Annotated in this window: 54 protein-coding genes and 1 pseudogene (1 of these 55 cut by a window edge); 30 read left to right on the top strand and 25 right to left on the bottom strand. The window is 58.6% G+C overall.

What is annotated here, in order from left to right; all coding sequences use genetic code 11:
* The 4 genes from mgrA to ACA052_RS17680 form a co-directional block, all read left to right on the top strand.
* Positions 1-637: the 3' portion of an L-glyceraldehyde 3-phosphate reductase gene (mgrA, locus tag ACA052_RS17695; RefSeq protein ID WP_497646040.1), read on the top strand. 401 nt of this gene lie to the left of the window's left edge; 637 of the gene's 1,038 nt are visible here — the last part of the coding sequence; the start codon falls outside the window, past its left edge; the stop codon is at positions 635-637.
* A 49-nt stretch (positions 638-686) separates the two neighbouring features.
* Entirely contained in the window at positions 687-1,625 is a 939-nt protein-coding gene (locus tag ACA052_RS17690; RefSeq protein WP_497646038.1) for a sulfonate ABC transporter substrate-binding protein, read from the top strand.
* A 261-nt stretch (positions 1,626-1,886) separates the two neighbouring features.
* Positions 1,887-2,255, top strand: a complete 369-nt coding sequence (locus ACA052_RS17685; protein WP_497646036.1) for a histone-like nucleoid-structuring protein, MvaT/MvaU family — start codon at positions 1,887-1,889, stop codon at positions 2,253-2,255.
* 250 nt (positions 2,256-2,505) lie between these two features.
* Positions 2,506-3,201 carry a VIT1/CCC1 transporter family protein gene (locus ACA052_RS17680; protein ID WP_497336588.1) on the top strand — a complete coding sequence of 232 codons (696 nt, stop codon included), beginning with the start codon at positions 2,506-2,508 and terminating at the stop codon, positions 3,199-3,201.
* Between the two features lie 298 nt (positions 3,202-3,499).
* Here ACA052_RS17680 and ACA052_RS17675 read toward each other — a convergent pair whose 3' ends face one another.
* Positions 3,500-3,832 (bottom strand): hypothetical protein, encoded by a 333-nt coding sequence (locus tag ACA052_RS17675; protein WP_497646035.1) that lies wholly within the window; start codon positions 3,830-3,832, stop codon positions 3,500-3,502.
* Positions 3,833-4,065: 233 nt separating this feature from the next.
* On the opposite strand from ACA052_RS17675, the gene ACA052_RS17670 reads away from it, so the two are divergent.
* Positions 4,066-4,284 carry a hypothetical protein gene (locus ACA052_RS17670; protein WP_497646034.1) on the top strand — a complete coding sequence of 73 codons (219 nt, stop codon included), beginning with the start codon at positions 4,066-4,068 and terminating at the stop codon, positions 4,282-4,284.
* A 115-nt stretch (positions 4,285-4,399) separates the two neighbouring features.
* Here the strand turns inward: ACA052_RS17670 and ACA052_RS17665 are convergent, their stop codons facing one another.
* The 4 genes from ACA052_RS17665 to ACA052_RS17650 form a co-directional block, all read right to left on the bottom strand.
* Complete coding sequence (locus tag ACA052_RS17665; RefSeq protein WP_497646033.1) at positions 4,400-5,020, bottom strand: tyrosine-type recombinase/integrase; 621 nt, start codon at positions 5,018-5,020, stop codon at positions 4,400-4,402.
* Positions 5,021-5,264: 244 nt separating this feature from the next.
* The gene (locus ACA052_RS17660; protein ID WP_497646032.1) at positions 5,265-5,537 is read right to left on the bottom strand and encodes a hypothetical protein; all 273 of its coding nucleotides are present in this window, start codon (positions 5,535-5,537) and stop codon (positions 5,265-5,267) included.
* A gap of 217 nt (positions 5,538-5,754) precedes the next feature.
* The gene (locus tag ACA052_RS17655; RefSeq protein ID WP_497646031.1) at positions 5,755-6,465 is read right to left on the bottom strand and encodes a hypothetical protein; all 711 of its coding nucleotides are present in this window, start codon (positions 6,463-6,465) and stop codon (positions 5,755-5,757) included.
* 142 nt (positions 6,466-6,607) lie between these two features.
* A complete protein-coding gene (locus ACA052_RS17650; RefSeq protein ID WP_497646030.1) occupies positions 6,608-7,012 on the bottom strand; it encodes a DUF8617 domain-containing protein in 405 nt (134 codons plus the stop codon).
* 314 nt (positions 7,013-7,326) lie between these two features.
* On the opposite strand from ACA052_RS17650, the gene ACA052_RS17645 reads away from it, so the two are divergent.
* The 9 genes from ACA052_RS17645 (at position 7,327) to ACA052_RS17605 (ending at position 16,291) form a co-directional block, all read left to right on the top strand.
* Positions 7,327-8,103: a transporter substrate-binding domain-containing protein gene (locus ACA052_RS17645; RefSeq protein WP_497646029.1), complete on the top strand. Its 777-nt coding sequence runs from the start codon at positions 7,327-7,329 to the stop codon at positions 8,101-8,103.
* A 64-nt stretch (positions 8,104-8,167) separates the two neighbouring features.
* Entirely contained in the window at positions 8,168-8,845 is a 678-nt protein-coding gene (locus ACA052_RS17640) for an amino acid ABC transporter permease (RefSeq protein ID WP_140669055.1), read from the top strand.
* Entirely contained in the window at positions 8,842-9,576 is a 735-nt protein-coding gene (locus tag ACA052_RS17635) for an amino acid ABC transporter ATP-binding protein (protein WP_497646028.1), read from the top strand. The genes ACA052_RS17640 and ACA052_RS17635 overlap by 4 nt, the downstream gene beginning before the upstream one ends.
* 20 nt (positions 9,577-9,596) lie before the next feature.
* The gene (locus ACA052_RS17630; RefSeq protein ID WP_497646026.1) at positions 9,597-10,832 is read left to right on the top strand and encodes a cysteine desulfurase-like protein; all 1,236 of its coding nucleotides are present in this window, start codon (positions 9,597-9,599) and stop codon (positions 10,830-10,832) included.
* Between the two features lie 36 nt (positions 10,833-10,868).
* The gene (locus ACA052_RS17625) at positions 10,869-11,738 is read left to right on the top strand and encodes a MurR/RpiR family transcriptional regulator (RefSeq protein ID WP_497646025.1); all 870 of its coding nucleotides are present in this window, start codon (positions 10,869-10,871) and stop codon (positions 11,736-11,738) included.
* A gap of 54 nt (positions 11,739-11,792) precedes the next feature.
* A complete protein-coding gene (locus tag ACA052_RS17620) occupies positions 11,793-12,689 on the top strand; it encodes an allantoinase PuuE (protein ID WP_497646024.1) in 897 nt (298 codons plus the stop codon).
* A gap of 178 nt (positions 12,690-12,867) precedes the next feature.
* Entirely contained in the window at positions 12,868-14,001 is a 1,134-nt protein-coding gene (locus ACA052_RS17615; RefSeq protein WP_497646023.1) for a pyridoxal-phosphate-dependent aminotransferase family protein, read from the top strand.
* 110 nt (positions 14,002-14,111) lie between these two features.
* On the top strand, positions 14,112-15,548 hold the full coding sequence (hydA, locus tag ACA052_RS17610) for a dihydropyrimidinase (RefSeq protein ID WP_497646022.1): 1,437 nt from the start codon (positions 14,112-14,114) through the stop codon (positions 15,546-15,548).
* Positions 15,545-16,291: a 2-keto-4-pentenoate hydratase gene (locus ACA052_RS17605; protein ID WP_497646021.1), complete on the top strand. Its 747-nt coding sequence runs from the start codon at positions 15,545-15,547 to the stop codon at positions 16,289-16,291. The genes hydA and ACA052_RS17605 overlap by 4 nt, the downstream gene beginning before the upstream one ends.
* A gap of 136 nt (positions 16,292-16,427) precedes the next feature.
* Here ACA052_RS17605 and ACA052_RS17600 read toward each other — a convergent pair whose 3' ends face one another.
* Both ACA052_RS17600 and ACA052_RS17595 read right to left on the bottom strand, forming a co-directional pair.
* A complete protein-coding gene (locus tag ACA052_RS17600; protein ID WP_497646020.1) occupies positions 16,428-17,024 on the bottom strand; it encodes an NADPH-dependent FMN reductase in 597 nt (198 codons plus the stop codon).
* Positions 17,021-17,875, bottom strand: coding sequence for a sterol desaturase family protein (locus ACA052_RS17595; RefSeq protein WP_497646019.1), 855 nt, complete (start codon positions 17,873-17,875; stop codon positions 17,021-17,023). The genes ACA052_RS17600 and ACA052_RS17595 overlap by 4 nt, the downstream gene beginning before the upstream one ends.
* 67 nt (positions 17,876-17,942) lie before the next feature.
* Between ACA052_RS17595 and ACA052_RS17590 the strand changes: the two genes are divergently transcribed.
* On the top strand, positions 17,943-18,905 hold the full coding sequence (locus ACA052_RS17590; protein ID WP_497646017.1) for an AraC family transcriptional regulator ligand-binding domain-containing protein: 963 nt from the start codon (positions 17,943-17,945) through the stop codon (positions 18,903-18,905).
* Positions 18,906-19,045: 140 nt separating this feature from the next.
* Here ACA052_RS17590 and ACA052_RS17585 read toward each other — a convergent pair.
* The 4 genes and pseudogenes from ACA052_RS17585 to ACA052_RS17570 form a co-directional block, all read right to left on the bottom strand.
* Positions 19,046-19,236, bottom strand: a pseudogene (locus ACA052_RS17585) (methyl-accepting chemotaxis protein); the annotation flags it as partial.
* Positions 19,237-19,288: 52 nt separating this feature from the next.
* A complete protein-coding gene (locus ACA052_RS17580) occupies positions 19,289-19,849 on the bottom strand; it encodes a lipid-binding SYLF domain-containing protein (RefSeq protein WP_497646016.1) in 561 nt (186 codons plus the stop codon).
* Between the two features lie 304 nt (positions 19,850-20,153).
* Positions 20,154-21,347, bottom strand: a complete 1,194-nt coding sequence (locus ACA052_RS17575) for a Fic family protein (RefSeq protein WP_497646014.1) — start codon at positions 21,345-21,347, stop codon at positions 20,154-20,156.
* Positions 21,348-21,715: 368 nt separating this feature from the next.
* Entirely contained in the window at positions 21,716-21,847 is a 132-nt protein-coding gene (locus tag ACA052_RS17570) for a hypothetical protein (protein ID WP_497646013.1), read from the bottom strand.
* 81 nt (positions 21,848-21,928) lie between these two features.
* Here ACA052_RS17570 and ACA052_RS17565 point away from each other — a divergent pair, with 81 nt between their 5' ends.
* From ACA052_RS17565 to ACA052_RS17555, 3 genes are all read left to right on the top strand, one after another.
* On the top strand, positions 21,929-23,287 hold the full coding sequence (locus tag ACA052_RS17565) for an MATE family efflux transporter (protein WP_497646012.1): 1,359 nt from the start codon (positions 21,929-21,931) through the stop codon (positions 23,285-23,287).
* Positions 23,288-23,384: 97 nt separating this feature from the next.
* Positions 23,385-24,068, top strand: a complete 684-nt coding sequence (locus ACA052_RS17560) for a phosphoribosyltransferase (RefSeq protein WP_497646011.1) — start codon at positions 23,385-23,387, stop codon at positions 24,066-24,068.
* Positions 24,069-24,191: 123 nt separating this feature from the next.
* Positions 24,192-24,761 (top strand): YceI family protein, encoded by a 570-nt coding sequence (locus ACA052_RS17555; protein ID WP_497646010.1) that lies wholly within the window; start codon positions 24,192-24,194, stop codon positions 24,759-24,761.
* 145 nt (positions 24,762-24,906) lie between these two features.
* Here the strand turns inward: ACA052_RS17555 and ACA052_RS17550 are convergent, their stop codons facing one another.
* A complete protein-coding gene (locus tag ACA052_RS17550; protein ID WP_497646009.1) occupies positions 24,907-26,001 on the bottom strand; it encodes a Gfo/Idh/MocA family protein in 1,095 nt (364 codons plus the stop codon).
* A gap of 213 nt (positions 26,002-26,214) precedes the next feature.
* Here ACA052_RS17550 and ACA052_RS17545 point away from each other — a divergent pair, with 213 nt between their 5' ends.
* Positions 26,215-27,435, top strand: a complete 1,221-nt coding sequence (locus tag ACA052_RS17545; protein WP_497646008.1) for an MFS transporter — start codon at positions 26,215-26,217, stop codon at positions 27,433-27,435.
* A gap of 137 nt (positions 27,436-27,572) precedes the next feature.
* On the opposite strand, the gene ACA052_RS17540 is transcribed toward ACA052_RS17545, so the two are convergent.
* The 7 genes from ACA052_RS17540 to paoA all read right to left on the bottom strand — a co-directional run bounded on the left by ACA052_RS17540 (position 27,573) and on the right by paoA (position 38,969).
* Positions 27,573-28,460 carry a LysR family transcriptional regulator gene (locus ACA052_RS17540; RefSeq protein WP_497650349.1) on the bottom strand — a complete coding sequence of 296 codons (888 nt, stop codon included), beginning with the start codon at positions 28,458-28,460 and terminating at the stop codon, positions 27,573-27,575.
* A gap of 195 nt (positions 28,461-28,655) precedes the next feature.
* Positions 28,656-29,762: an alkene reductase gene (locus ACA052_RS17535; RefSeq protein WP_497646007.1), complete on the bottom strand. Its 1,107-nt coding sequence runs from the start codon at positions 29,760-29,762 to the stop codon at positions 28,656-28,658.
* 196 nt (positions 29,763-29,958) lie between these two features.
* Positions 29,959-33,369 carry an Ig-like domain-containing protein gene (locus ACA052_RS17530; protein WP_497646006.1) on the bottom strand — a complete coding sequence of 1,137 codons (3,411 nt, stop codon included), beginning with the start codon at positions 33,367-33,369 and terminating at the stop codon, positions 29,959-29,961.
* A gap of 747 nt (positions 33,370-34,116) precedes the next feature.
* On the bottom strand, positions 34,117-35,013 hold the full coding sequence (locus tag ACA052_RS17525) for a LysR family transcriptional regulator (RefSeq protein WP_497646005.1): 897 nt from the start codon (positions 35,011-35,013) through the stop codon (positions 34,117-34,119).
* Between the two features lie 169 nt (positions 35,014-35,182).
* Positions 35,183-37,378 carry an aldehyde oxidoreductase molybdenum-binding subunit PaoC gene (gene paoC, locus ACA052_RS17520; RefSeq protein WP_497646003.1) on the bottom strand — a complete coding sequence of 732 codons (2,196 nt, stop codon included), beginning with the start codon at positions 37,376-37,378 and terminating at the stop codon, positions 35,183-35,185.
* On the bottom strand, positions 37,375-38,331 hold the full coding sequence (locus ACA052_RS17515; protein WP_497646001.1) for an FAD binding domain-containing protein: 957 nt from the start codon (positions 38,329-38,331) through the stop codon (positions 37,375-37,377). Before ACA052_RS17515 ends, paoC begins: the two co-directional genes overlap by 4 nt.
* Positions 38,328-38,969 (bottom strand): aldehyde dehydrogenase iron-sulfur subunit PaoA, encoded by a 642-nt coding sequence (gene paoA / locus ACA052_RS17510; protein WP_497646000.1) that lies wholly within the window; start codon positions 38,967-38,969, stop codon positions 38,328-38,330. Before paoA ends, ACA052_RS17515 begins: the two co-directional genes overlap by 4 nt.
* A gap of 327 nt (positions 38,970-39,296) precedes the next feature.
* Here paoA and ACA052_RS17505 point away from each other — a divergent pair, with 327 nt between their 5' ends.
* Positions 39,297-39,980 carry a GNAT family N-acetyltransferase gene (locus tag ACA052_RS17505; protein ID WP_497645998.1) on the top strand — a complete coding sequence of 228 codons (684 nt, stop codon included), beginning with the start codon at positions 39,297-39,299 and terminating at the stop codon, positions 39,978-39,980.
* A gap of 137 nt (positions 39,981-40,117) precedes the next feature.
* Here the strand turns inward: ACA052_RS17505 and ACA052_RS17500 are convergent, their stop codons facing one another.
* Positions 40,118-40,558: a hotdog fold domain-containing protein gene (locus ACA052_RS17500; RefSeq protein WP_497645996.1), complete on the bottom strand. Its 441-nt coding sequence runs from the start codon at positions 40,556-40,558 to the stop codon at positions 40,118-40,120.
* Between the two features lie 165 nt (positions 40,559-40,723).
* On the opposite strand from ACA052_RS17500, the gene ACA052_RS17495 reads away from it, so the two are divergent.
* Positions 40,724-41,338 (top strand): TetR/AcrR family transcriptional regulator, encoded by a 615-nt coding sequence (locus ACA052_RS17495; protein WP_497645994.1) that lies wholly within the window; start codon positions 40,724-40,726, stop codon positions 41,336-41,338.
* A 100-nt stretch (positions 41,339-41,438) separates the two neighbouring features.
* Here ACA052_RS17495 and ACA052_RS17490 read toward each other — a convergent pair whose 3' ends face one another.
* Both ACA052_RS17490 and ACA052_RS17485 read right to left on the bottom strand, forming a co-directional pair.
* Positions 41,439-42,557, bottom strand: a complete 1,119-nt coding sequence (locus ACA052_RS17490) for a DmpA family aminopeptidase (protein WP_497645993.1) — start codon at positions 42,555-42,557, stop codon at positions 41,439-41,441.
* An 81-nt stretch (positions 42,558-42,638) separates the two neighbouring features.
* Positions 42,639-43,739, bottom strand: a complete 1,101-nt coding sequence (locus ACA052_RS17485; protein WP_497645992.1) for a polyamine ABC transporter substrate-binding protein — start codon at positions 43,737-43,739, stop codon at positions 42,639-42,641.
* Between the two features lie 111 nt (positions 43,740-43,850).
* Between ACA052_RS17485 and ACA052_RS17480 the strand changes: the two genes are divergently transcribed.
* Positions 43,851-44,624 carry a helix-turn-helix transcriptional regulator gene (locus ACA052_RS17480; protein WP_497645991.1) on the top strand — a complete coding sequence of 258 codons (774 nt, stop codon included), beginning with the start codon at positions 43,851-43,853 and terminating at the stop codon, positions 44,622-44,624.
* Positions 44,625-44,641: 17 nt separating this feature from the next.
* Here ACA052_RS17480 and ACA052_RS17475 read toward each other — a convergent pair whose 3' ends face one another.
* A complete protein-coding gene (locus tag ACA052_RS17475; protein ID WP_497645989.1) occupies positions 44,642-45,589 on the bottom strand; it encodes a class I SAM-dependent methyltransferase in 948 nt (315 codons plus the stop codon).
* A gap of 270 nt (positions 45,590-45,859) precedes the next feature.
* Between ACA052_RS17475 and ACA052_RS17470 the strand changes: the two genes are divergently transcribed.
* From ACA052_RS17470 to ACA052_RS17440, 7 genes are all read left to right on the top strand, one after another.
* Entirely contained in the window at positions 45,860-46,480 is a 621-nt protein-coding gene (locus tag ACA052_RS17470) for a cytochrome b/b6 domain-containing protein (protein WP_497645988.1), read from the top strand.
* Positions 46,477-47,256: a molybdopterin-dependent oxidoreductase gene (locus tag ACA052_RS17465; protein ID WP_497645987.1), complete on the top strand. Its 780-nt coding sequence runs from the start codon at positions 46,477-46,479 to the stop codon at positions 47,254-47,256. Before ACA052_RS17470 ends, ACA052_RS17465 begins: the two co-directional genes overlap by 4 nt.
* Positions 47,257-47,327: 71 nt before the next feature.
* Positions 47,328-47,594, top strand: a complete 267-nt coding sequence (locus ACA052_RS17460; RefSeq protein ID WP_497645986.1) for a pentapeptide MXKDX repeat protein — start codon at positions 47,328-47,330, stop codon at positions 47,592-47,594.
* A gap of 361 nt (positions 47,595-47,955) precedes the next feature.
* Complete coding sequence (gene fae / locus ACA052_RS17455) at positions 47,956-48,468, top strand: formaldehyde-activating enzyme (RefSeq protein ID WP_462027506.1); 513 nt, start codon at positions 47,956-47,958, stop codon at positions 48,466-48,468.
* 10 nt (positions 48,469-48,478) lie between these two features.
* Positions 48,479-49,513, top strand: a complete 1,035-nt coding sequence (locus ACA052_RS17450) for an aldo/keto reductase (RefSeq protein ID WP_497645985.1) — start codon at positions 48,479-48,481, stop codon at positions 49,511-49,513.
* Positions 49,510-50,943: an NAD-dependent succinate-semialdehyde dehydrogenase gene (locus tag ACA052_RS17445; RefSeq protein WP_497645984.1), complete on the top strand. Its 1,434-nt coding sequence runs from the start codon at positions 49,510-49,512 to the stop codon at positions 50,941-50,943. The genes ACA052_RS17450 and ACA052_RS17445 overlap by 4 nt, the downstream gene beginning before the upstream one ends.
* Before the next feature lie 229 nt (positions 50,944-51,172).
* Positions 51,173-52,537, top strand: coding sequence for an MFS transporter (locus ACA052_RS17440; protein ID WP_497645983.1), 1,365 nt, complete (start codon positions 51,173-51,175; stop codon positions 52,535-52,537).
* 177 nt (positions 52,538-52,714) lie between these two features.
* Here the strand turns inward: ACA052_RS17440 and ACA052_RS17435 are convergent, their stop codons facing one another.
* Positions 52,715-53,590, bottom strand: coding sequence for a LysR substrate-binding domain-containing protein (locus ACA052_RS17435; protein WP_497645982.1), 876 nt, complete (start codon positions 53,588-53,590; stop codon positions 52,715-52,717).
* A 219-nt stretch (positions 53,591-53,809) separates the two neighbouring features.
* Positions 53,810-54,988 (bottom strand): hypothetical protein, encoded by a 1,179-nt coding sequence (locus tag ACA052_RS17430; protein ID WP_497645981.1) that lies wholly within the window; start codon positions 54,986-54,988, stop codon positions 53,810-53,812.
* A 183-nt stretch (positions 54,989-55,171) separates the two neighbouring features.
* On the opposite strand from ACA052_RS17430, the gene ACA052_RS17425 reads away from it, so the two are divergent.
* Positions 55,172-56,104, top strand: a complete 933-nt coding sequence (locus ACA052_RS17425) for a LysR substrate-binding domain-containing protein (protein ID WP_497645980.1) — start codon at positions 55,172-55,174, stop codon at positions 56,102-56,104.
* Positions 56,105-56,172 lie beyond the last annotated feature (68 nt).

Here is a 56,172-nt window from a genome sequence, read left to right as displayed (position 1 = left end):
CATCTTTTACTCGCACCGTTTCGACCCGGACACCCCACTGGAAGAAACTGCCAGCGCCCTGGCTACTGCAGTGCAGCAGGGCAAGGCTCTCTACATCGGCATTTCGTCTTATTCCGGAGTAAAAACCCGGGAAATGGCCGCGCTGCTCAAGGAGTGGAAAATCCCGTTGTTGATCCATCAACCGGCTTACAACCTGCTCAATCGTTGGGTTGAAAAAGACCTGCTGGACACCACCGATGAGCTCGGCACCGGTGTGATTGCCTTCACGCCCCTGGCTCAGGGATTGTTGACCGACAAGTACCTCAACGGCGTGCCGGCGGATGCGCGGGTCAATCGTCCGGGCGGTGGTTCGTTGCAAGCATCGCACTTGTCCGAGGCCAACATCGCCCACGTGCGTGCTCTCAATGAGATTGCCAAGCGACGAGGTCAGAGCTTGGCGCAGTTGGCGTTGGCCTGGACGCTGCGTGATCCGCGGGTGACGTCAGCGCTAATCGGCGCGAGCCGGCCGGAGCAGATCATCGAGAACGTAGGAGCGTTGAAGAATCTGAGTTTCAGTGCAGAGGAACTGGCGGAGATTGATCGGTTTGCTCAGGAGGGTGGGATCAATCTTTGGGAAAGGCCGTCGACTGCCGAATAAATTCAGCCCAATACAGGCGTTCTCCCCGACTTTAAACAGCGAGACAAAGATGACATTTCTAAAGATTTTTTTTACGGGGTTAGCCCTGTTTAGTCTGACAAACTCGGTCATGGCAGCAGACCCTGTAACGCTGAGAATTGGCTACCAGAAAGGCTCGATTGCCTTATTACTCGCTAAAGAGTACGGGCTTTTGGAGAAGCGCTTTCCTCAGACTGCAGTGCAGTGGATTGAATTTCCTGCCGGGCCGCAGATGCTGGAAGCGATGAACGTCAATGCGCTGGACATTGGCTCCACCGGGGACATCCCGCCGCTGTTCGCTCAAGCGGCGGGAGCTGATCTGGTCTATGTCGGAACAGAGCCGGCAAAACCCCAAGCGGAAACCATACTGGTACGCGCTGACAGTCCGCTAAAAGACATTGCCGACCTGAAAGGAAAAAAGGTGGCATTTCAGCGAGGATCCAGTTCACACAACCTGATTCTGAGGGCATTGAATAAGGCCGGTCTGAGCTACCAGGACATCCAGCCAATGAACTTGCCTCCCGCTAATGCGCGTGCTGCCTTCGAACAAGGCAGCGTCGATGCCTGGGCAATTTGGGAGCCTTACTCCTCGCTTGCCTTGAGTCAGGGCAATGTTCGCGTGCTTGCCAACGGCGAAGGTTTGAATCTGTCAGGCCCTGTGTACACAGCACGGCGCGCCTACGCGCAAGCAAATGGCTCTTTTGTCCACGCACTGCTCGATGAGCTTACTGCCGCCGAAGGGCTGACTCGCAGCCAGCGGGAACAAAGCCTGAGCGTGGTGAAAAAATACATGGGGCTGCCCGACGGTGTGATTGCCAGCTACCTCGATAATCGGCCACCTTCTCCAATATTGCCCATTGACGAAAACATCATCAATGCGCAGCAAATGACGGCCGATCTATTCTATCAAAACAAGCTTTTGCCCAAGAAATTAGACGTGCGTAATGCGGTATGGAACGAGTCCAATTAAGCACAGGTTCACAACTGCCCCGACGATGTAGATAATATTGTTCATGAAAACCGCCTCTCTATCTCAACAGGATTGCGTCACTGATGTGTCATAATACAAATGACACCTCGCTCCCAGCTCCGTTCCGCGAGTCAGTCTCAGAGGTGGCGCCATCGCACGAATGCTCCCTATTCGCGATTATTCAAACATTCTCTTGTCGCCACTTCATGCACATCGCTGTTTTGGTGTACTGGTAGGAGACTAATTACATAGAGATTGCCCATGTCTAAGCTTGCAGAATTTCGTCAGTTGGAAAAACACCTCGCCGAGCAACTTGAGGCTCTTGAAGCCTTGAAGGGCGATGCTGGCCTGAAGAAAGAAATTGAATTTGAAACAAAGCTGCGCGCTTTGCTCGCCGAGTACGGCTACAGCCTATCGAACGTGATCAACTTGCTTGATCCACAATCTGGCCGCCGTCGTGCTCCAGCTGTCGAGTCCAAAACTGGCAGCCGTAAGCCACGCCAAGTGAAGGTCTACAAAAACCCACACACCGGCGAAGTCGTGGAAACCAAAGGCGGCAATCACAAAACTTTGAAAGAATGGAAAGCGGAATACGGCTCCGATACTGTCGAGTCCTGGCTGACCAAATGAATTTGGTTTGAGTACAAAAGGGCCCTTCGAGGGCCTTTTTTGTTAAACACGATGTACTATCGTAATGGCTTTTTGCCGTGATCGATATGTTCTGGGACATGCTGGCAGCGTAAAGCATCTTTCTGAAATTTAATCGGTTGATTCAGTCATTACCGGTGATTGGATCTCCGTTCATCAACATGAATCTCACGGTGCTCATGACGCCAGAGTGAGCTGACCTAATGCAATTTTTCACACGGAGAATTCCAGAATGGCAGCGCATCATAAAGAGAAACACTCAATAGACAATATTGGTTGGCTGCGCGCTGCCGTATTGGGGGCCAATGACGGAATCGTTTCAACTTCAAGTCTGATTCTGGGCGTAGCCGCCTCTCACGCAACTCACAACAGCATCCTTATAGCGGGTGTCTCTGCTCTCGTCGCCGGTGCTATGTCAATGGCTACCGGAGAGTACGTTTCCGTGCAGTCCCAAGCCGACACGGAAGCGGCTGCCCTAGAGGCGGAGCGAATTCAGATTCAGGAAAATCCGAAGGGCGAGAATCGTGAACTGACAGGAATTTATGTTGAGCGAGGACTTGAGGTGCCGCTTGCAAAAGAAGTCGCGACTAAACTAATGGATCACGACGCCTTGGGGGCGCATGCCCGAGATGAGTTGGGAATCACCGATGCGATGAGTGCAAAGCCATTACAGGCTGCTCTTGCATCTGCGCTAAGCTTTGCCGTAGGTGCGGCACTACCATTACTCGTGGTCGTAGTAGTTCCACAAGAACATCTCATCCCAGTCATCGTCGTCGCGTCGTTGGTCTTCCTTGCTATCCTTGGCGGCTTGGCGGCCAAGGTCGGCGGGGCGAATATTAAAAATGGGGTTTTACGAGTGACTTTTTGGAGTGCGCTTTCGATGGCGGTGGCAGCAGGAGTCGGTACCCTGTTGGGTACCACAGTATAAAACCCGGAGCGGGTTCCAGAATTAAATTCTTGATGGTGAGAGTGGGCCTTTATACAAGGATGGAACAGGGTTTATATATTTGAAGGCAAGAGAAAAGCAGCGCTGCCCTGAGATATGTGGCTTGGGGTTAGCGACCAGTTAAACATTGAGAGTGGGATGGAGTGAGGGTGTTGAATCCAGTCCGGGATACGACTAAAGACCCTAATATTTTAGGCTTCAATCGACACGAATCTGTTGGGTGACCCGCGGTAAGTGAATGCGGCTTAATGCCCTGCGGGCGAAAAGTGAGAGTCCCCACTTACATCGATTTGACCGAGACTACTTCCACAAACCTGAATTTTTTTCTGGCCGTCTTTGTAGCTTTTTGTTCTGCAACTAGGGAGCTCAGCGTATCGGCCTCATGCACCATCTCGTGCATCTCGCCTTCAAATTCGTTTCCCACACGGAGCGTAACTCTCAACCTAGGGGTGAAGCCTTTTGAGACTGCCTTTTTCTTCACTGCCTTCACCGGTTGGACGATCACAACATCCGGGACTGTGTCCTGCACGTCTGAGTTAATTGCCGGCGCAGAGGGCTCAGAATCACCGAAAAGCGCCCGGCGCATCTCATCTTCCATCAATTCCGTATTCATACCATTTCTCAGAAGGGTGTTATCTATAACCTGATCGATTCTATCAGGATGACCGGACTCTGTAGTAAAGCGTCGTTGGGTCTGACCTGAAGTGACAAAGGCCTGCAGAGCAGATACCGGCGAGCGTCAGCATCTGTCCATCTGCCGCCTATCATGGCGGTCAGCTGTCGGCGAGTCTCAGCCAAAGACGAGATGAGCTAGGCTTCCGGCATCATTCCTCAAGGACGACCGCCATGCCAGATAACTCAGACTGCAAGATCGCCACGGCGGACGCTCTGACATTGCTGCTCCACAACCAGCACACCTTAAGCGCAGCTATAGAAGAAATATCTAAGTGGCTCTCAGAAAATGGGGTAGGAAGTGTTGCCGCTAATGCGATGTCGGCCATGGAAACGCTGGACACTAATGCTGAAGCCATCACAGATTCCATTTTGAGGATACGCCAGTCATAAATTACTCAGCGCAAGACTGCCCTCTGATTTGAATGCCCCCCGATTTTGTAGACACATTGACTGGCGGCTATGGGTTGGATCGCGACGGTCTAGCATCAACCGTCGCAACGGGGGGTTAAACTTCCGTCTGTTCCGCCATTTCCAAGGCATCATCGACCTCGATTCCCAGATATCTGACGGTGCGTTCAAGCTTCGTATGACCAAGCAGGAGTTGAACAGCTTTCAGGTTCTCCGTCCTCCGATAAATCAGCGATGCTTTGGTTCTCCGTAGCGTATGAGTACCGTACATCGTTGGGTCAAGGCCAATGGCTGTTACCCACGCTTTGACTATCCGAGCGTACTGTCTGGTGGAGAGATGGTCTGAGGCGCGCAACCGGGTCGGAAACAAGAAGTCCTCACTGCGGAGGTGAGCCTGATGCATCCAAGCCTCCAGAACCATTCGGGTTTGCTCAGTAATTTCAAATTGCACTGGGTGTTGAGTTTTCTGCTGCATCACGATGGCCCGTGACGACACGCGCTCTCCATGGGCTATGTCTCGTACTCGCAGCTTGGTTAAGTCACAAGCACGTAGCTTGCTGTCGATGGCCAAGTTGAAAAGCGCCAAATCTCGGGTCTTCTCAGCAAGCTGGAGTCTTACTCGGATTGCCCAGATATATCTGACTCGGAGCGGGGCTTTCTGCCCGACAATTTTTCCCTTGTTCCAAGGCTGATGGCTGTAAGTAGCAATAGTGTTCATGGCTTTTCCTCCACTTTCAGGGAGGACAAGGGTGGATCAGGCACAATGAGTGGTGGTCGCTATTCGACCCAAAGCTGACGTCGAGGGCCAGAATTTATTCCGTTTAGAAAACGATTTTGCACCGCGCTTCAGCGGCCTGTACTCGCAATGTCAGACCAGACTCGAAACACATGACAAGGTGATGATCTGGTTGGATGTTATCTGTGAGATAAAAGGTTTGTGTCTCGGCGTCGGACTCCACGGCTCAAATCGAATGGATAACACTACCATCTCCATCAATTGGGTGTTCATCCCTCCCACTTGCTGAGAAGTAATCGACCTCATGGAAGCTGATAGTAATCTTGCGTGCTTCTTCCATTGGCACCCAAGCTTCAGTCCGTCGAGTAAAGATAAGTACAGCCGACCTATCCACGACGTCGTAATTGATTGCGCTGGCTTGGTAGAAGTTATGCAGATCGTAGGCACGGTCGTGAATCTCGACCTCGATATGCCCGAATACGAAACCAAGGAATTGCATGGGTTAGCTCAAATGATCCACTGGTAGGCGTGTATCGTACTGCATCTTCGTAATGGCTGCTTTTGGCCGGTTGTTGCCTGTCGCGACCGGCTGAAAACGACCCATTTCAGTCATTCAGCGGCTATTTTCACAACCGCTGATAAGACCGTTTGCGAGATTGCGCCGGCGCGTCACTTCGAAAGGCCGGCCTTGCGGTAGCCATCGACGAAATGCTGCTTCATGACTCACAGGCCGCAAGATAAGCGGCCTGTGAGTCATGAAGTGCGCGCGCTATGTTGAGTGCATGTTTGATGACCCGCAGTTCCTCGCCCGTGAGTCGTTTCCTGCCAAAATCATAGAACACACCACCTGGATCGATGTGCACCGAAAAGAGCCCGATTATCTGGTCGTCAACCTCCTCGAGAATCAATTCCATATGGGCTTCGTTCGAGGTGTTCGCCATTAAATAGGTGAATCCTTCAACGATGGCGCTACCACACCAATTCACCTCATCCCACGCCAGGAAACTTCCTTGTGCGGTTCCAACCCCTTGTAAGTGCCAAGACGTTGAGTCCTCCGGAAGCGCTTGCAGTACCGGCAGAAATCGCTCGCAGGAGAGAATATCGAGTTCATACTTGCGCTTACCATAGTGAGCGCAATGCATGGCTTCTGCTGACGGCTCTGACGCCTGAGCCGCGCCGACTACGTTCGCCTTCAAGAGGTGGCTTTGCGCAATTTCTGAAGGCTGTTCACTCCAGCCATTCAAATTGGAAACGGGGGGGCACCATATAAGACGAATGGTTTCACCGGCTACTAAACAGTCGCTGTTATCAAAAAACGCGAATGTTCTTTTACCAACGGTCGGCAAAATGTCTTTGAAATGGATGATCGGAGCGCTGTAGTCAACCCCCAGATCCTGAGACCAGAACATCGGGCAGTAGGTTTTCATCTGTGAAAGCTCCGTTGTAAAGCCCTACCACTCGACTGTGGGAATCTTAGTCACCAGGTAGCACTTGTCCCTACATATGGCTGTTTCTGGCCGATTGCTGCCGATTGCAATCTCCGCTTCCGACCAATCGCGCACGCTTAATTCAGATTTTCAGATTTTCAGATTCTTCTGATGCCACTGCCAGGATCGCGCCATATGCGCCTTCCTCAGGGACATAGGAAACAAATCTTTCACTGTCATCTTTTTGCACCCAAAGGCGTCCACAGTTCTGGCACTCGTAGGCAGTCGACATTCGGCGAATGTAGAGGCTGGATATCCGGTCTTGCAGCTTGTCAGCAGCGCTGAACCAGGGTGAAAACTCGCCAAATGCATCGGCGATCGCAGCCTTGTCTCCGGACTCCGCCGCCTCTACCAGAGGTTTGAGTTCACGGTGCACATCATCCCAAAATTCATTTTCTACCTCGTCGCGAAGCAGGCTCGCCTTATAGGGCAAGCCGTCGGTCTGATCGGTAATCACATGGCCACACGTGCAACCCAGTTTACTCATTTTCGGTCCGTCAACCTGATGTTCGATCACTCATTAAATGGCGGACAACTCTTTGTTACAACTCCTAATTGATCGTCCGCTTTTGGCCGTTTTCTGCCTGCCGCGAAGTCTGCCGAGCGCGGCCACCTTGGTCGGTTCTGAACGTACCTAGCCCTTTGGACGTGACGCTTAAAGAAAACAATAGATGGTCTTGGAGCAAAAAATTCATAGATAAACGGTATTGAAACAAATAATCCGTTGGTTTACTCTCGATCCCACGTTGTACGAGATCAACCGCTGTTAGCACCTAAAACAACAAACAATCGGGAGCAAACATGAAAGCGAAAGTGATGTTGGGATTGTTCATGACGGCCGCAGTTTCACTGCCAGCCTGGGCCGCGGACTGGACCGTAGGTGCTAACGTTGGCAACGTTCCCTGGGAGTTTCAGGATTCCAAAGGTGAATTTGTCGGCTTCGAAGTCGATGTGGTGAAAGAGGTGGCCAAACGCGCCGGAAAAAGCGTCGAATTCGTCAATATTCCCTTCAACGGCCTGTTCAGCGCCGTGCAATCCAAGCGTGTTGAAATCGCTATCTCATCAATCACCATTACCCCGAAACGCCTGGAGTCGGTGGCCTTTGCGCAGCCTTACTTCGACAGCGACCAGTCGCTCACCGCACTGACCAACTCCAAGGTCAAGAGCCTGGCCGACATGAAAGACAAGGTGGTTGGCGTCGACACTGGCTCGACCGGCGACATGTGGATCGGCCAACACAAGGACGAGTACAAATTCGCCGATGTCTCGCGTTATGAAGGGCTATCGCCGGCCATGCTCGATCTGGCTTCCGGACGAATCGATGGTTACCTAAGCGACATTCCTGCGGTGCTCTATTACATCAAGGACAAACCGCAGTATTCCATCGTGGCGCGTATTCCCACCGGTGAACGCTACTCGCTGATGCACGCCAAAGGCTGGGCGATGAGCGATCAGGTCAACGACATCATCAGCAAGATGAAAGAAGACGGCACGCTCGGAAAAATCCACAAACAGTGGTTCGGCGCCGACGCCGATAAAGATTCGAGCACCATAAGAGTGACCGCTGTCCTCAAGTAAGCCCTGCCAATAATGCGTGGAAGTGGCGACACCCGTTCGCCACTTGTATTGACCGAGGTATCCCATGGATCTTTTGCAGACATTCTTCAACTGGAACGTGCTCGTCGATTCGCTTCCGCTGATGATGCGTGGTCTGGGCGTGACGATTGTGCTGGGGGTCGTGAGCATCGCCCTGGGCCTGGTGGGCGGGCTTCTGCTGGCGTTGCTGCGGTTGTACTCCTACGCACCCGTTCGAGCCCTTGCCCGTATCTACATCGATATCATGCGCTCCATTCCATTGCTGGTTTTGCTGGTACTCATCTATTACGCACTGCCTTTCGTAGGCATTCGACTGTCGTCTTTTGCGGCCGCTGCCAGTGCGCTCTCGCTTGTGTCCTGCGCCTACAGCGCGGAGATTTTTCGGTCGGGCATCGAGGCCATTCCCCGTGGCCAGTTCGAAGCATCGGCTTCTCAAGGCATGAGCTTTTTCAACACCATGCGCGACGTTGTTTTACCGCAAGCCATCCGCATCGTCATGCCGCCCATGACCAGCAATTGCATCAACGTGATGAAAGACACCGCGCTTGCCTCGGTGGTAGCGATGCCTGACTTGCTGAAGCAGGCAACCCAGGCGCAGGCACTGGCTGCCAACCCGACACCGCTGGTAGGGGCGGCCTTGCTGTACCTGTTGCTGCTGTTGCCGCTGGTGCAAATGGTCAGTTGGGTTGAGCGTCGTAATGCCTCTGGAGGAAAAACCGCATGAGCACTTTGATCGACATCGAAAAGCTCGACAAGTACTACGGCAACTTCAAAGCGTTGAGCGATATCAACCTGCAGGTTGAAGAGGGTGAAGTGGTGGTCATTCTCGGCCCGTCCGGTTCGGGAAAATCGACCTTGATCCGCTGCATCAATCTGCTTGAAAACTACCAGCAAGGCCATATCCGCGTGGCGGGTGAGCGGGTTGAAAACGGCCCGCGACTGGCCGCCATCCGCAGTGAAGTAGGCATGGTGTTTCAGAGTTTCAACCTCTATCCGCACCTCACTGTTCTCGACAATGTGTCGCTGGCGCCGATCCGTGTTCGCGGTCTGAGCCGGCGTGACGCGCATGCGCGGGCCAAGGAATTATTGGTCAAGGTCGGCATGGGCGATCACGCGCACAAATACCCGAGCCAATTGTCGGGTGGCCAACAGCAGCGTGTTGCCATTGCCCGCACCATGGCGATGGAACCTCGCGCGATTCTGTTCGATGAACCGACTTCGGCGCTGGACCCGGAAATGGTTGGCGAGGTACTCGATGTCATGCAAAACCTCGCTCGCTCGGGCGTCACGATGGTCGTGGTCACTCATGAAATGGGCTTTGCCCGTCGGGTCGCCGACCGGGTGATCTTCATGGAAAGTGGACGCATTGTTGAGCAGAACATCCCTGAACCCTTTTTTACCGCACCTCAAGAACCTCGCACACGAGCGTTCCTGCAGGCCATCTTGCATCATTGAATCCGGCTGGAGAAAGTAGAGTGAATCCTCTCGATATTGATTACGTTCGCAAGCAATTTCCAGGTCTGGCCGATGGCTATGCCTACATGGATAACGCCGGTGGTTCGATGGTGCTGGGCGCCGTCGCTGAGCGGGTTGTTGATTACATGCTCAACAGCAGCGTGCAACTGGGCGCTTCCTACCAACCTTCCGTCGACGCTGGGGCGCGAGTGATGCAGGCGCGGCACTCGGTGATGCAATTGATCAACGCCGAACATCCTGAAGAAGTGATCATGGGTGGCTCGACCACCCACTTGTTGCAAACACTGTGTCGTGCCATCGCCCCGTCAATCGTTCCGGGCGATGAAATCATCGTCACCAATTGCGATCACGAGGCGAACATCGGCCCATGGGTCAAGCTGTGCGAAAGCCGCGGTGCGACCCTGCGCGTTTGGCAGGTTAACCAGAACAGTTGTGAGCTGGAGTTGGATGACCTGCAGGTCTTGCTCAATGACAAAACCCGTTATGTGGCGATGACCCACACCTCGAACATTCTCGGCTCGGTCAATCCAGTGGAGGAGGTTGCGCGGCGTGTGCATGCGGTGGGCGCCAAGCTGTGCGTGGACGCCGTCGCTTATGCGCCACACCGGCTGGTAGATGTGCAGGCCAGCGGTGCGGATTTCTACGTCTACAGCTTCTATAAAACCTTCGGCCCGCACTTTGCAGTGCTGTGGGGACGTCGCTATCTGTTGCTGGAGTTGCCAAGCCTGAACCACTTCTTTATCGGCCAGGAGGTGGTGCCTTACAAACTGCAGCCGGGCAACGTCAACTACGAGTTGTCCTTCGGTTGCATTGGCATTACCGACTACCTGCTCGACATCAGTACCCGTCTTGGCGCGCAAGGCAGCGAGCGCAAGTGCATGCAGGCAGCGTTCGATGCCTTCGAGGTGCAGGAAGATTTGCTCGCCGAGCGCCTGCTGGCATTTTTGCGCCAGCGCGAGGGCGTTCGGATCATTGGCAAAGCGCATACGCGCAATCGAGTGCCAACGATCAGTTTCGTGGTTGAGGGCGTTCAGTCCGAGGCAGTTGTGCGCAGGGTCGATGAGCACCGGATCGGCATTCGCTTTGGTGACTTCTATGCGCGGCGACTTATCGAAGCCCTTGGGCTTGATCAGTTTGGCGGGGTAGTGCGGGTGTCGTTGGCGCATTACAACACGCTGGAAGAAGTCGACCGCCTCATCACTGCGCTAGATCAGGCAATCAATGCGTTGCGCTGACAGGCGCGCACACTTCTAATTTTACGAGCCTTCCCTATGGCCTTACCTGAAACCCTTGCAGAGCTGCGTGACTGTATCGCGGCCCAGCACGAACAACTGACCGGTCGCCTGCGCGATGCGGCCCGATTCCTGATCGACAACCCGCATGAGATCGCACTCAACACGGTGGCCGAACTGGGTAAGCGCTCAAACATCGCACCTGCCGCTTACATTCGGCTGGCTCAGGCCCTTGGTTTTTCGGGTTTCAAGGATTTGCAGCGGTTGTTCCGTGCACCGCTGCAACAGGCTGCCGACACCCACAGCGAGCGTATTCGCCATTACGGCGGTGAGACGTTGCTAGAGGACCCGAGTGACGTCGGCGGGATTCTGCGTGAGTTCAGCCAAGCCAATATCGTTTCTCTGGAACACCTCGCCGAAGGTGGCGAACAGGCCAATATCGAAGCGGCCATCGCCCATCTGCAGGTCGCGCGCACCACCTTCGTGATCGGCATGCGCCGTGCCTTTCCGGTGGCGGCATACCTGAGCTACGCCTTGAGTCGTGTGGGCCGGCGAACCGTGCACATCAGCGGTGCTGGCGGCACGTTGCCGGAGCAGATCAGCGCCATTGCCGATGATGATTTGTTGATCGCCGTAAGTTTCCCGCCTTACGCCAAAGACACCGTCGAGGCTTGTCGTCAGGCGACTGACGCGGGCGTGACGCTGGTGGCGATCACCGACAGCGTCCTGAGCCCTATCGGGCAGATGGCTGACACTGTGATTGAGGTCAATGACGCCGAATTACTGGGATTTCGCTCGCTCACCGCTTCGTTCTGTATCGCGCAAACCCTGGCCATGGGGCTGGCCTTCAGCGAAGGCCTATCGGACGGCACCTTTAGCCATGACCGGCTGAAAGATATCGACTGCTAAGTCGCGACTTTCGCCACGTACTTATTTAACCAGTCACTTCAGGAGAATATCCCGATGGTTTCACCTGCACGCGATTTAGTGGGTTACGGTAAACAACGCCCACAAGGCACCTGGCCCAATGGCGCACGTTTGGCCATCAGCCTGGTGATCAACTACGAAGAAGGCTCCGAACGCTCGCTCGCCATGGGCGACCCGGACCAGGAATCCATGACCGAATGGGGCAGCTATTCAATACCCGACGGCACACGCAATCTGGCGATGGAATCGATGTATGAATACGGTTCTCGCGTCGGGATCTGGCGAATCCTGGACATTCTCGACCAGCAATCGGTTCGCGCGACGTTTCATGCATGCGCAGTGGCCTTTGAGCAAAACCCCGATGTTGCACGCGCTGCCGTCGCAGGCGGTCATGAAATTTGCAGCCACGGTTATCGCTGGGAGGAAGTGTTTCGCCTGACTGAAGAACAGGAGCGTGAACACATGCGCCTGGCGATCGAGTCCTTCGAACGTACCTGTGGCAAGCGTCCCGTTGGCTGGTATTGCCGGTATGGCGCCAGCGTCAATACCCGTCGCCTGGTCGCTGAGGAGGGCGGTTTTCTCTACGATTCAGATGCCTACAACGACGATGTTCCCTACTTTGTCGAAGTCGAGGGCAAGCGTCACCTCGTGGTGCCTTACACCGCCGACGTGAACGATTTCCGCTACTGGAATTCTCCGGGGCTTTCGCAGGCATCTGACTTTTTCGAGTACATGAAAGAAAGCTTTGAGGTCCTTTATGAGGAGTCGGCTGAAGGGCCTCGCATGATGTCGATCGGGCTGCATCCTCGCATGGTGGGCCGTCCAGGGCGGGTCAGGGCAATCAAGCAATTCATCGAGTATGCCAAGCAACACGGCGGTGTCTGGTTTGCTACGCGCGAAGAAATCGCCCGTGCCTGGCTTGAGCGAAGTTGATTGCGTGGCAATCACTGCGGATAAAAATTGATACGCGCTATTCCCCACTGTGGTGAAAGAGTTCAGGGGGAACAGCCAGCCGCTCGACAGAAGTCGCTCAATCCCGAGCAATCTTGTCATTTGCCAAGGCTTAGGGCAGGGTCGATACCACTGACATCTCTGCCAAAGGAGTCACCCCATGTCAAAGCTATATCCCAGTATCGATCCTGAGGGACTGGTCGAGTACTCAGTGGTCTACACCGACCGCTCGCTCAACCACATGTCGCAGTCATTTCAAGGCGTGATGAAGAACATTTCCAGGACCCTGAAACAGGTCTACAACGCCCAGGCTGTTGCGGTGGTCCCGGGCAGCGGCACATTCGGCATGGAAGCGGTGGCGCGACAGTTTGCCACCGACCAGCAATGCCTGGTGATACGCAACGGCTGGTTCAGTTATCGCTGGAGCCAGATCCTTGAGATGGGCAACATCCCGGCGGCCACTACGGTGCTGAAAGCCCGACCGGTCGACACGGGTCGCCAGGCTGCCTATGCCCCACCCCCTCTGGACGAAGTGCTGGCAGCCATTCAGGCACAGAAGCCGCAGATTGTCTTCGCCCCCCACGTTGAAACCTCATCAGGGATTATCCTGCCCGACGAGTACCTGCGGGCCGTCGGCGACGCCGTGCATGCGGTGGGTGGCCTGTTCGTGCTGGACTGCATCGCCTCAGGCACGCTTTGGGTTGATATGCACAAATGCGCAGTCGACCTGCTGATCAGCGCACCGCAGAAAGGCTGGAGCGCCTCCCCTTGCTGCGCCCTGGTGATGCTCAGTTCTTTGGCCCTCGAGCGCATCGAGCAGACGCATAGCAGCAGCTTCGCCTGCGACCTGAAAAAGTGGCTTCAAATCATGCAGGCCTACGAACAGGGTGGACATGCCTACCATGCGACCATGCCCAGCGATTCCCTCGCGCGATTTAACGACGTGATGAAAGAGACGCAAGCCTACGGTTTCGACAAGGTCCGCGGCGAACAACAGGCTTTGGGCGATCGGGTGCGCGCAATGTTGACCGGCAAAGGCATCAAAAGCGTGGCCGCACCCGGCTTTCAGGCTCCTGGCGTAGTGGTGAGCTACACCGATGATGCCGACATCAAGAGCGGCAGGAAATTTGCCAACCACGGCTTACAGATTGCCGCCGGAGTGCCGTTGCAATGCGACGAGCCGGCCGACTTCCAGACCTTCCGCATTGGTCTGTTCGGACTCGAAAAGCTGCACAATATCGAGCGCACGGTCAGCACCCTCGAGCAGGCACTGGACGAGGTGATGGTTAACTAAGCCGGTATTCGACACCGTTACCACAGTGGTCTGGGACATGTTGAAAGCCACGGGCGTAGACATGCGCCGCCTGACCGGCTGGGGCCGGTTACTTCTGGAAGAGGCCTGATATGCAACCTTTTGATACGGTGATACGCAACGCCCGCGTGGTTACCGCCGCGGACACGTTCACCAGCGATATCGGTATTCGTGATGGGCGCATCGTCTCCCTTGGCCTGGACCTGCCGCAGGGTCACCAGGAAATCGACGCGGCAGGCCGGCATGTCACCCCCGGTGGCATCGACAGCCACGTGCACCTCGACCAGCCGACTGGCGACGGCTCGGTGATGGCCGATGACTTCTTCAGCGGCACGGTCTCGGCGGCCTGCGGCGGCACCACCACCGTCATCCCGTTCGCCTGCCAGCAGAAGGGCGAAAGCCTGCGCTCTGCCGTCGATGACTACCATCGTCGGGCGGGTAACAAGCCGGTGATCGATTATGCCTTCCACCTGATCGTCACCGACCCCACCCCGCAGGTGCTGCTTGAAGAACTGCCGGCCTTGATTGCTGAAGGCTATACATCGTTCAAGATCTACATGACCTACGATGCGCTGAAGCTGGGCGACCGGGAGATTCTCGAGACGTTGTCGGTCGCGCGCCGTGAGGGCGCCATGGTGATGCTCCACGCCGAGAACAGCGATTGCATCGCCTGGCTTACCGAGCGACTACTGGCGGCCGGGCTGACTGCGCCGCGCTACCACACCGCGTCGCGGCCGATGCTGGTGGAGCGCGAAGCGACGCATCGTGCCATCGCCCTTGCCGAGCTGGTGGACGTGCCGATCCTGATCGTGCACGTGTCGGGTCGCGAGGCCGTGGAGCAGATTCGCTGGGCCCAGAGCCAGGGGTTGAAGGTGTACGCCGAAACCTGCCCGCAATACCTGTTCCTGACCGCCGACTCGCTGGGGTGTGACGACAGCTTCGAAGGTGCCAAGTGCATCTGCAGCCCGCCACCGCGCGATGCCGCAAACCAGCAGGTGATCTGGGATGGCCTGGAGAACGGCTCGTTCGAGATTTTCTCGTCAGACCACGCCCCCTTTCGCTTCGATGGCCCGAATGGCAAGAAGGCCCACGGTGAAGAGGTGTCGTTCGACCAGATCGCCAACGGCATTCCCGGTGTTGAAACCCGCATGGCACTGCTCTGGTCCGAAGGTGTGCGCAGTGGGCGCATCACCCCGCAAAGCTTTGTTGCGCTGACCTCCACTAATGCCGCCAAGATGTATGGGCTGTATCCGCGCAAGGGCAGCATCGCTATTGGTGCTGATGCCGACCTGGTGATCTGGAACGAAGGTGAGTCAGTGCACCTGTGCAACGAAATGCTGCACCACAACGTCGATTACACGCCTTACGCCGGCATGACGCTGAGCGCCTGGCCGGCCATGACCCTGTCTCGTGGTGAGGTGGTATGGGACGGCGAGCCGCGCGGTGAGGCTGGTCGCGGCCGGTTTCTGCCGTGCGAGCGCCCGGCGCCCGCGCAACTGCGTCGACGTAAGACTGAGTTGGCATTGTGAGTGCGGTCGCGCAGGTGGCCGCCATCCTGATTCGTGGTTGGCGTGAGGGGCGCCAACAACCGTTGCCAACCCTGGAACTGGCTAGCGAAGCCGAAGCCTATGCCGTACAGCATCAGGTAGCGGACGCCCTCGGCTGGTTTGCCTCCGGGCCGCCAGCGGCCTGGAAACTGGGCGGCGCTCCGGGAGGGCTGATCAGCGCCGCCGGGGTACCGGCAATGGCGGTGCACCCGTCGGGTTGGCAGGTTCCGGCGGGCGATGCCTTCGGTTTCGGGATCGAGGGAGAACTGATCGTGCGCCTGTCGCGCGACCTCGACCAGCACACTGATCTGGCCATGGCTCGTGCGGCGGTCGATGTGTGGATGCCGGGCATCGAACTGTGTGGCACGCGCTGGCTGCAGGGCGATCAGGCCGCGCCACTGCTTCGGCTGGCCGACCAGCAACTCAACCGCGCGCTGGTACTCGGAGCACCGCAAACGCTGGGGGAAATGCCGGATTGGTCAAGACAACAGGTGGCGTTGCGGGTGGCCGGGGAGCCTGAGTTCGTCGGCGTTGGCAGCCATCCATTCGGTGAGCCGCTGAGTTCGCTGCCGTGGCTGGCGCGTCACGCTGCAGCACTGGGCAGCCCCTTGCGAGCCGGTGATCTGGTGGCTTGCGGTAGCTGGACCGGTATCTACTGGGCGTCGGTCGGGGTGCAAGTGGAAGTTGAGTTTGCCGGGATAGGACGGGTTGCCTTGTCGACTTGAGGCGTTTCAAAGGCTTGCTGATTTTCAGTATACGGAGCCAGCCGGCGCATTGCTCAACCGGCATCAGTTACGGCCTTCTCGGTGCGCTTGAGCTGATCGGCTGCGGATTGTATTTTTGGTGAAAGGTTTTTATGGGTTACATACCGGTGGAGAAGTCTGGTGGGTACATGTCGATATCGTTTCGCACTGTTTGCAACGCTTTATCGTAACAACAAAGCATATGTAAAGCCCAGTCGGCACGCGCCCGAAGGCGAATGTCATTTTCGTCTTTAGGTTCTCCATTGTTCAGCATATTTTCAACTTGCCTGACGATTAGATGCTCCGGAAGGTAGGCGATCCGGCAGTTTTTATAACTGGACCCACGTAACTCAGCGATAGGATAGGCGCCCCCTAAACCGGCCGAAACCCCTACCAATAGCGCTGGTTTATGTCCCAATTCGGCGAGACCAGCATAAAGGAAGAAATTTTTTAAGGCTGGGCAAGCCATGCCGTTCCACTCTGGGCTGATAACGACCAACGCTGTTGCTTTTTTAAGGATTGACTGCTGTTTTTCCCAGACGTTGTCAGTATCTTTTTCCGGCCAAAGTGGTAGTTGGCTTGATGCTAAGTCTATAAGGTTGATTGACTCGCATAGTTCAAATTTTTCTAATCGGTCTCGCAGATAATTGGCGACCTTCAGTGATTGGCTATGTGATCTATTTGATCCAGACAGTAGAACGATATGGCTACTCATCGTGCTACCTTCTTTTCAGCATTCACAGTCGGCGCCACGCGACGGGATCGAACAACTGGCCAGAATAATTCCTCTTTCCAACTGATCGGCGACAAGTGCTCGATACCGTAAGCCGGTGGACGACGGCGCGTAATCTTTGCCGTCCCGAACAGTACATCCCAAAGAAACAACAGGTTGCCAAAATTGCCTTTGTAATGCGTGACGCCATCCTCAGCAGTCAAACCGTGATGTGCAGAATGAGTGGATGGCGTAGAGAAGGTGCGCTCCAATATCCAGACAAGAGGGCGCAAAGCAGGGATGCGGTAAAGTTTATCGTCCCAGGCGACACTGCTGTGCGCCGCAAAAATCACGGTCATTTTCAAGATCAAATAAACGTAATAAATCGGTGCGAGACCAAGATAAATTAGAACACCGGACAGCCAGATGCCCGGCATCAACAGGTAGTAAAAACTGTTATTGCGATAGACGATGCGAATACTCATGTAAGGAGCTGAGTGGTGAGCGCGATGCAGGGCATATAGCGCGGGGAGGCGGTGAGTCAGGCGGTGCCACCAATACTGGGTCATGTCATCCAGCAGTAAAAACAACACAAATCCGGCAATCCATGGGATCTCGGCCAACGCGTCTTTCTTATCTGGTAGAAGCTGATTTAAGATCATACCGCTTAGCCACATCACCAAAGGAAACGTGATGGCTACCAATATGCTAGACCCGAAGACCTCAATCAGCACGTCTCGTTTGCTGCTTGACGACTGGCGAAACGATGAGCAGGCAAGCTCTATTAAAACGAAGGCTAGGAAAATTCCGGCCACGATAAAGGCTGGGTTGTTGGCGAGCATTGTTGTATTCATGGCTCTCTCGATTTAGGCCCCTGCGGGCTAGGCCAAATAATTAGAAACCAGGAGCTCGGCGCCCCCAATGCGTGAATCGGACAGAGTTGAGCTAGAACCGGCCAATCGCTCGAACCAGCGTTTTCATCGCGGCAAGCTCGGTCAGGTGTTGGAGCGTTTTCTCGACAGCCAAGCCCAGCATAAAAGTGCAGATTACAGCCTGGTGGAGTTGGATCAGCTATGGCGTGAGGCAGCGCGTATTGACCCCGCCATTGGCTTGAAACTGTTCACACTGTTCACACCTCAGGACTGGCACGTACTAGCTTATCTGTGCCTGTACAGTCCGGACGTTGCCTCTGCACTGCAGTACTGGGCCCGTTATGCACCGCTGGCATCGGACGCGGACAGTGTCAGGTTGGTGAATGACGAAAATGGCTTTGGGGTAGAGCTGGGCGTCGATGCACCGGGTGAGCTGAGGCGCTATGTCACCGAGCACTACGGCGTCATGTTTATTACCCAACTGCAGCGCGGAACTGGCCAGGAAGTTTGTCCAGTGCTGGCAAAATTTACCCATTCACGTCCGTCGTATCACAAGCAATACGCGCAATCGTTTGGAGAGCGTATTGAGTTTGACTGCCCGACTAGCTGCTTTTACTTTGATTCTCGTAGCCTGGGTCTTCCGATGCTCACTCGACATAACGGTATGCTGGAGCTGCTGACTCAGGAACTGGACCGCCGGATTTCGGTATATCGAAATTTCAGCGGCTGGGCCGCCAAGGTGGCGGCAGGGGCGCGACGGGCATTATCGCGAGGTGAGCCCCCGAATCTGGAAAACCTGGCAGAGACTCTTCACCAGACACCGCGCACTTTACGTAGACGCCTGGAAGAGCAAGGCACGACATTCCGGCATTTGCTTGATCAGGTCCGCGCAGAACTGGAACTGCATCTTGAATTGCAGGGAGAGTCTCGAGCAGATATTGCTGAGCAGTTGGGCTATAGCGATTTGGCTGCCTATCTCCACGCCCGTAATAGATGGCGCGTAAAAGTGTAAAGGTAGCGGTGTCTAAAGGCGATTCAGCGTAGATATAGATCTGAGAGGCATTCAGGGGTCGTTAGAGCAATCCTTTTGCACCGTTCTGACGACCGCTTTTGACCGTTATCTGCCTGGCACTCAGTTTAACAATCGAGCCAGCTGTGAACGGCAAGGTAGAGCAGGGCGACCGTCTCCATGAAACCACATAAAAGGCGTGAACGAACACCATCGCCCATCCGCCGTGATGCGCCATGACGTACACCGGAAACTCCTGATATTGCAGAACATGAAAGACCACGTGATGAACTGCAATCGTGGCCGCCGCAACCAGTATCGGCAGCCAGTCGCGGGGGGAGGACTGTTGCGCCGTGTTGGCGCATCCGTGCGCCAAACCGCCGGCTTCAGCGCTTGATCAGAGAAATCTTCGTGCCTTCGATGCTCACCCCAGCCATTAACCCCTGCTGGTCGAAAATGAACGCGTACGCCTCGTCCTTCAGCGTGGAGCTGGACAGATTTTTCGCGACCCCTTCATCAACCACCACCACAGTGGGGCCTACGCCGATTTCCCAGCCCTTGGTTTTGCGAAGATAGTTCACGGCTTTATCGGTCATCAGGAACACCGCATAGCCATACGACTGGGCGCCTGCCTGTAGCCCCCACGACCCGGTGACGGAGTTGTAATAACCGTCCACGGTTTTGCCCCTCAACAGTTCGCCTTCGCCATAGCTACCACCAAACACTAGGCCTGCCTTGATGATTTTCGGGAAGACCAGTATCGCTTTGGCGGTGTGGGAGATTTTTTCGGCGGTTGGATTGGTCTTGTAGAGCGTTTGCAACGCTTGCCGAGAATCGGCATTCAGATCCTCGGCGGTTGCCGCACTTGCAGTGTTGAGCAAACTCGTCGACGCCAGTGAGGCTGTCGCGAGGACCATCGATAGGAAGAACCGCATTGACTGAGTCATTTTCGTACTCCGATTCGGGAGCAATGGATGTGAGCAGCAGTCAGCGCCTGCCCCTGGCAGAAGAGCCCACTGAAAATTATCCGGCGCACCCTGAAGTGTGTGAATCACTGGCTCGCCGTTGAGCGTTGAGAATTGGCGATGCCATCACCTGCTTTGACATCTGCGTGCGGGCCGGGTTCGTCGTCGGAGACGGGTATGGCCGAAAACAAAAACGGACGCCCTGTAGGAGCAAGCTCGCTCCTACAATGATTAGCCTTATTTGGCACCCGTTTTCATTTACTCCGCCGCGTGCGGCCTTCAATCACTACTGAAACCGTCGATGCAAATCAGGAAATATATCTTGGGCAAACCAGGCGGGCAGCCCGGGTGTGACGATTCGGGATTTAGGCGTACGGCTTTCCACCAAGCCGGCTCTGATCAGCCGTGACAACTCATCGATTGCCGGACGTGGTGTGAGGCCGGTGAAGGTCTTTATTTCGTTGCGCGGCAAACTACCTTGGGTGATGAGCGCAATAATTGCTGGTGCACTTTCGGGGCGAATGCCTTGTTGTAGAAGTTTTTCGTTGTATCGAAACGCGCGTATCACGCGCTCGCGAAGTTGGGACGGATCTACCGCTGCGGTCATGTAATCGACCTGTTCGTGACAAACCCGCAGCATGAACTCGATGAATTCAAAATAGCGACGTTGAGACAGCTGGCCTCGTCCGTCCAGATCACCTTCTCGAGAACGGTCGGCCATGGCCAGTGCGGCATAGTAATTCTGGTGTTGCCTTGCAAGGCCACGAGACAGTGACCAGAGCGTTGGCTTCAGCCCCAGGCTCACTAACTGCAGGTGAGTGACCAACCGAGCAACCCGACCATTCCCGTCCGCGAAGGGGTGAATCCAGGCGAGGCGATGATGGTAGGCAAGCGCAGAAATCAGCTGACGTCGTGGGTCTGCCTGCCGACCGAAGCCTGCCTGAAGGTGTCGCAGCATTCCGTCTACAGCGCAAGCGTCTGGCGCATCATGATTGCCAACGACAACGTTCTGACCTGTGACCGACCGCAGGACGCCGGGTTGCATGATCGAGCCGTCTGACAACGTGCGTTCTCTTTCATTGGCACCTTGAAAAAGCCGTTTGTGTGCGGTACTCACAAGCTCCGGCGCAAACATGTCACCCCAGGCAAACGGCGCACGCTGACGCAACGCCCGTTCGAGCAACGCTTGTACCGCCATCTGTTCAACCGCAAGGTTCTTCAACTGTTTGCGGACTTTGGCCGGGGCCGCTTGCGCTTTTTGCATTTCAGCGGGTTCGGTGTATTGCCCTTCGATCAGGTTCGAGTAATACGTATTGGTGATTTGTAGGAGGCGCCCGAGGCATGCCGTGGTTTCAGGCGGCAGGCGTCCAGCTAGAAATTGAGTTTTTCTGGGCAGCGCATCAGCAAGCGCGATAATTGATGGGGGCAGTGCATCAGGGAGGATCGGGTCGAGCCAGGATTTTGATCTGATCAGAGACATGACAGGTTTTTCGCATAGAAAGCCTTCACATTTTATTTCACATACTGATAGGTGTGACAACCTTTAATTTATGAGCTGTAGCATGGGGATTGGCATTAAAAGCAGGATTTGGCTTCACATTTTATTTCACAAATTTATATGAGCGACCTGAGCTCGCTCACCAATGGATCAATCAGCCGCATTTGTGCATCGTCAATGCAAAAAAGGGCGCCTATCAGGTTAATGCCAGTCAATTAAGGGTCTAAGCAGCGCAATCTCTGTAGGAGCGAGCTTGCTCGCGAGGAACTTTAACGATGACGCGTGTTTTCTGGATGAACACGCTGTTCTGGAGTCCAACGCAAGCAAGCTCGCTCCGGCGCCCGTTTCATTTACTTCGCCGCCTGCGCCCGCAAACGTCGGCTAATCACATCCATCAAGTCGCAACCGATCTCGGCGCGGAAGGCGATGTTTTCCAGCACCTGCGTGACCGTGCGAATGCGGTAGTCAGCCGTGGCTTCCAAAGCATTCCTTTCACTTTATTTATCATCGCTGACGCTATCCTCTAGAATCCCATTCCCGCAGCCGAGCTGGACTTCCACCCAATGCAAACCCCGACCACACAACACCCACTCTGGAAAACCTACCTGCTTTTCCTCGCCCCCATGGTCCTCTCCAATTTCCTTCAGTCCATGTCGGGCACTGTCAACAGCATCTACATCGGCCAAATGCTCGGCACCCAAGCCTTGGCTGCCGTCTCCGGCATGTTCCCCATTGTGTTCTTCTTCATCGCGCTGGTCATCGGCCTCGGCGCGGGGGCGGGTGTGCTCATTGGCCAGGCCTGGGGCGCGCGTGAACTGCATCTGGTGAAAGCCATCGCCGCCACCACTTTGTTGCTGGGCGCCATCATCGGTTTGGTGGCCGCGGTGTTGGGCAGCGTGTTTGCAAGATCAGCCTTGCAAGGCCTGGGCACGCCCGCCGATGTACTGGACGACGCCGTGTCCTACGCCCACGTGATGATGTGGATCATGCCGTCGCTGCTGGTCTACGTGCTGTTCACCCAACTGCTGCGCGGGGTGAGCGACACAGTGTCGCCGCTGGTGGCGTTGGTGGTGTCGACGTGTATCGGGCTGGCGCTGACGCCGGCGTTGATTCGCGGCTGGTTGGGGTTGCCGCCGATGGGGATTCAGAGTGCGGCGTATGCCGGGTTGGCGGGCAACCTGGCGGCGATGGGGTGGCTGGCGTGGCGGTTGATTCGGCGGGGGCATCCGTTGGCGCCGGATCGGGAGATGTTTGCGGCGATGCGGCTGGATCGGGTGATTCTCGGCAAGGTGTTGCGCATCGGCCTGCCGACCGGATTGCAAATGGTGGTGTTGTCGGTGTCGGAGTTGGTGATCCTGGCGCTGGTGAACCAGCACGGTTCGCAGGCGACGGCGGCATATGGGGCGGTGACACAGATCGTCAATTACGTGCAGTTTCCGGCGCTGTCGATTGCGATCACGGCGTCGATCCTGGGTGCCCAGGCGATTGGGGCAGGGCGCCTGGAGCGCATGGGGCCAATTTTGCGCACGGGGCTGTTGATCAATGTGTGCCTGACCGGCGGACTGGTGGTGTTGGGTTACTTGCTATCGCACTGGTTGTTGGGGTTGTTCCTCACGGATCAATCGACGCAGGCGATGGCGGAGCACTTGCTGCACATCATGCTCTGGAGCCTGTTGGTGTTTGGCTTCCAGGCGATTGTCGGCGGCATCATGCGCGCCAGCGGCACGGTGCTGGTGCCGATGGCGGTGTCGATTTTTTGCGTGGTGCTGGTGCAGTTGCCGGTGGCGTATGTGCTCGACGGGCAGTTCGGGTTGCAGGGCGTGTGGATGGCGTTTCCGGTGGCGTACCTGGGGATGCTGGTGTTGCAGACGCTGTATTACAAACTGGTGTGGCAGCATCAGAAAATCGAGCGGTTGGTGTAGGCGGGCGGACTTGCTGTCGGCCCCCTTCAGACTGACAATCGTGGGGTGGCTGTGTGATGCGAACCGACAGGCGTGATCGCCTGGGGAGGTTTTCAATATGAACCCTTCATCGCCAACCCTCTTGCAGGACCGGGCCGCCGCCGGGCGACGCCTGGTGGAACCCTTGCTCGACTATGCGCATCGCCCCGAGGTCATTGTCCTCGCCTTGCCGCGGGGCGGGGTGCCGGTTGCGTATGAAGTGGCGACTGCGCTGGGCGTTCGTCTCGACCTGATGCTGGTCCGCAAGCTGGGGGTGCCGTCTCATCAAGAGTTCGCGATGGGCGCGATTGCCAGCGGCGGCATCCAGATCCTTAATGAGCACGCGCTGCGGACGCATCCGATTGATAAGCCCGCATTCGACGCCGTGGTCGCGCGGGAAACGCGGGAGCTGTTGCGACGCGAGCAGGCTTATCGGGGAACGCGCGCGCCGTTGCAGCTCAAGGATCAGGTGGTGATCCTGATCGACGACGGCCTGGCGACAGGCGCCTCGATGAGGGCGGCGATCCACGCGGTGCGAGTGCACGCGCCGGCGCACATCGTCGTCGCTGTGCCGGTGTCGCCGATTGAGACGGCAGAGGCGCTGCGCAGCGAAGTGGATGAGTTGATCTGCCCGCTCACACCTGACTGGTTCATGTCGATCGGTCATTGGTACATGGATTTTTCCCAAACTCCGGATGCCGAAGTCATCGGATTGTTGCAGCGCGCCTGGCAGAAAGAGGCGCAGCCCGGGGCCCCACTGTAGGAGCTGCCGCAGGCTGCGATCTTTTGATCTTTTTATCTGTTGCGGCGACAGGTGGAATATTGGACGTTTCTTTGCTTAAGTGCTCCTGTCGATGGTCTGCTTCAGACACGACCGGAGCCTTGCATGAATTTTCGATTTTTACCGTTCGCCGTCCTGACTGTTGCGCTCACCATTGGCGCAATGCCCTGCGCCCATGCAGTCCAATACAAAGACGTGAACGCCACCGCCAGCAAACTCAGCTTCACCTATACGCAGATGGGCTCAAGCGTGTACGGCACGTTCCGCGAGTTCCAGGGCACGCTCGATTTTGATACCGACAACCTCGCGACGGCCCATGCGGCGCTCACCATCCAGCTCGACAGTATCGATGCCGGTAGCAGCGACGCCGACACCACACTGAAAACGGCGCCCTGGTTCGACACGGCGAAGTACCCGGTGGCGACGTTTGATTCGACCGGCGTGAAAGCGCAGGGCGGTAACCATTACGTGATCAGCGGAAAACTCACGCTCAGGGGGATTACCCGGGCGGTCGACGTGCCGGTTGAGCTGCGGTCGGAGAAGGCCATCGGCATCTTTGACGGCCAGTTGGTGCTCAAGCGCAGCGACTTCAAAGTCGGCGACGGTGAGTTAGCTGATACGGTGGTCTCCGACGACATCAACATCCGTTTCCGGATGGTTGCGCCGCAGCGGTAGTCAGGTCGTACACAACCCTTGTGTGCGCCCAGAACAACTGTGGGAGCGGGCTTGCTCGCGAAGGCGGTGTATCAGTCGACATCAATGTTGTCTGACACACTGCCTTCGCGAGCAAGCCCGCTCCCACAGGGAATGTGACCTCACCTCAACCGAGCGGCGACTGAACCCCGTTTCTGGCCGCATCCAGCAACCGGTGCAAACGCAGCGCATCGTCAAAAGTCGCCGCGGCATGGGTGCCTTCGGCCACGTCCTGCGCATACACGTGATACAACTCCGCCAGCTCCAGCACGGCCGATGGCAGTGAAGAGGCCGGCAAACGCAGATAGTGATCAGGCAGCGGCAAGACTTCCAACGGCAGGTTGTCACCGTGGGCACCCTCGATCACGTAGTCGTCGCCGACATCACCGAAGGCTGAGCGGTTGGTGATTTTAAGGTCGCCCTGATCGCCAGTGATGTCGATCTGTACCCCGGAGCCGTTGCGTTTTCCGCCTTCGATGTGAATCGAAATGACCACGCCGTCCTCGAGCATGCCGCTGAGCACCAGTTGATCCGGCGCGCTGCTGTCCAGCACTTCGCCGGTTTCCTTGATGGTCACTTGCGGGAACTGATTGACCAGCAATCCCGAGACGCTCAGCGGCCAGCCTGTGGCTGTGAAGAGCATGTCGAGGAAATGCCCGGCGTAGATCGCGATCACGCTGGAGAAGTTCTCTTCGGGCGCGGTCCAGCGCAAGGCGTTGGGGCGCAAGGCCTGGAAGTAATTCATGCTGACGTGCAGGCGTACCGAGCGTAATTTGCCGACGTAGCCTTGCTGCAACAGGTCTTGCAGGTAGCGATTATGCGGTGCGTGGCGGCGTTGCAGGCCAACGATGTGGCGCACGCCAGCGTCGTTCGCCAATTGCAGCAGTTGCTCGGAAGCGGCCGTCGTGGTGGTCAGCGGCCATTCGCAGTAGACGTCTTTGCCGGCAGCGATGGCGGCGCGCACGGTCTGTTCATGTTGCGGCGCAGTGTTGAGCACCACCACCAGGTCGACGTCGGAGTTGTGAACCAGGGCGTCGACCGAGTCGGCAATCTGCGCGATGTCGTATTCGCCGGCCGCGGCTTCGGCACGTTCGCGGTGTTCGCTGTACACCGCTTGCAGTCGGTATTGCGGCAGCAGGGCGAGCACCCGCAGGTGGCCGTGGCGTGCCCAGTTGCCGACGCCGATAATACCGACGCGAATGGGGGAGTGTGGAGTGGTCATGGGAGTGTCCTCGTGAGGTTGGTGGCTGACGAGGCAAGTCTAGGGAGCGCGGGCCATGGGAAAAACGGGCCACAGCGCTGAACTCTATGGACCCGGACGGCGCTAATCCGCGCATTGCGGAGTGATTGATCCAGAGTGATCGGAGCGCCAGCCCGTTTTTCTGCGTCGGGGCGCTACCTACCATGGCTCCACTCATTACTGTGGAGCTTTCCCATGAACGATATGCACGCATTATCGGCCAGCGCTGCGCTCGCGCAGACGCCGCCGTCCTCCTGGCGCGACTGGCTGTCGGTGTACTCCGTGGCCCTTGGCGCTTTCGCGTTTGTCACCACTGAATATTTGCCGGTGGGAGTCCTGCCGCAGATTGCCAATCATCTGGGCATTACCGATGGAGTGGCGGGATTGATGGTCACTGTGCCGGGGATGGTCGCGGCGATGTCGGCGCCGGCGATCATGCTCGGCGCGGGGCGCATGAACCGGCGTCAATTATTGCTGCTGTTGACGCTGTTGCTGGTGGCGTCCAACGTCGTGTCGGCCCTAGCGCCGTCGCTGGCGGTCATGCTGCTGGGGCGTGGGTTGTTGGGCGTGGCGCTGGGTGGTTTCTGGGCGGTGGCGATTGCGGCGGCAGGGCGCCTGGTCAGTCAATCAAAAGCGGCGAAAGCCACGGCGCTGATCTTCGCCGGCATCACGCTGGCGACAGTGCTCGGGGTGCCGTTCGGCACGTTTGTCAGTACGCTGTTTTCCTGGCGGATGTCATTTGCCGTGACGGCCGGGCTGGCGTTGCTGGCGCTGATTGCGCAAGGGCTGACGTTGCCGTCGCTGCCGTCCCGTGAAGGTTTGCAGGTGCGCGCATTGTTGGCGTTCCTGTCGCGCAAGAACGCCCGGCGCAGCATGCTGTTGCTGGGAACGGTGGTGGCGGCGCACTTCACGGCCTACACCTACATCGCACCGTTCCTGGGGCATGACGCCGGCTTCTCACCGAGTGCAATTACCGCGATTCTGCTGGGCTTCGGCTTGGTCGGCATGCTGGCGAATTTCGCCATGGCCGGGAGCATCACCACCCATTTGCGCGCTTCGTTGGGCGTCGTGGTGCTGCTGATGGTGATCGCGCAATTGGCCTTGCCTGCGTTGCAAGGGGCGGGCGTAACGGTGGCCGTGTTGGTGTGGGGCGTTGCCTACGGCGCGATTCCTCTCGGCGTCAGCAACTGGATGCAACTCACCTCGCCGCAATTGCCAGAGGCCAGTTCCGCGATGTTGGTGACGACGTTTCAGGTGGCGATCGCTTCAGGCTCGCTGTTCGGCGGCTTGATGGTCGATCACGCCGGCGTGCCTTCGGCGCTGTGGCTGGGCGCCGGGATCGGTTTGCTCGGCTTGGCGGTGATGCTCAGTTTCGGTATCAGCAAGAACCCGATCGCCGCAACGCTATCCAATTAAACGATGCTGACCCACTGTAGGAGCTGCCGAAGGCTGCGATCTGTTGATCTGGTTTTTGATCTCGGCGATCTCGAGGAGATCAAGGTCAAAAGATCGCAGCCTGCGGCAGCTCCTACAGTGAACCGCAGCTGTCACGGTCAGGTTTTGAGGATGTTGTCTTTGATGTAATCGATCAACACCCGCAGCCTGGGTGCGGTCTGCTTCGACGCAGGCCAGAGCATCCACAGGTTGCCGGCGTGGTCGGTGTAATCCTCCAGCACCACCTTCAGCCTGCCATCGGCCAGCGGCTGGCGGATTGAAAAATCCGGCAGGCAGGCAATCCCCACCCCATCTATCGCCAGGTACGTCAGCGGATCCATCGTGGTGCAGGCCAAGGCCTTCGATAGATTCGGCTCGATGTGCGTCTCGCCGATGCGCAGCGGCCAGCGCTCGATCATCCCCGTGGCCGGAAACTTGTGCAGCAGGCACACGTGGCGACTCAGATCGTCCGGGTGTGTCGGCTCGCCGTGCTGTTTCAGGTACTCGGGCGATGCGACCAATTGCAATTGATAGCCCCCCAACTTGCGCGCCATCAGCCGCGAGTCCTGGGGCGCGCCCGTGCGGATCACCGCATCGAAGCCTTCCTCGATCACGTCCACCATGCGGTCGGACATGTCCACGTCCAGCTCGATGTCCGGGTAGGCGCGCATGAACCCGGCCAGCACCGGCATGATCAGCACGTTCTGGATCGGCACGCTGATGCGCACCTTGCCTCGAGGGCTGGCGGACAGCTCCAGCAGCTCCAGTTGCGCCGCTTCCACTTCACTGAGGATGCGTTTGCAGCGGTCCAGGAACAGTTCGCCTTCGGTGGTGAGGGTGACGCTGCGGGTGCTGCGGTGGAACAGCCGCACGCCGAGGCGTTCCTCCATGCGCGCCACGCTCTTGCCCACCGCCGACGAGGAGATTTCCAGCAGGCGGCCGGCTTCGGTGAAGCTGCGGGTCTCGGCCACCTGAATGAAGGCCGTGATACCGCTGAGGCTGTCCATCATTTGGGGTGTGCTCGGTGCAGGAGGGGTTAACGCAGAGTAGAGGCGGGTGGGGGATTTGCAAAGGGGGGAAACGGAGGTGCCGCCTTCGCGAGCAAGCCCGCTCCCACACTTAACCGAGTTCGTTCATGGGAACGCGGTCAAAATGTGGGAGCGGGCTTGCTCGCGAAAGCGGTTTTACATTCAGCGAGAAGTTCAGGCAGTGGCTTGGTAAAACGGGTAGTCGGTAAACCCAACCTCAGTACCACCATAAAACGTATCACGGTCATAAGCATTCAACGGCAGGTTGTGCCGAATGCGCTCCGGCAAGTCCGGGTTGGCAATAAAGTCTCGACCAAACGCCACCAGGTCAGCATCGCCCGCTTGCAGGATCTGCTCGGCAGACGCCGCACTAAACCCGCCGGCCGCGATGATCACACCGTCGTAGTGCTTGCGAATCAACTGGGCCGCGACCGGGTTCTGGTCTTTGCTCTCATCAATGGAGTTGCCCAGGACACGCGGCTCGATCAGGTGCAGATACGCCAGTTTCATCGGTGCCAGTTGCTCGGCGACATAGACAAACAAGGCTTCAGGATTGCTGTCTTTCATGTCGCCGAAATTACCGCTGGGGCCCAGGCGCACCGCCACCCGTTCACTGCCCCACACCGAAATCACGGCACGGGTGATGTCCAGCAGAAAGCGCGAGCGCTTGGCGATGCTGCCGCCATAGGCGTCGGTGCGACGGTTACTGCCGTCCTGCAGGAACTGGTCGATCAGGTAACCATTGGCGCCATGGATTTCCACGCCATCGAAACCGGCCTCCAGCCCCCGTTCTGCGGCGCTGCGGAAATCTTCGACCAAGGCTTCGACTTCCGCTTCGCTGAGTGCGCGGTGCGGAGTGCTCGGCACCCAGCCACTGGCGGTGTAGGCAACACCGTCATATTCGACGGCCGAAGGCGCAACCGGTTGGGCGCCGCCAGGCTGCATGTCGCTGTGGGACTGGCGACCGGCATGGAACAGTTGCAGGAAAATCCGCCCGCCCTTGGCGTGCACTGCTTCGGTAATGGCTTTCCAACCGGGAATTTGCGCGTCGTTATACAGGCCGGGCGAGCCCAGATAGCCATTACCCGTGGTCGACACCACGGTGGCTTCGGAAATGATCAAGCCGCCGTCGGTGGCGCGCTGCGAATAGTACTCGGCCATCAACGCGCCTGGCAGGTCGCCGGGCTCGGAACGCATCCGGGTCAGTGGCGCCATGACGACGCGGTGGGAGAGGGCGTGTGGGCCGATCTTGATCGTGGAAAGCAAGGTTGGGTGATTCATGGTGACCTCCAGTAAGTGTCTGGAGGCGACTGTAGGCCGTTCGGTCCGAGAGAAAAACGGGCCAGCGATCCGCTCTCTCTGGACCGATTACTCCGTAATCGATCGACGCCCGATCCACATGGATCGGGCGTCTATCAGGGTAATGCTGCGCTCCCACAGGGGCTTCGTTGACAGGTATTACCCAATCAGTGCCTCCTTAATGCGCAGCTAGCGGTGCCGTAACCGCCTGCCCGAATGCCGACCGAACAGTAATGGTCGGGCTTGGTGTCGGGCCACTGCCGGTGGTCGTGACGGACACCCGCCAGCGCGCACCCGTGCCGGTCGGGGTGAGGGTAGCCGTGCCGAGGTTCAGCGGCCCGGCGGTGGTCGACGCCGTCACCGTGATGCTGTTGCCCGTGCCCCGTGACGTCGTACCGGCCAAGTCCCAGGTGTAGCGGTTGTTGCTACGGGCGGTGACCGAAGCGCTGGTGACCACCAGGTCTTCGTTGACCGTCGCCGGTGCCGAGACCGCCACGGATACCGTCGTGCGATCCGACACCGCATTCTTGGCGTCGCTGGCCTGATAGGTGAAAGTCGCGGTAAAGGGGGCAGCGATTGTGGCGGGTGGTGTGTAGATCACCCGCACACCATCGGTACTGACCGTACCCAACCCAGAGTCCGGCTGCTCCAGGCCGACGACTTTGAGCGGCACATTGCCGTCCGGATCGGTATCGTTGGCCAGAACATTGATGGTCACCGGTTGACCGTTGGCGCTGATGGCGCTGTCCGGGTTGGCCAGCGGTTTCATGTTCTGGCCTTGGTTGTCGTCATCGTGACCACCGGTGCGGAAGGTGGGCAGCGCAGCCGAGTTGACGTAGGTGACACCGTCCCAGCCGGGCAGGGGCGTGGGCATCAACTGGAACTGGCCAGGGTGTTCGACATCCCAGCGCAGCAACATTGAAGAGTCTTCGTGCTGGGTGTTGTGGCAGTGCTCCATGTAGGTGCCGGCGAACTCACGGAAGTGGATGGCCATTTCGACGTCCACCGAACTGTCGATGCCCTCGCCGATGCGGTAGACGTCCTTGCGCGCACCTTTTTCCCATTCCGGCGGTGCCTTGCCGTCGCGGCTGAGGATGACCCCTTCTTCGAAATGCACATGCACCGGGTGGTTCCAGCCGTTGCCGCCGTTCTTGATCTTCCAGACCTCGAGGGTGCCGTCGCCGGAAAAACCTGCATCGGTCGGGCCGTTGGCCAATTGCGGGGCGGCGCTGATCCGCCGTGGGTCCATGTCGTAGCCAAAGCCGCCGTCAGTCTTGACCGTCCAGGGCGCTTCGTCGGTGCCGTCGGAGCGACCGAAAATGAACTCGCGATGGCGCGCTACCTTGAGTTTGGCCTGGTCGTTCGGGTTGTCGCGATCGATGGTCAGCGGGATCATTATTTTCCCGGCCGGTTTGCCGGGCTTGGCCGGTTCATAGGCGACCGGGTCCATGCTCTGATCCTGGCCGGTGTAAGGCTGCACCAGCAGTTGCAGGAACTTGCCAACGGTCGGGTCGCCCTTGTCCCATTGCGGTCCCTTGCTGGTTTGCTTGATGACGGCTTTGTACTTCTCGGACAGCACGTCGGCCAGGGACAGTTCGTTTTTCTCGGGACCCTTGCCGGTCTTGTGTTCCAGCACGTTGACGAAGTACAGCTTGTCGCCCGGCTTGATGCCGTTTTTCGCAAAGTTGACGATGATGTCAAAGCGTTCGGCGATGCCTTGGGTGGGCAGAATGGCATTGTGGTCCTGCCGGTCACCGTCGTCATCCAGGTCCATGCTGCCGTCGAAGGGCACGGCGTGCTCCATGATATTGCCGTCGTTGCCGATCATGTGGAACGGCACCCGGTTGTAGGAAACCGCCGATCCGGCCGGCCCCGGAAACTCGCCGCCATTGCCGCTGATTTCGCGAACCAGGGCCAGCTTGAAGTAGCGAGATACCGAGCCATTGAGAATGCGGAAACGATAGCTGCGCGCCCGGACTTTAAGGCGTGGCTGGTACTGCCAGTTGACCAGGATCTGATCCCCAAGGAAGCCGTCGGTGTTGAACGGGTTGAACCACAGTTGGCCACTCTCGTCCCAAGCCTTGTCGGCGACTACCAGGTTCACATCATAGTCACGGTTGCCCCAAGGCAACGCTGAACCGCTGGGGAAACGCAAGTTGACACCATCCTCGAAGGCTTCGTTGCCGCGATCGAGGGCGCTGTAGTAATTCATCATCACCGCGTTGCCCTTGTAGACGTTCTGCGCGGTGAAATCGAGCATGTGGTCGTGGAACCAGTGGGTGCTCATGGTCTCGCGCCAGTCGCCACGGATTCTGATGCTGCCGTTTTCGCAGGTCTTGAGACCGGGCTTGGCATCGTTGACGTACAGCGTTTCGCCCGGTGCGCAAGGGAACGCCGCACGCGGATCCTGCGCCGTGGTGTTGATCGTGTCGTAGCCGGCCAGTTGCAGCGGCCAGCGATAATCGTAGTACTGCCCCGGAAAGAAAAACGCGTTGGCATAGCCATCGCTTTCGGCTGGGGAGTGACCGTTGTGTTCGTGGGTACTGATGGTGTGCAAGCCAAAACCGGCGTTGGCGGCGGGGTCTATCGGCAGGGCGTTGTAGTGGCGCATCAGGAGCGGCTGGCCGTAGCGGACCATGAGCAATTTAGGCGGCACGGAGCCGTCGAAGGTCCACAGCGAGTTGTGATTCTGCACTGGCATTTTCGAGTGAAAACGTGCGTCGATACCGCGAGTGGTGCCGGCGGTTTCCGGGATGTCCGAGGTTTGGTAATAGAGGCCGCCGGGCGCGAATTCACCATTGGCGTAGTTGTGCAGTTGTTTTCGGTCACGCAGGCCCTGATTGGTCCGTACGCCCATTTGCACGGTCTTGTATTGGACCTGAGGATAAAACTCGTTCCAGCGCTGATGCGACCAGCCTTTTCCAGGCGGCCGGCCCTCGGCGGGCGAGCCTACCGGGTGGCGATTGAGGAAGGCTTCGATCTGCGCCTTCCACGGATTGCGGTCCAGCACATTGGAGAACTGCGACGGGTACGGAAACAACCCGGGCTGGCGCATGAACGCTTCGATCGCGGCACTCGACGGGCCGCTGCGGGCGACGTTGTTCGGGTCCTGCTGCGGCGCCGGGCCGGTGGTGGGCACCGGGAACGTCAGGAGCTGTGGCGGAGTAGTGGGGTCGAGTTTTTCCGGACCGAACTCTTCGAACAACAGCAGTTGCTGGGTAAAAGGTTCGGCCCCGAACAAGGGGCTCGGCTTGCCATTGGTGGGGAAGTTGAAGGACGTTTGCGCGGCGGGTGGCAGCACGTTGTCTGCTCGCGGTGTGTCTCGGTCGCCGAACGCGCCGTTGGGCAGGGCGATTGCGCCCTGATTGGCCTCCGGCAATGTTTTCAAGGCTTCCAGCGCGGCCGCCGCGGCTATCGGATCGGCGGGCGGATTGTAGTAGGCCGAGGGATCCGTCGGTGGCGGTTGCCCGACATCGTCGAGTGGTGCTGCGCTGACCGTGGACAGGCCGAACGTCATCAGCATCAGGGAGGCAATACCCGAACTTCGGAAAAAGTCGGGCGACTTGTTCGCAGGAGTTGAGTTTTTCATGGAGGTTCTCTCGGGGCATGCCGGCGTGGCGGCACTTGCCTGAGACCTGATGCAAAAGCTGAGCCGAGGTGATAGGTGGCTGAAAATACGTTTTAAAACATGCGGTTGTATGTGATCCAGATCGCTAACGGTTTTCGGATTGGGGGATAGTCCTCAGCTGTGGGTGGGTTATCAAAAACTGAAGGGGCTTTTGCCGTTTGGCGTACATATCCGTTTTTCGGTAACGGCGGCTATTGGTTTCGCCCATACGGCGAGTCACTTGGAGAAGCGCCAAGTAACCAAGCGCTTTTGCCCCTTTCGTTCGGAGCCTCGCTAATGCTCGGCATGCCCTCGAGGGTGCGGTGCGTCCAGATCAAAAGCTGAAGGCGAGCTAACGCTCGGCCTGATGAGTGTTGAAAAGCAAAAGCTGTTCGCCAATCCGGTTTGTTTTTCTGTAGGAGCAAGCTCGCTCCTACAGTTGGATTTTTGTCGGGCATTCAGCTTGCCACTCACCGCTCTCATCCTAATCCCTGCCCAAGACACAAGCGGGCTTGCTCGCGAAGGGGCCGGCAGATCCCGCACATCTGTCACCTGACACGACGAATGTAGCAGCTGGCGAAGCCTGCGTCCGGCTGCGCAGCAGTAGTTTTTTTTCATCATTTGCGAATCTTCAGACAGACCTTGCATTCAGGTTTTACGACTGCTTCGCAGCCGGACGCAGGCTTCGCCCGCTGCTACAACGAGTGTGTTGTGATTCGATCGCGGAGGTCAGGGAGATCGATATCGCAACGCATCAAGCAACAACGCAAACGCAGGCGAGGCCTGGTGACGGCTGGGGTAATACAGGTGGAAACCGGCAAACGGTGCGCACCAGTCCTCCAGAACCGGCACCAGGCGCCCGGCCGCAATGTGCGGGGCGACGAGGTCTTGCGGGATGTAGCTCAAGCCGAAACCGTCGAGCGCTGCGTGGAGCAACTGGTACACACCGTTGAACGTGACCTGTCCCGACACGCGAACATTCAGACGCTCCTGATCCTTCTCGAACTCCCAGGTGTACAAGCCACCCTTGGTCGGCAGGCGCAGGTTATTGCACGGGTGCCCGGTCAGATCCCGCGGCGTGACCGGTTTCGCGCGATCGGCAAAATACGCCGGGGAACCCACCACCAGCATGCGCATGTCCGGCCCGATGCGCGTCGCGATCATGCCTTGCGCCACGTCCTCGCCCAGGCGCACGCCGGCATCGAAACCCTGGGCGGCGATGTCGACGAAGCTGTGTTCGCAGCACACCTCCACCGAGATGTCGGGGTACTGCGCCAGAAACGGTTTCAACACCGGCCACAGGATGAACGCCAGCGCATGGTCCGTCGCGTTGATGCGGATGTTGCCCGCCGGTCTGTCGCGAAAATCACTCAGTGCGGCCAGTTCGATCTCGATTTCCTCAAAGTGCGGGCCGACCGTTTCCAGCAGGCGCTGACCGGCCTCGGTGGGCGACACGCTGCGTGTCGTTCGCGTCAACAGGCGAAGCCCCAGACGTGCTTCAAGGCCTCGAATCGTATGGCTCAACGCCGACTGGGAAACACCAAGCTTACCGGCAGCCTTGGTAAAACTGCGCTCGCGCGCGACCGCCAGGAAGGCGAGCAGGTCATTGGCATTTTCCCGAAGCATTCATGAGGCTCCCTCATAGGTCTTGATTGATTCTAGCGGCTAATCATCGGAGTGCGAATCGGCCGCCATACCCTGTAGGAGCTGCCGCAGGCTGCGATCTTTTGATTTTGTTTTTAAAAGCAAGATCAAAAGATCGCAGACTGCGGCAGCTCCTACAGGGGCAGTTGAGTCAGAGCATGGGCGGTAACTTGTCCAGAATCTTGTCCAGCGTGATCGGGTACTCCCGCACGCGTGCACCTGTCGCGTTGTAGATGGCGTTGGCAATCGCCGCGCTGACGCCGCACAGTCCCAATTCGCCAACACCCTTGGCTTTCATCGGCGATGACATCGGATCCGTCTCGTCCAGGAAAATCACTTCCTGATGCGGAATATCCGCGTGCACCGGCACTTCATACCCGGCCAGGTCGTGATTGACGAAAAAGCCCCGGCGCTTGTCCACCACCAACTCCTCCATCAACGCCGCACCGACGCCCATGGTCATCGCGCCGATCACCTGGCTACGGGCGGACGTCGGGTTGAGGATGCGCCCGGCCGCGCAGACGGCGAGCATCCGTCGAACGCGAGTCTCCCCGGTGGCACTGTCGACCGCCACTTCGACAAAGTGCGCGCCGAAGGTGGATTGCTGGTACTTCTTGCTCAGCTCGGCGAATTCGATGGAGTCCTCGGCGACTATTTCTCCGCTTTGAGCGGCACTGCCCAAAGGCACGATTTTGCCGCCGACACGCACTTCACTGTCGATGAATACCGCTTCGTCCGCGTTCACGCCCAAGCGTTGCGCGACCGCCTCGCGAAGTTTGACGCAAGCCGCATAAACCCCGGCTGTCGAACAGTTGGCACCGAACTGCCCACCGGACCCGGATGACACCGGAAAGCTTGAGTCGCCCAGTCGCACCACTACTTTTTCCAACGGCACGCCAAGCATTTCCGCCGCGGTCTGGCCGATGATCGTGTAGCTCCCGGTGCCGATGTCGGTCATGTCGGTTTCCACGGTCACGATCCCCTGATCATTCAGCCGCACCCGCGCCCCGGACTTCACCTGGAGGTTATTGCGAAACGCGACCCCGACGCCCATGCCGATCAACCAGCGGCCGTCGCGCTGGGTGCCCGGTTGTGCATGGCGCTTGATCCAGCCAAAACGGTTGGCCCCGATGCGCAGGCATTCGGTGAGTTGCCGGGTGGAAAAAGGCCGGTTGGGTTCGGTCGGGTCGACTTGCGTGTCATTGAGGATGCGGAACTCGATGGGGTCGAGTTTCAGCTTCTCCGCCATTTCGTCCATGGCGATTTCCAGCGCCATCAGGCCGGGGGTTTCACCCGGTGCGCGCATGGCGTTGCCTTCCGGCAGGTCAAGGATCGACAGCCTCATCGTCACCAAGCGGTTTGGACCGGCATACAGCAGTTTGCTCGGTTGTGCGGCGAGTTCGACTTTGCCGCCGGGCAAGTCGCCCGACCAGCCTTCATGGCCGATGGCGGTGATCTTGCCGTCGCTTGTGGCACCGATGCGAATGCGTTGAATGGTCGCCGGTCGGTGTGTGGCGTTGTTGAATAGCATCGGCCGCGCCAACGCGACTTTCACCGGCCTGCCGGCCAGGCGCGCGCCGAGTGCCGCGAGCACCGCATCGGCGCGGATGAACAGCTTGCCGCCAAAACCACCGCCAATGTAAGGCGAGATCAACCGTACGTTTTGCTTGGGCACGCCGAGAGTAGTGGCCAGGTCGGTGACCGACCAGTCGATCATTTGATTGGAGGTCCACAACGTCAGCTGATCGCCTTGCCAGGAGGCCATCGAGGCGAACGGCTCCATCATCGCGTGGGCCTGGTCGGGGGTGGTGTAGGTCTCGTCCAGTTGCACCGGTGCGGCGGCAAATGCACCGGTAAAATCGCCATGGGATACGTCTGGCATTTCCTCGGTTGGCGCCGCCGATTCACGAGTACTGGCGAGATCGAAGGCGCCCTCGGCGCCGACATAATTCACAATGACCAATTGCGCGGCGGCCGTGGCCTGTTCGAACGTTTCGGCCACCACCAGGGCCACGGCCTGGTGGTAGTGCTGAATGTCGGGGCCGGTGAGCAGTTTCGCGGTGTTGTATTTGCCTTGGCCGAGCTTGCCGGCATTCTCCGCGGTCACGATGGTGATCACGCCGGGTGCTGCCTTTGCGCCTTCCAGATCCATCGAGGCGATGCGCCCTTTGGCGATGGCCGAGCCGACCACCACGCCATAGGCCTGATTCGGCACAGCGTCGTGGTGTTCGTAGGCGTAGGGCGCAGTGCCGGTGGTCTTCAACGGGCCTTCGGTACGGGTGGTGGGCTTGCCGACCACTTTCAGTTGGTCGATGGGATTGGTCGTGGCGGGGGTGTCGAATTTCATGCCTGCGCCCTCGCGTGTGCCATCACCGACGCGAGCGTGCGCTCGACCAGGGTCAGCTTGAAGGCGTTTTCAGGGGTGGGCGTGGCGCCGGCGAGCAGCTGTCCGGTCAGTGCTTTTGCGCCTTGCGCCATGGTCGATTCAGCTGCTTCCACTCGCCATGGCTTGGGCGCGACACCGCCCAGCGCAACTCGGCCAGAACCGTCCTGCTGAATCACCGCGCCCACCGATATCAGGGCGAAGGCGTAAGACGCTCGGTCACGGACCTTCTGGTAAATGTGTGTGCCGCCCAGCGGTGCCGGCAGCGTGACAGCGGTGATCAACTCGTGCGCGGCCAGGGTGGTTTCAATGTTCGGCGTGTTGCCGGGCAGTCGATGCAAGTCCGCCACCGCAATCACGCGTGTACTGCCGTCGGGTCGTACGGTTTCGACCTGCGCATCGAGGGCGCGCATCGCCACCGCCATGTCACTGGGGTGCGTGGCAATGCAGGCATCGCTGACACCGATGATGGCCAGCGACCGACTGAAGCCACCGATGGCTGAGCAGCCGCTGCCGGGCCGGCGTTTATTGCAAGGCTGATGAGTGTCATAGAAATACGGGCACCGGGTGCGTTGCAGCAGGTTGCCTGCCGTTGTGGCCATGTTGCGCAACTGGCCGGAAGCGCCAGCGAGGAGGGCGCGGGACAGTAAGCCGTAATCCTTTCTGATTCGTGCGTCGGCGGCGAGGTCGGTGTTTCTGACCAGGGCGCCGATTCTCAAGCCGCCTTCCGGCGTGGTTTCTATGCGGTCGAGGGCGAGGCCGTTGACGTCGATCAGCTGCGTCGGCGTTTCGATTTCCAGCTTCATCAAGTCCAGCAGATTGGTGCCGCCGGCGATGAACCGTGAATCATTGCCCTGAGCCGCCAGCGCGGCCGCTTCGGCCGGGGACTTGGCGCGTACATAGGTAAAGGGCCTCATGCACTGGCCTCCGCGACTTCGGTGATCGCCTGGATGATGTTGGAGTACGCACCGCAGCGGCAGATGTTGCCGCTCATGCGTTCCTGAAGTTCACTGGCGATCAATTGTGGCTGATCGGTAAGGCTGGGGCTGGCGTGGCTGGGAATGCCGTCGCGAATCTCACCAAGCACCGCGACCGCTGAACAAATCTGCCCCGGCGTGCAATACCCGCATTGATAACCATCGTGCTTGATGAACGCCGCTTGCATCGGGTGCAGTTTCTCCGGTGTGCCAAGCCCTTCGATGGTGGTGATCTTCGAGCCCTCGTGCATCACCGCGAGGGTCAGGCAGGCATTGATGCGCCGGCCATCGGCAATCACCGTGCACGCGCCGCACTGACCGTGGTCGCAGCCTTTTTTCGTCCCCGTGAGCTGCAGGTTCTCGCGCAGCGCGTCGAGCAGGGTGGTGCGGGTGTCGACCTCCAGCGCCTGCGCTTCTCCGTTTACCGTCATCGATACTTTGGATTTTATCGGGCGCGCGGCATTGGCCGCCGAGGCCCGAGCGCAGATGAAAGGCGGCAGCGCCAATGCCGTCGCGGTGACCGCGCCGACAATTAGAAAGGTGCGTCTGGTTAGGGATTTCAGGTCACGGTCGGCCATTGGTCGATTCCTTTGGATGATGGCATCGCCAGTTCTTCATCAAAGAGTGACTCTTGCATTCGCTAAAGGTTTTTGCGGATTTCGGCTATAGAGTTATGCGTGCTGCTCATGAGTCGGTGTTCGGACGGAATTTAGTGGTGATGCTTCCGGCCTCTTCGCGAGCAGGCTCGCTCCCACACTGAATCTTCGCCGCATGGAGATCCAGTGTGGGAGCGGGCTTGCTCGCGAAGAGGCCGGAACATCCAACATCACCGTCGACTGACACACCCCCTTCGTTCACGCCAGCACGTTATGATTGCCACGTCCGCACTCAAAATCAGAGCCACAATGCCCCAGATCACCCATTTCAAATCCCCGTGCCCCGAGCACCTCTCGAGCCAGATCCTGCAGATGGTCGTCGACAACCTGACCGACATCAGCATGGTCGCCATCGCGCCGAGCAACCTGCTGTACAACGTGTACCAGTACGCGATCGGCTATGAGGTTCATCTCTATCTGGAGGCGTTGAGCGGGGCGAAAGGGATTGCGGTGGAGTTGCTCGTCGCCACCGACGATGACGACCCGGAGCAGGTCGTCGGCTTTTTGCTGTACTTGCCGGTCAAGGGCGATTCCGATGCGTGTGGCGTGGCGTATATGGCGGTGCAGGCCAGCCATCGGCGTCAGGGTATTGCGCGGCGGATGTTGCGGGAAATGGTCGGTCGCTACCCACATGCCGAGCTGACCTGTGCAGTGGCCAAAGTCCCTTATTTTGAGTCGATGGGTTTTCAGGTCGTGGGCGTGCGCAGTACTCAAGTGCTGATGAACACCCACGATCACGGCTCCGATGGCTTGATGGGCCTGCTGGATGTGGCGCCGATCTACAGCTCGCTGGAGGTGCGACAGATTCACACGTACCTGCTGCAAAAACACGGCAAGCGGGCGATGCTCAATGCGGAAAAGCAGCGTGACCGGCACCTGGACCAGATGACACGCAAGGCCAATGAATTCGTTCGCGAGCGCTTGGGCGAGTAGCACCCATCCGTGCATCTAACCCGATCAAACTGTGGGAGCGGGCTTGCTCGCGAAGGCGCAGTGTCAGTCGCTATAAATTGTGACTGACACTGCGCCTTCGCGAGCAAGCCCGCTCCCACATTGAGCACTGTCAGCGTTTATGAGAGTTTGACGTTCATGGTAATCCGCGCCGTGAACACCTTTTTCCCCTCGGCATCGTGAATATCCACCGGCACGATCTTGTCGCCTTCAGTGGTCCAGTCCACGCCGTTCCCCTCGGCTACCGCCGTCACGGCGGTTTTTGCCTTCGCCAGGTACTCGACCGTCATCCCTTTTGGAATCCAGCGTGCGCCTTCGGGGATGGAGACGTCGGTCATCATCCCGGCTGCCAGTTCCGCTGCATTGCACATCGCAATCGCATGCACGGTGCCAAGGTGGTTGGTGATTTCCTTGGCAAACGGTACCTGCACCGTCGCGTTGCCTTTTCGCAACTCCGTGACCTGCGGGTTGATGGTGCTGAAGTAGGGCGCCACCTGGCAGGCCATTTTGCTGAATGCTTGCGGGCCTGCGCTGTTGAACATGCTGAGGAACTGACTCATGTTTGAAGCCTCACTGATGAGTAAATAAACCGAATGATGTTCTAATACAGAATAATGTTCTGTGACGGAACACTATTCTGTCAGCGGCAAATCTGTCAACCTAGCGCTCACTGGCCCAAGGCAATCGCCGGCCTTTACCGTTCATTTTTTGGGTGTGTGTTCAGCATGGAAACGTCCGATTTACTCGAGCGCTGCTACCCCGGACGACGAGCAGAACTCAAGCGCGATATTTTTCGATACGCCCTCCGGCTGTTCAACGAGCAAGGGATCGAGGCCACCACCATCGAAATGATCCGCGCCGAATGCGACACCAGCGTCGGTGCGATTTATCACCACTTCGGCAACAAGGAAGGTTTGGTGGCCGCGCTTTTTTTCACCGCCCTGGACGATCAGGCCCGGTTGCGTGACAGCTACCTGAGTGCCGCCGAAACCACGCAACAAGGCATACACGCGCTGGTGCACAGCTACGTGGACTGGGTCGATAGCCAACCCGAATGGGCGCGTTTTCAGTATCACGCACGATTTGCCGTCACCAAAGGGCCGTTCAAGGAAGAGCTGGTGACACGCAACAAGGTGCGCAACAAGCAACTGCTGGAGTGGTTGGGCGCTTCGGCGCGGGGCGATGAGTTGAAGGCTTTTCCCTACGAGTTGCTGCTGTCGCTGATTATCGGCCAGGCCGACAGCTACTGCCGTGCCTGGTTGTCGGGCCGGGTGAAGGGCAGCCCGAAGACGTACAGGGACGTGCTGGCAGACGCGGCGTGGCGATCGATCAGCGTGTAACCCACACCTGGAGCGAGCTCGCTCGCGATGGTCGTTAACGATAACGCGTTCTTCCTGAGTGAACGCGTTGCTTTCCAGTCCTTCGCGAGCGAGCTCTCTCCTACAGGTCCCCCGGCCACCCGGCCCGGTGCAAGGCGTTGAGCAGCGTTTCAGCGTCCAGCCCCGGTACCGCGTGCCCATTGCCCTCGGCGGTATCGCAGGCCAGCAAGGCATTGATGATGGCTTCCTCCACGGCTTCGGTGGCCGCCAGGAACAGCTCGCTGATGTGGTCGTTGTTGACCATGCTCAGGTTGTCGGTGGTTGGCGTGCGTTTATTCTCGTAAGCGGCGGGTGGCACGTGCTGATTACCCGTGGCGAACGCGATGAAAATGTCACCGCTGTGGTCTTCATTGCCGCCGCCGGTGCGGGCGAGCCCGAGGCTGGCTCGTTGGGCCAGGCGTGTGCATTGGTGCGGCAGCAGCGGCGCATCGGTGGCCAGGCAAACGACGATCGAGCCCATGCCCGGGTGCGGCAGCGAAGCCTTGAGGAACGGTGAGTCGGCCTGTTCCATGTAACGCCCAACCGGGTAGCCATCGACGCGCAATTCGTGTCGGATGCCGTGGTTGGCCTGAACGATGGCGCCAACGGTCCAGCCGCCCTGGGCACTGCTCAGCCGCCGCGAAGCGGTGCCGATGCCACCCTTGAATTCGTGACAGATCATGCCACTGCCGCCGCCCACCGCACCTTCAGTGACCGGGCCGCTGACTGCCGACCGCGCGGCTTCAGCCACGTGTTCGGGCTTCACGTGAAAGCCATTGATGTCGTTGAGCAAGCCGTCGAAGGTTTCCAGCACCACCGGCATGTTCCAGTAGAGTCGGCCGTCATCCGGCTGCTGTTCACGGTCCAGCACAATCAGTGCGTCGCGCACCACGCCCAGGCTGTGGGTGTTGGTGAAAGCGATGGGGCTGGTCAACAGGCCGGCCTCGCGAATCCACTCCAGGCCGGTGGCGTCACCGTTGCCGTTGAGCACATGGACGCCGGCAAAACACGGTTGCTGGCTGGTGGACCCTGCACGCGGTTCGATCAGGGTGACGCCGGTCAGGATATCGCGGCCATTGGCGGTGCGTCCTCGCACGTTGCTGTGGCCGACCCGTACGCCAGGCACATCGGTAATGGCATTCAGGGGCCCAGGTTGCAGTTGGCCAAACCGGATATTCAAATCACGGGCACGTGGTTTCATCGTCTCTCTCATCTTCAATTCAAAAAATAGAGGCTGACCCTGTAGGAGCTGCCGCAGGCTGCGATCTTTTGATCTTGATTTTCAGCCGTTCTTAACCTTGCTCCAGATCCTCGTGCGGACACGTTCGATCTCGTGAGGCTGCGGTTGTAGGGTGAACAGCTTGGCGATCACTTCGGCGGTGGGGTAGATATTCGGATAGCTGCGCACCTCGGCCGACAGCAGTGCGGTGGCGTCTATGTTGGCGTTGGCCGTCAGCGCCAGATCGGTGGCCGGTGCGATGACCTCGGGACGCAGCAGATAGTTGATGAAGATCAACCCCTGCTCGGGATTGCTGCCGTCTTTGACCATGACCAGGTTATCGGACCACAGAGGCGCCCCTTCGACCGGGATGCTGTACTCGATCTTCACCCCCTTCGCGGCTTCGTTGGCGGCTTGCTTGGCACCGAATACGGTGCCGGACCAGGTCAGGGCCACGCAGATATCGCCGTTGGCCAGGTCGGTCTGGATCTTCGACGAATTGAAGTAGGTGATGTACGGGCGCAGCTTGAGCAACAGGGCTTCAGCTTTTTTGTAGTCATCGGGGTTGCTGCTGTTGGGCGGCAGGCCAAGGTAGTGCAGGGCAATCGGCATGATCTCGGCGGGTGCGTCCAGAATCCCCACGCCACATTGGCTGAGCTTGGCCAGATTCTCTTCCTTGAACAGCAGGTCCCAGGAGTTCACCGGTGCCTGATCACCAAGGACTTCGCGGACCTTGTCGACGTTGTAGCCAATCCCGTCGGTGCCCCACAGGTAAGGAATGGCGTACTGATTGTCCGGGTCGTTCGCGCGAAGTTTTTCCAGCAACACCGGGTCGATGTGCTTCAGATTGGGCAGTTGGCTGCGGTCAAGTTTCTGCAAGGCGCCGGCCTTGATCAGTGCCGGCAGAATGAAGTTACTGGCAACCACCACGTCGTAACCGCTGTGGCCCGTCATCAGCTTGGCTTCCAATACTTCACCGCTGTCGAAGGTGTCGTATACGGGCTTGATGCCGGTCTCGCGCTGGAAATCCTTGAGGGTTGTCGCGCCGATATAGTCGTACCAGTTGTAGACGTGCACGGTGGGTTCATTCGCAGCGGCGACCGCGATCCAGGTCGACAGACAGGCGCCCAGTCCCAGGTTGAAATACGAGCGGTGACGACTCATGATGCGGCACTCCTGGCCTGCTGCAGGCCGGTGATAATCAGGAGTATGCAGCGTACCGACCGAGGTGGCTGTCACCCATTCCCATCATGGGTTACTCGAAAGGGGTAGTGCGTGGACGCGTTGTTGAAAGAGTTACCGGTGCACCAGGGATTGGCGCGGGTGTTTGGTGCCGTGGGGCAGGCCGGTTTCTGGCGTGCGCTGGTGGACACCCTGCGTTTGTTGGTGCCGCTGGATAACGCGTTGGTCGCGGTGATGCAGACGGGGCGAGTGCCTCGGCTGTTGAATGATTTCGACGCCCGGGACGGTGCCGACGAACATGAAGAACTGGCGGACTACCGCGCCGGCATGTACCTGCTGGATCCCTTTTATCAGGCCGCCTGTGCCGGCATCGTCGACGGTTTGCACAGCCTCGAATCGGTGGCCCCTGATCAGTTCCAGCAAAGCGAGTACTACCTGAGCTACTTCCGCTCTGCCGTGGGCGGTGACGAGTTGCAGTTCATGGTCAACGTCGACGGCGCGGTACTCGGATTGTCACTGGGACGTTCGACGCGGTTCTCCCTCGAAGAACAGGGTCGCCTGCTGTGCGTGCGTGATTGGGTGCTGGCAGCCATGCGCCGTCATCTGCAACTCATGCCCCCGCAAGGGCCTGCCACCGAGGCGGTGGCGGGGGATCTCGCGACCCTGCTGGATCGCTTTGATGCGCGCCTGACAACCCGGGAAATCGAAACGGCGCGGCTGATTCTCCAGGGTTTCTCAAGCAAGGCGATCGCTCAGCAGATGGGCATTTCCCCGGAGACGGTGAAGGTGCATCGGCGCAATCTCTATCACAAGCTCAATGTGAACGGGCATGGGGAGTTGTTTGCGTTGGTGTTGAACCCTCGTTGAGATCAAAAGATCGCAGCCTACGGCAGCTCATACAGGGAAAACACCAACGCCTTCAACCCGCATTCCACATCGGCATCCGGAAACTCCGGCGGATTGTCCAGCCGTTGCACAAAACGCAGGCTCGGTGCTTCACGGGTGACGCCGTCGATGAGGAAATCCGCACCGAAGGCCGGGTCGTTCATGCACGCCAGCACCGTGCCCTGAGGGCTGAGCAATTCCGGCAGGCGGCGCAGCACGCGCTGGTAATCCTTGGTCAGCAGAAAACTGCCTTTCTGAAAGGTTGGCGGATCGATGATGACCAGGTCGTAAGGGCCTTTGCCAATCACCTTGCCCCAGGACTTGAACAGGTCATGGCCGAGGAAACTCACCTTGCCCAAGTCGTGCCCATTGAGCCGGTGATTGTCGCGGCCGCGGCTCAGGGCCGGGCTGGACATGTCCAGGTTGACCACCTGTGTCGCGCCGCCTTCGATGGCCGCCACCGAAAAACCGCAGGTGTAGGCAAACAGGTTCAACACCCGCTTGCCTTCGGCATTCGCCCGCACCCAATCGCGGCCGTAACGCATGTCGAGGAACAGCCCGGTGTTCTGTTTGCGGCCCAGGTCCACCCGATACAGCAGGCCGCCTTCGGTGATCGTCAATTCGTCGATCTCGTCCCCCAGCAACCATTCGGTCGTGCTTTGCAGTAGGTAGCGATGCTGCAGCAGCAAGGCGCGCGCGCCGGATTGAGCCCATTGGGGCGACTGGGTGATTGCCATCAACCGCTGTTTCAACGCATCCAGTTGCGCCGCTTCCGGTTCCTTGAACAGCGACACCAGCACCACGCCCTGCAGCCAGTCGACCGTCAATTGCTCCAGCCCCGGCCAGCAGCGACCACGGCCGTGAAACAGCCGACGGGTTTCTGCGGGGGGCGTTGCCAGGGCGGTCAGCAGATGATCATGGAGGGTGGTGAGCGCTTCTGAGTTCATCGGACTGGATCGGCAATTTGGGGGGCGGCATTTAACCACAATTGCACGCGTGCGGACGAAACAGAAACCCTGTGGGAGCGGGCTTGCTCGCGAAAGCGGCGTGTCAGGCAACGATGATGTCGACTGACACGCCGCTTTCGCGAGCAAGCCCGCTCCCACAGGTTATTGGGGGGATTTATCACGTTTAATTTAACTTTACGTGAGGATTTGGCGATCTTCAGCCGCACATACTCGGCCCCAACGAACAATAACAACCGCCGGGAGCCCATCATGTCGCAGTTACCTGCTTCACCCTCGGTCAGCACTCATCCCCGCTGGCTACGGTTGACCCATTGGCTCAACGCCCTGGCGGTGCTGGTCATGGTCAGCAGCGGCTGGCGGATCTACAACGCTTCCCCCCTGTACGATTTCAGTTTTCCCACAGGCATCACGCTGGGTGGCTGGCTCGGCGGCGCGTTGCAGTGGCACTTCGCAGCGATGTGGTTTCTGGCCGTCAATGGTCTCGCCTACCTGATCATCAATGTCTTCAGTGGTCGTCTGAAACGGCGCTTTTTCCCGGTTTCGCCAGCCGGTGCTTTGCATGACCTGTGGGCCGCGCTCAGAGGGCGATTGGGGCATGCCGACTTGAGCCATTACAACCAGGTGCAACGAGTGGCGTACCTGTTCGTGATGGTCGACATCACGCTGTTGGTGATCTCCGGGCTGGTGTTGTGGAAATCCGTTCAGTTTCCGCTGTTGCGTGAATTACTTGGTGGTTATGACGCGGCGCGGCATGTGCACTTCATCGCGATGTCGCTGTTGGTGGCCTTCGTCGCGCTGCACCTGGTGATGGTCGCGCTGGTCCCCAAAACGCTGTTGGCCATGATTGTCGGTCGCAAGGAGCCCGTATGAAAAAGCGCATCGAAGGTCTGGATGAGGCGTCCATCCTGAAAGACGCCCGGACCATCATCGCCCCACAGATCGAAGACCGCTCGCGTCGCTCGTTCCTGATGCGCAGCCTGACCCTTGGCGGCGTGGCCATGTTGTCCGGGTGCAACATCACCGACAACGAAAGTGTCGATACCGCACTGTCCTCCATGTCCCGTTTCAATGATCGGGTGCAGGGCTGGCTGTTCAATCCCGACGCACTGGCGCCGACCTATCCCGAATCGATGATCACCCGGCCGTTTCCGTTCAATGCCTTCTACGGCATCGACGAGGCGCCGAAGGTGGAGGAGGAGAGCTATCGACTGGAAGTGATCGGCCTGGTCGCCGACAAACGGAGCTGGCGCCTCGACGAACTGCGCGCGATGGCGCAGACCGATCAGATCACCCGGCACATTTGTGTTGAAGGCTGGAGCGCCATCGGGCGTTGGGGCGGGGTGCGCTTCAGCGATTTCCTCAAGCGCGTCGGTGCCGACACCAGCGCCAGGTATGTCGGTTTCAAGTGCGCCGACGACTACTACACCAGCATCGACATGGCGACAGCCCTGCATTCGCAAACCTTGCTGGCGTTGACCTATGACGGCGCGGTGCTGCCTCGCGAATATGGCTTCCCGATGAAGCTGCGCATGCCCACCAAGCTGGGCTACAAAAACCCCAAACACATTCAGGCGATCTTCGTCAGCAACACCTACAGCGGTGGCTACTGGGAAGACCAGGGCTACAACTGGTTCGGCGGTAGCTGACGACGCCTGGCAACTTCACCGCGCAGCTCATGCTGCGTTCATTCGCAACCTGTGCTTCAAGGAGTTTCATCATGAAAACGTTAACCACGATTGTTCTGTCCATGTGCCTCGCCGTGGGCGCCGCCAGTGTTTTTGCTGCCGAGGCTACAACGACTAACGGCATGAGCAACGACAGCATGAGCAAGGACTCGATGTCCAAGGACGCCATGAAAAAAGACACGATGAAAAAGGATTCCATGAGCAAGGACACAATGAAGAAAGACAACATGTCGAAAGACGCGATGAAAAAAGATGCCATGTCCAAAGACGCCATGAAAAAACAAGCCCCATCGCAGTAATCCCCCCCTGTAGGAGCTGCCGAAGGCTCGGGCCGCGTTCGGACGATCTTTTGATCTTGATCTTTAAAATCAAGATCAAAAGATCGTCCGAACGCGGCCCGAGCCTTCGGCAGCTCCTACAGGTTTCACATAGGGGTATGACTTCAGGTCATGCCCTCATGATTTTTAATGGTTACAGCCCCGCAAACCCCCAGTGTTAAAAAATCGCAAACACAGCTCATCAACTACAAAAAAGAGCGTTTGCCCCCATGACTAATTCCCTCCGCCACGTCCAGCGCTCTTCGCCCCCCGACATTTGCCACGCGCCCTCCACGGTTCGCGTGCATTTCTGATCACCCAAAATCCCTGAAGAGTAATGACCATGAAAGAACTCGACCTGTACATCGGCGAAGGCTTCGAAGGCCCTGGCGTGAACGCCGCGCACATCAACATTCTGATCGGCCCGCGCAATGGTCCGGCCGGTCAGGCGTTCGCCAACAGCCTGGCGTCGCCGAGCCAGGGCCATTGCCCGTTCATGGTGATCGCCCAGCCGAACATTCCGGTCAAACCGATGACTCTTTATGTGAACAAAGCCGCGATCAGCAGCGACCTGCACGGCAACGCCACCTGGGGCGCGTCGCAAGCCGGTATCGCCAAGGCGGTGCTTGAAGCATTGCTGGACGGCACGTTGCCGCCGGAAGCCGAAGACGAGTGGGCCATCGTCACCGCCAACTGGGTCAACCCGTCCTGCGACGACCTGGATGCGGTCTACCTGAACAACTACAACGCCTGCCGCACCGCGATCCGTGCAGCGCTGACCGGCAAACCGGAAACCGCGCAACTGGCGGATGTGGTCAATCACATCAGCAACCCTTTCTACACGCCAAAAGCCTGAGGTCCGCGCCATGCAATACATTCGTTTGGGTCACTCCGGCCTTGAAGTCTCCCGCCTGTGCCTGGGCACCATGAACATGGGCACCCCGGACTGGAAACCGTGGATCTTCGACGAGAAGAAAAGCGAGCCGATCGTCGCGCATGCGCTGGACAACGGCGTGAATTTCATCGACCTCGCGGACTTCTACTCGGCCGGTGTCGGCGAGGAAGTGGTGGGGCGCATCGTCAAGCGCCTGGCCCGTCGCGAAGACCTGGTGATCACGACCAAGGTCGGCTACGGCACCCGCACCGGGATCAACGCCAGCGGTCATTCGCGCAAGCACATCATGGACAGCATCGACGCGTCGTTGAAGCGTCTGGGCATGGATTACGTCGATGTATTCATGCTGCATTACTTCGACGTGAACACCCCGGTCGAAGAAACCATGAGCGCCATGAACGACATCGTGCGCTCCGGCAAGGCCCGCTACATCGGCGTGTCGACCATGCTCACCGGGCAACTGGCGAAAATCCTCATGGCCTGCGAGCGCAACGGTTGGGTCAAGCCGATCAACATGCAACTGCAACTGAACTGCGCCTACCGCGAAGAAGAGCGCGAGATGATTCCGTTCTGCCGCGATCAGGGTTTGGGCGTCTCGGTATTCAGCCCGCTGGCCCGGGGCTTGTTGACCGGCGACGTGCAATCCACGCGTAACCAGACCGACTTCTTCACCCAACAGATGTACAGCGACGAAGCCTCGTTCGAAATCGCACATTCGGTACAGCGTGTGGCCCGCGCTCGCGGCGTGTCCAACGCGCAGATCGCCCAGGCCTGGGTGGCGAACCATCCGGGTGTGGATTGCATGCTGGTTGGCGCCGATACCACCGCGCAATTCGACAGCGCGCTGGCGGCTCTGGAAACGAAATTTGATGCTGAAGAGCTGCATGAGCTGGAGCGCAATTACACCCCGTGCGACGTGATCAATGATTACACCGCCGGCAAACGTATCTTGCGTTCGGCCCGTCCAGGCCTGCAGCGCTTCAATCTGACCGAGGCTGTGGCATGAGCGCGCTGATCCGTAACGGCAATTTCATCGATGGCCAATGGTCCAGCGGTGGCCCTGCGTACTCGGTATTCAACCCGGCCAATGGCGAGTTGATTACTGAAGTGCAAAAGGCCGGCGCCGAAGAAACCAACCAAGCCATCGAAGCTGCCAACCGGGCGTTGCCGGCCTGGCGCAAGTTGACCGCCAAGGAACGCAGCCAGAAGCTCAAGCGCTGGAGCGAGCTGATGCTGAGCAACCAGAAGGATCTGGCGACCTTGCTCAGCCGCGAACAGGGCAAGCCACTGGCCGAAGCCATGGGCGAAGTGGTGTACGCCGCAAGCTTTCTGGAATGGTTTGCCGAGGAAGCCAAGCGTGCGTATGGCGATGTAATTCCGAGCCACAAGGCGGATGCGCGAATCATCGTGGTCAAGGAAGCCATCGGCGTGGTCGCAGCGATCACCCCGTGGAACTTCCCGCTGGCCATGGTCACCCGCAAGGTCGGCCCGGCGCTGGCGGCCGGTTGCACAATGATTCTCAAACCGTCGGAAGAAACGCCGTTGTCGGCATTCGCCCTGGCCGTGCTGGCGGAACAGGCCGGGATTCCGGCCGGTGTGTTCAACATCGTTTCCGGTGATGCGGTGGCGATCGGCGGCGCGCTGCAAGCCTCCGGCATCGTGCGCAAACTGTCGTTCACCGGCTCCACCCGCACCGGCAAATTGCTGATGCGCCAGGCGGCCGACACGCTGAAAAAGGTCTCGCTGGAACTGGGCGGCAACGCGCCGTTCATTGTCTTCGACGACGCCGATCTGGATGCCGCGGTCAAGGGCGCGATGGCCTCGAAATTCCGCAACACCGGGCAGACCTGCGTCTGCGTGAACCGCTTCTTCATCCAGGACGGTGTCTATGAAGCCTTCACCGGCAAACTCGCCGAAGCCGTTGCGGCGATGCGGGTCGGCGGTGCGCTGGACGGTGAAACCGAGCAAGGTCCACTGATCAACGCGGCGGCGTTGGCCAAGGTTGAATTGCATGTGGGCGATGCGCTGGAGAAGGGCGCCAGGCTGTTATGCGGCGGCCGTCGCCACGCGCTCGGCGGCACGTTTTATGAGCCGACCATCCTCGCTGAAGCCAACAGCGACATGCTGATTGCCCAAGACGAAACATTTGGTCCGGTGGCGGCGTGCTTCCGCTTCAAGGACGAAGCCGAGGTGCTGCAAAAGGCCAACGACACGCCGTACGGTTTGTCCGCTTACTTCTACAGCCGTGATATCGGCCGCGTGTGGCGCATGGCCGAAGGCCTGGAAGCCGGCATGGTCGGGATCAACGAAGGGATCATTTCCACGGAAGTGGCGCCGTTCGGTGGCATCAAGGAATCGGGCCTCGGTCGCGAGGGTTCGAAGTACGGCCTGGATGACTACCTGGAAATCAAATACCTGCTGATGGGCGGCCTCTAACCCCACTAAACCCTGTGGGAACGAGGCTTGTGTGGCGAGGGGATTTATCCCCGTTGGGCTGCGAAGCGGCCCCGAAATCGAAAACCGCGGTGTATTAGGCACATCGCAGACGATGGTTTTACGGCTGCTTCGCAGCCGAACGGGGATAAATCCCCTCGCCACACAAGCCTCGTTCCGACATCAGCGATTGGTTTCATTTCTCCGTCAATAACAACAATTGGAGATTTACATGTCTGTTCAACCGGTAAAAATCGACGACCTGCCCATTGGGCGCTTTCACCTCAAAATCGCCGGCCTGACGTTCGGCGCGCATTTCACCGACGGTTACATCCTTGGCTTGATCGGTATTGCCTTCACGCTGCTGAGCCCGCAGATGCACCTCGATGCGTTCTGGCAAGGGTTGATCGGGGCTTCGGCGCTGATTGGTCTGTTCCTTGGCAGCCTGTTTTTCGGCTGGATCTCCGACAAGGTCGGCCGCCAGAAAATCTTCCTGGTCAGCTTCGTTCTGATCACTATCGCTTCGGTCATGCAGTTCTACGCCGAAACGGCCATGGGTCTGTTTCTCTGCCGGGTGCTGATCGGCATCGGCCTGGGCGGTGATTTCAGCGTCGGCCACGCCATGCTCGCCGAGTTCTCGCCGAAGAAGCACCGCGGCGTGCTGCTCGGTTCATTCAGCGTGATCTGGACTTTCGGCTACGTCGCCGCGACTTTTGTCGGCACCGCCATGCTGAGTCTCGGTGACGATGCCTGGCGCTGGATGTTGGCCTCGTCGGCGATTCCGGCGGCGTTGATTCTGATCGCTCGCATCGGCACACCGGAGTCGCCGCGCTGGTTGGTGAATCAAGGCCGAATTGCCGAGGCCCGCGCGATCGTCAAGAAACACCTGGGTGCCAACGTCGAGCTCGACGAAACCCAATCCACCGAAACCCGTTCCGGCTACGCGGTGCTGTTCAGCCGTGAATACCGCAAGCGCACCGCGTTCAACTGCCTGTTCTTTGTCTGCATCGTCATGCCGTACTTCGCCATCTACACCTTCCTGCCGTCGATTTTGCAGAAGATGGGCCTGGCTGAAGGTTTCGGCACCGAGCTGATGCTGAACATGCTGCTGATCCTCGGTGCGTTGATCGGGATCTGGTGCACGATCAAATTCTCCCGCCGCGGGTTCTTGATCAACTCGTTCATCATCCTGGCCGTGGCGCTGTTCGTGTTGGCGGTGTTGCCGAGCAGTGCAGCGTTCCTCATGGTGTTGGTGTTCGGGCTGTTTACGCTGGTGTTGTCGGCGGTGAGCAACCTGGTGGGGGTGTTCCCGGCCGAGAGCTTCCCGACCGAAGTGCGGGCCAGCGGGATCGGCCTGGCCACGGCAGTGAGCCGTTTGGGTTCGGCGATCAGTACCTTCCTGTTGCCGGTGAGTGTGGCGGGGATTGGCTTGAGCCCGACGATGGCGATTCTGGCGGCGATCCTGGCACTGGGCGCGTTGTTGTCCTGGGCGTGGGCGCCGGAGACCAAATCGCTGACGCTGAGCCAGGCGTGCAAGGCGCATAGCCCGGTGGAGGGAAGTGCACCGGTCACGGTGAAAGTTGCGGCACCGATCTAATCAAGGCTCGCCACCGTCTGTAGCAGCTGCCGAGCCTGCGAGGCTGCGTTCGGCTGCGAAGCAGTCGTAAATCCCGCGCACGCGGTGTATCTGACGCACCTCGGTGAATGGTTTAGCGACTGCTTCGCAGCCGAACGCGGCCTCGCAAGCTCGACAGCTGCTACACATTACGTGCGTTCAGGGATTGCTGACCAACCCCAACCAATCCGTAAACAACCGCACCTTCGACAACCCCTGTTTGTCGTTCGCCACATCCAGCCAATAGCCATACGGCCCGATCACTTCCACCGGGGTGATCGGCAACAGGCTGCCATTGGCCAGTTCTCTCTCGATCATCTGCCGGTCAATCACGGCCAAGCCGCCGCCCGCCAGTGCGGTGTGGATCACCTGGTCCAGGGTGCTGAATTCCAGACCTTGCCCGGCGTCGATATCCTCCCGGCCCATCGCCGACAACCAGTTCTCCCAGACCTTCAAACGCTTGCCGTCGTGCAGGATGTGCAGCAGTGGAAACTGCCGTAGATCCGGTGATTGGCCGTCGGTGAACAGTTCCGGGCTGGCCACGGCGATGTGCCGTTCCATCACCAGCAGTTGACTGCTGCAATGGCTGGCGGCTTCCAGGCCGAAACGAATGTGGCAGTCGATTTCCGCGAGATTGTCGTGGCTGCCCTGGTTGGTCACGCTCAGGCTGATGTCCGGGTAGCGCTGGCAGAACACGCGCAAATGCGCCGACAACCAGCGCGTGGCCCAGGTCGGTGGCGCGAGGATGCGCAGGCGCTGACGCAGGTTGGGCACGCGCACGGATTGCAGGGCACGTTCAATGTGGTCGAAGGCTTCCGCGAGATGCGGGGAGAGGGCGCTGCCGGTTTCGGTCAGGGACAGGCCCTGAGGTGTGCGGATGAAGAGTGCGACGCCGAGGTAGTCTTCGAGCTGTTTGATCTGACGGCTCACCGCGCCTTGGGTGACGTTCAGGCCCAAGGCTGCCTGACTGAAACTGCGATGCCGCGCGACCTCTTCGAAGACGCGCAGCATGTTGAGCGAGGGCAGTTGACGCATGAAAAGGGCCTGGTTTGGTGTTTTTGGATGGCGAAGGTTTTGTGGTGCCTATCTGACTATCCGCTGCGTGCGGATGCAAGTATTGATTGGGCTGACTCCATCGCGGGCAAGCCCGCTCCCACAGGTTATGAGGCGATCACGAGCTTTTGATTCGCTGCAAATCTTGTGGGACCGGGTTTGCCCGCGAAGGCGTCCTTTTGGACGCCAAAAAAAACCGGATCAGAAGTAATACCCGATGTTCATGTACAGCTGATTCTCCCAATGATCCGTCCCGCCAGCCCCCAGGCTCTGGGTGTAACTGCTGCCGCCAATGTACGGATCGTTCTTGCCATATAGCCATTCCGTGGCGATCCACAATTTGCTCAGCGAGAACGAGGTGCCCAGGATCATCCGTTGCGAGGTCTTGAACTCGTCGGCGGATTTGTCGAAGGCGCTGTAGTTGACGTAAAGCTTCACGCCGCTGATCTGATCGAACAAGTACTTGCCGCCGACGTCGTAGCTCAGGTCCGCCACATACAGGTTTCCACGGCTGGCGACGTTATACGTACCGTCGTAACCGCCGAGGGTCACCAGTTCATCGGTGCCAGCGTTGCGCGGCGACATCTGTTGCCGCGCCGCTTGCAGTTGCACGCCCCACGGGCCGTTCTTGCCGAGGTAGTGCACGGCCACGGCATTGCGGCGACCATCGTTGTCGGTGTCCTTGTTCTCCAGGGTCGAGGTCAGGCCGGAGATCCCGACTTCGGATTTCCACGGCCCCAGGTCCAGGGCCTTGGCCACTCGCAGCACCACGGTGTTGCGTTCCTGGTTGTCACTGCCGTCGGCCACGTAGCTGTCGGCCCCGGACACCACACTGGAATACGTCACGCCTTTGCTGGTGCCTTTGCCTTGCCACGCTGGTCGCAAGTAGTAGCCGGCCTGGATGTTCCAGTCGCCGCTTTGCTGGATGTACTTGGCGCCGACCTGTTGCACATCTTCCAGGCCGATGACGTTGCCCAGGGTTTCGTAGAAGGTGCTGCCGAAGTATGGCTGCAAACCGAACGGCACCGTGTTCAGACCCACTTGCACCTGCTGGTCGGGGTTGAACTTGTAGCCGGCCCACGCGAACTTGGCGAACTGGATATCGCCGTAGTTCTTGGTGTACTGGTAGGGGTAGGAGCGTCCGTAGAAACGGTACTGGGCCTCACCGATCCAGGTGTCGGAGTTGTACTTGGCGCTGAGGAACATAGTGTCCAGGCCGAACTTCTGGATGTCACGGTCCGGGTCATAATCCCAGCGCGCGCGAACGGCGCCGCCGAGGTCGAGGTTGTCGGTGACTTGTACCGCCATGACGGGGGCCGCAAAGGTGCAGAGTAGAGCGAGGTAGGACGGACTGAGGCGCAGGGAAGCAGGAACAGGCATGGGGCAGCTCTCGGTTATTTTTATTAGAGATGCGGCCAGTCTTGCGATCAGCGGTGTGTTGAACAAACGATAAATAATATGAAGGAACCTTCGTCAAATGCATGTTACTTGGAAAATCCTGTAGGACAATGCAAGGCGGGCGTGGGATGCTTTGCGCCTTGTAACCCCAATTAAGAGTCGTCCATGAAACGCAAAATGCCCGGCCTCAACGCGCTCAAGGCTTTTGAAGTGGCTGGCAGCACGGGCAGCTTCACCCGCGCAGCAGAGCTGTTGAACGTGACCCAAAGCGCGGTCAGTCGCCAGGTTCGTCAGCTGGAGGAACAGCTCGACGAGACACTGCTGGAGCGCCGCCATCATCACCTCGAACTGACCAGCGCCGGGCGTATTCTGCTGCGGGCGCTGCATCAATCCTTCGACAAGATCGAGCTCACGGTACGCAGCATTCAGCAGAAAACCCATTCCAATCGCCTGCACATCAACGCGCCGCCGACGTTCACCAACCGCTGGCTGATGCCACGTCTGGGACGGCTGCGGGAGAAGCATCCGGAGCTGGAGTTGAGCATCACCACGCGCTTGCAGGACAGCCTGGCGGAAACCAGCACGCTGGATTGCGCGATCCGTTTCGGCGATGGCGAATGGGATGGTCTGGGCAGCTCGTTACTGATCCAGGAACGGCATATCGCCGTGTGCGCACCGACTTTGTATGCGCGGGAGTGGAGCGAGCAGGGGATCGACCTCAATCGCCTGACTTTGCTGCATGTGCTGGCCCGGGAAGACCAACGCTACCTGACCTGGAAGCATTGGCTGGACGCGGCACGCATCACCGGCGTCGATACTCAGGGAGGGTACGAATTCGACCTGCTGGACCTGGCGATCCGCGCGGCCATCGATGGCTTGGGCATCACCATCGCCGACTGGCACATGGTCGCCCCGGAGCTGGCCAGTGGGCAGTTGACCCAGGTGCTCAACGTGCATGTCGAAGGTCACCAGTCCTACTGGCTGGTGACCCGGCCGGAACAGACGCATATGCCGCAATTGCAGGTGTTCAGTCAGTGGTTGCAGGAGGAGATCTGGTTGGCGCAACGACAGCTGCAGCCTTCCACCGCCGCAAACTGACCACCACACCCCCTGTAGGAGCTGTCGCAGGCTGCGATCTTTAGATCTTGTTTTTAAAAAACAAAATC

It is taken from the genome of Pseudomonas sp. LBUM1644 (assembly GCF_059716195.1).
Note: the sequence above shows the minus strand (reverse complement) of the source record. Positions and strands in the feature narration are given on the sequence as shown.

What these genes read in the sequence shown, in the direction of transcription:
- ACA052_RS17450 (WP_497645985.1), top strand. Translation starts at nt 48,479, where the DNA reads ATGCAATACATTCGTTTGGGTCACTCCGGCCTTGAAGTCTCCCGCCTG.
- ACA052_RS17545 (WP_497646008.1), top strand. Translation starts at nt 26,215, where the DNA reads ATGAACGATATGCACGCATTATCGGCCAGCGCTGCGCTCGCGCAGACG.
- ACA052_RS17490 (WP_497645993.1), bottom strand. Translation starts at nt 42,557, where the DNA reads ATGAAACCACGTGCCCGTGATTTGAATATCCGGTTTGGCCAACTGCAA.
- ACA052_RS17425 (WP_497645980.1), top strand. Translation starts at nt 55,172, where the DNA reads ATGAAACGCAAAATGCCCGGCCTCAACGCGCTCAAGGCTTTTGAAGTG.
- ACA052_RS17540 (WP_497650349.1), bottom strand. Translation starts at nt 28,460, where the DNA reads ATGGACAGCCTCAGCGGTATCACGGCCTTCATTCAGGTGGCCGAGACC.
- ACA052_RS17575 (WP_497646014.1), bottom strand. Translation starts at nt 21,347, where the DNA reads ATGTCTCTGATCAGATCAAAATCCTGGCTCGACCCGATCCTCCCTGAT.
- ACA052_RS17440 (WP_497645983.1), top strand. Translation starts at nt 51,173, where the DNA reads ATGTCTGTTCAACCGGTAAAAATCGACGACCTGCCCATTGGGCGCTTT.
- fae (WP_462027506.1), top strand. Translation starts at nt 47,956, where the DNA reads ATGAAAGAACTCGACCTGTACATCGGCGAAGGCTTCGAAGGCCCTGGC.
- ACA052_RS17645 (WP_497646029.1), top strand. Translation starts at nt 7,327, where the DNA reads ATGAAAGCGAAAGTGATGTTGGGATTGTTCATGACGGCCGCAGTTTCA.
- ACA052_RS17655 (WP_497646031.1), bottom strand. Translation starts at nt 6,465, where the DNA reads ATGAAAACCTACTGCCCGATGTTCTGGTCTCAGGATCTGGGGGTTGAC.
- ACA052_RS17595 (WP_497646019.1), bottom strand. Translation starts at nt 17,875, where the DNA reads ATGAATACAACAATGCTCGCCAACAACCCAGCCTTTATCGTGGCCGGA.
- ACA052_RS17635 (WP_497646028.1), top strand. Translation starts at nt 8,842, where the DNA reads ATGAGCACTTTGATCGACATCGAAAAGCTCGACAAGTACTACGGCAAC.
- ACA052_RS17430 (WP_497645981.1), bottom strand. Translation starts at nt 54,988, where the DNA reads ATGCCTGTTCCTGCTTCCCTGCGCCTCAGTCCGTCCTACCTCGCTCTA.
- ACA052_RS17530 (WP_497646006.1), bottom strand. Translation starts at nt 33,369, where the DNA reads ATGAAAAACTCAACTCCTGCGAACAAGTCGCCCGACTTTTTCCGAAGT.
- ACA052_RS17495 (WP_497645994.1), top strand. Translation starts at nt 40,724, where the DNA reads ATGGAAACGTCCGATTTACTCGAGCGCTGCTACCCCGGACGACGAGCA.
- ACA052_RS17460 (WP_497645986.1), top strand. Translation starts at nt 47,328, where the DNA reads ATGAAAACGTTAACCACGATTGTTCTGTCCATGTGCCTCGCCGTGGGC.
- ACA052_RS17475 (WP_497645989.1), bottom strand. Translation starts at nt 45,589, where the DNA reads ATGAACTCAGAAGCGCTCACCACCCTCCATGATCATCTGCTGACCGCC.
- ACA052_RS17620 (WP_497646024.1), top strand. Translation starts at nt 11,793, where the DNA reads ATGGTTTCACCTGCACGCGATTTAGTGGGTTACGGTAAACAACGCCCA.
- ACA052_RS17660 (WP_497646032.1), bottom strand. Translation starts at nt 5,537, where the DNA reads ATGCAATTCCTTGGTTTCGTATTCGGGCATATCGAGGTCGAGATTCAC.
- ACA052_RS17515 (WP_497646001.1), bottom strand. Translation starts at nt 38,331, where the DNA reads ATGAGGCCCTTTACCTATGTACGCGCCAAGTCCCCGGCCGAAGCGGCC.
- ACA052_RS17670 (WP_497646034.1), top strand. Translation starts at nt 4,066, where the DNA reads ATGCCAGATAACTCAGACTGCAAGATCGCCACGGCGGACGCTCTGACA.
- ACA052_RS17555 (WP_497646010.1), top strand. Translation starts at nt 24,192, where the DNA reads ATGAATTTTCGATTTTTACCGTTCGCCGTCCTGACTGTTGCGCTCACC.
- ACA052_RS17685 (WP_497646036.1), top strand. Translation starts at nt 1,887, where the DNA reads ATGTCTAAGCTTGCAGAATTTCGTCAGTTGGAAAAACACCTCGCCGAG.
- ACA052_RS17565 (WP_497646012.1), top strand. Translation starts at nt 21,929, where the DNA reads ATGCAAACCCCGACCACACAACACCCACTCTGGAAAACCTACCTGCTT.
- ACA052_RS17650 (WP_497646030.1), bottom strand. Translation starts at nt 7,012, where the DNA reads ATGAGTAAACTGGGTTGCACGTGTGGCCATGTGATTACCGATCAGACC.
- ACA052_RS17485 (WP_497645992.1), bottom strand. Translation starts at nt 43,739, where the DNA reads ATGAGTCGTCACCGCTCGTATTTCAACCTGGGACTGGGCGCCTGTCTG.
- ACA052_RS17535 (WP_497646007.1), bottom strand. Translation starts at nt 29,762, where the DNA reads ATGAATCACCCAACCTTGCTTTCCACGATCAAGATCGGCCCACACGCC.
- ACA052_RS17625 (WP_497646025.1), top strand. Translation starts at nt 10,869, where the DNA reads ATGGCCTTACCTGAAACCCTTGCAGAGCTGCGTGACTGTATCGCGGCC.
- ACA052_RS17680 (WP_497336588.1), top strand. Translation starts at nt 2,506, where the DNA reads ATGGCAGCGCATCATAAAGAGAAACACTCAATAGACAATATTGGTTGG.
- ACA052_RS17560 (WP_497646011.1), top strand. Translation starts at nt 23,385, where the DNA reads ATGAACCCTTCATCGCCAACCCTCTTGCAGGACCGGGCCGCCGCCGGG.
- ACA052_RS17640 (WP_140669055.1), top strand. Translation starts at nt 8,168, where the DNA reads ATGGATCTTTTGCAGACATTCTTCAACTGGAACGTGCTCGTCGATTCG.
- paoA (WP_497646000.1), bottom strand. Translation starts at nt 38,969, where the DNA reads ATGGCCGACCGTGACCTGAAATCCCTAACCAGACGCACCTTTCTAATT.
- ACA052_RS17600 (WP_497646020.1), bottom strand. Translation starts at nt 17,024, where the DNA reads ATGAGTAGCCATATCGTTCTACTGTCTGGATCAAATAGATCACATAGC.
- hydA (WP_497646022.1), top strand. Translation starts at nt 14,112, where the DNA reads ATGCAACCTTTTGATACGGTGATACGCAACGCCCGCGTGGTTACCGCC.
- ACA052_RS17590 (WP_497646017.1), top strand. Translation starts at nt 17,943, where the DNA reads ATGCGTGAATCGGACAGAGTTGAGCTAGAACCGGCCAATCGCTCGAAC.
- ACA052_RS17615 (WP_497646023.1), top strand. Translation starts at nt 12,868, where the DNA reads ATGTCAAAGCTATATCCCAGTATCGATCCTGAGGGACTGGTCGAGTAC.
- ACA052_RS17550 (WP_497646009.1), bottom strand. Translation starts at nt 26,001, where the DNA reads ATGACCACTCCACACTCCCCCATTCGCGTCGGTATTATCGGCGTCGGC.
- ACA052_RS17505 (WP_497645998.1), top strand. Translation starts at nt 39,297, where the DNA reads ATGCCCCAGATCACCCATTTCAAATCCCCGTGCCCCGAGCACCTCTCG.
- ACA052_RS17470 (WP_497645988.1), top strand. Translation starts at nt 45,860, where the DNA reads ATGTCGCAGTTACCTGCTTCACCCTCGGTCAGCACTCATCCCCGCTGG.
- ACA052_RS17435 (WP_497645982.1), bottom strand. Translation starts at nt 53,590, where the DNA reads ATGCGTCAACTGCCCTCGCTCAACATGCTGCGCGTCTTCGAAGAGGTC.
- ACA052_RS17690 (WP_497646038.1), top strand. Translation starts at nt 687, where the DNA reads ATGACATTTCTAAAGATTTTTTTTACGGGGTTAGCCCTGTTTAGTCTG.
- ACA052_RS17525 (WP_497646005.1), bottom strand. Translation starts at nt 35,013, where the DNA reads ATGCTTCGGGAAAATGCCAATGACCTGCTCGCCTTCCTGGCGGTCGCG.
- ACA052_RS17580 (WP_497646016.1), bottom strand. Translation starts at nt 19,849, where the DNA reads ATGACTCAGTCAATGCGGTTCTTCCTATCGATGGTCCTCGCGACAGCC.
- ACA052_RS17465 (WP_497645987.1), top strand. Translation starts at nt 46,477, where the DNA reads ATGAAAAAGCGCATCGAAGGTCTGGATGAGGCGTCCATCCTGAAAGAC.
- ACA052_RS17675 (WP_497646035.1), bottom strand. Translation starts at nt 3,832, where the DNA reads ATGAATACGGAATTGATGGAAGATGAGATGCGCCGGGCGCTTTTCGGT.
- ACA052_RS17665 (WP_497646033.1), bottom strand. Translation starts at nt 5,020, where the DNA reads ATGAACACTATTGCTACTTACAGCCATCAGCCTTGGAACAAGGGAAAA.
- ACA052_RS17445 (WP_497645984.1), top strand. Translation starts at nt 49,510, where the DNA reads ATGAGCGCGCTGATCCGTAACGGCAATTTCATCGATGGCCAATGGTCC.
- paoC (WP_497646003.1), bottom strand. Translation starts at nt 37,378, where the DNA reads ATGAAATTCGACACCCCCGCCACGACCAATCCCATCGACCAACTGAAA.
- ACA052_RS17500 (WP_497645996.1), bottom strand. Translation starts at nt 40,558, where the DNA reads ATGAGTCAGTTCCTCAGCATGTTCAACAGCGCAGGCCCGCAAGCATTC.